Raw genomic sequence first — 57,671 nt, 5'->3', positions numbered from 1 at the left:
CGCGACTAACAAGGCGGTTTACGACAAGGCTACCTTCCAAATCCAAAAAGTGATTTCTTCCACGGAAAATCTGGCTTTCGAGGATGGCTTCAAGTTCACCTACACCTGTAAAGCGCCGAATGGCAAGACCTTTACCCAGAAGGCTCCTTTCGGAGCACAAACTGGGGTTGACACCATCAATGTCAAGGCTGGTCAACCTTCCGGGATAATCACCGTGCCGCAGGGCTCGAAGTGTACCGTAAGCGAGGCTAATCCGAAGGACTTGCCGAAGCTGGTGAATGACCCGAATCGCAATCCGGTGAAGTACCAGGAAAACGGCACCTCCATTAAGGTGGGCGACAAGACCGTGACTGGATTGACCTCGGCGGAGTTCACTGCTGATGGCCAGATGGTGACGGTAATCGCCACGAACACCTACGTGGAAAAAATTACTGGTTTCCAGTTCAAGAAGACGCTCGATGGTAACAACGCTGGCAAGTACCAAGACCAGCAGTTCAGCTTCGGTTACACCTGTAAAACCCCGAAGGAAGTTCGTTCCGGTGACGCGAAGCTCAAGAGCGCTGATGACCCAGTCAAGGTGGAAAACCTGCCGGTGGGCACCGAGTGTACCCTGTGGGAAAACAAGGTTAACCCGAAGAATGCTGAAAAGGTTTCTACCACGTGGACTATTGACGGTAAGCCTGTTTCCAGCGGTTCCGTCACGGATCACAATGGTGTTAAACACACTAATGCCAATGGGGTGACCTTCAAGGTGGAAACCGAGGGCACTCCGGTAAATGTGGTTGCTACGAACAAATTCGATATTCCGAGCACCTCGTTTAAGATTCACAAGACTGTCACCAATAAGACTGATGGATACCACGTCCCAGCCGACAAGGGCTTTAAGTTCGATGTGACCTGTACTTATCCGACTGATGATGCCGAGCATGTCATCGCTAAAGATGAGCTTGTAAAGGGCGGCCAGGACTCGAAGAATTTCGAGGCTGATGTAGACGGCGTGCCCATTCCCGTTGGCGCCTCATGCACCGTCACCGAAAAGAACGCGGCGGTGGCAAACTACAGCCTGGCCGTGACCATGAAGGACGGGGGTAAGGCTCTGACGGTTGAAACCAAACAAGCCGACCAGACCAAGTCAGAACCGGGGTATACCGCTAAGGTAATCACCACCGTCGAGGCGAAGACGGTGAACGTCGAGAACACTTATACCCGCGACTTCGGTATCTTCAAGATTGAAAAGAAGACCACCGCGCAGTCCTATATCGAAAAACCCAGCAGCTTCGACTTCAAGTACACCTGTAAGGATCCCAAGGATTCCAAGGCGGAAGTGAAGCAGGGCATCCTGAATGTGGGCGAGGCTGCGGTATCTTCCCAACAGATTCCGGTGGGCTACAAGTGCGAGGTCTCCGAGGTAGATCCGAAGGTGAAGGGCGCGAAGTGGGCACACACCCTGTCGCAAAAGACCTTCGTCATCCAGAAATCCGAGGTTCAGACGGCTAGCTTGACAGCCACTAACGACTTCACGGATTCCACCGGGAAGTTCAAGGTCACGAAGAAAGTTAAAAACGACGATAAACTGGCGTTGCCTCTCAATGCGACCTACAACTTCGAATGGTGGTGTGGACCGAAGGGTGCGGAAGCTCCCCAGAAGTGGAACACGTTCTCCTTGAAGCAGGGCGAAACTTTCGAATCCGGCGAGATTGCCTCTGGTTCCGAGTGCGGCATTCGCGAAGTGAAGCCCACTGGTGACTTTGCCGCTGTGGGAGCCAATGTGGAGGTCACCTGGAGTTTGGCCGAAACCAAGACTACCCAGGGCGCGACATCCGTGAAGGCACCGGTGTTGGTGGACTCTGAACAGGCCTTCGTCTTTGGCAAGCAAGGCGATTCTGCCGGTAAGTTCACCATCGGTAAGAACGGCTCCGAGCAAATCTTGACCGCGACCAACGAGGTCAAGCAGACCTATGTGGACTTGTCCCTAGAAAAGGTGGCGCAGTCCTCCAATAACAACGGGGATCCGGGTCTCTCGGTAGACAAGTTCAATTACTGGAACAGCTACTACCAGGCTTGGGGCGGCTTCGTGACCCGCAACTTTGTAGAGATGCAGGTGACTTGTAACGATAAGCCGGTGGCTGATAAGGCTCACCCGGAGGGCATCTGGAAGGTACCGCTTAACGGCAAGATTGACCTGCCCGTAAAGGTGGCTATCGGTTCGAAGTGTACGGTAGCGGAGCTTGACAAGGGCTTCAATGACTACAAGATGCTGTTCTACGGGCGTTGGCGTCACTCGGTTGATATGAGCGCGAAGTCCTTAGATGGAATCGACGTTTCCAAGCGCTATGACTTCGATGCGGTAGAAGATGATAAGGCTCAGGCCGCCATCGATTTTGATGTCAGCGGTAAGACCAAGGTCGAAGTCAAGATGACTAATAACTGGGACTGCTTCTCCAAGGTGACCTCGGAGTTAGGTACCAACTTGACGGACGCGAAGAAGGTGAATGGAGTACGCCAGATTGATTTGAGCGAAAAGAAGTCTGACGGCACCAACAAGTACACCGACTGGGTGACTCTCACTGACGTTGTAGAGTTCAAGAATTTACCCAAGCGTAACTACACTGTGATGGGTCGTCTTTTCAATGCCTCCAAGTCTGGAAAACTGACTGCAGCGGACTTCAATAATCCAAACCAGTACCTGAATTGGAAGAACCCGCAGGGTCACACTTGGAACTACGTGTACCAAGAAGTTAATGCCGATAGTGCCAAGGTCACCTTGACCTATGAAATCCCGGTCAGTCTGTTCGAAGCCAATCCCGATGGAATTGCTGCTGGTGTGGCGGTTTACCGTAGTGACTACTGGAATCCACAGTGTGCTGGTAACTGTGGCTTGATGGCAGTCGAACCTACCTTGCCGCAAAACCAGCAAGTGAAGCCGATCTGGAAGGGCGAACTTAAGACTCAGGTTTTGAACCCGGTTACCAAGAGCAATATGCTTCAGGTTGGTAAGGGGGCTCCAGAAATCCAGAGCATCGCTGATACTGTGACCTACACGAATGTCGCACCGGGTAGCTACGACCTCTATGGACGGATTGTGGCTCTTGGTAACGAGGGTCTAGTGATAGGTGAGGGTACCGCTAATGTCACCACTGCCGAAGCGGGTTCAAATGCGCTTTCTTCCGGCGAATGGAATAACGACCAGATTAAAGTCAACACTGCCTCTCTGGAAGATGCCGTAAAGAATGACGCTAAGGGCTTCGTGACCTACGAGTTCTTGTTGCCAAAGGGTAGTGCTACTTCTGGGGCGGCTGTGGAGACCCTGAAAGGTCAGGCTGTGGCCTCGCACGTGGATGATAACGACGTGATGCAGCAGCTCTTTACCCCAACCTTGCGAACCACCGCCACGGTGGGCTCCGAGAATGGCACCAAGACAGTGGATGCCAATGCCACGGGCACAGTGGAGGTCTTTGACAAGGTGGAATACCGGAACCTGCCCGGTGGCAAGAAGTACACCGTTACCGGTAAGTTGCACTTCAAGAGTGCCGATGGTACTGATGGCGGCGAACTGCCAGGTGTGGATTCGGCTTCCGGAACAATCGATTTGACAAGCCAGAAAGCCACCGAGGGTCACAGCGGCACGGTTACCTTGAAGTTCACCGTTCCGGTCGAGAAGCTGCAGCAAAAGATTGTGGTAGCCTTCGAGGAAGTCAAGGACGGTAATATCCTGGTAGCTGCGCACGCGGATATCACGGATGAAGCCCAGACTGTTTACTCTCCCAAGATTGGCACCACTGCTTCGGCAGCACCCGGATTCAGTGCTACAGCGGATACGCCGGCCACGGTGGACATGAGTAATGCCAAGCCTTTGAAGGGTAAGGATTCCCGCAAGGCGGAACTCGGAAATGTGGCTGTCATAGACACCGTGGAATACCACGGGCTCGAAGCCGGCAAGTATGTGCTTTACGGTGAGCTGAAGAAGCTGAGCGATGGCAAGGAAGTTTCTACTGCTAAGACATCTTCGCACTCCTTTACTGTGGATGCTGTTACGGGGGTTCATGGAACCCAAAGCGTGACCTTCAGTGACCTCAAGGTGCAAAGCGGCGAGACCTATGTGGTCTACGAGTACCTGTTCAAAGCCGGTGACTTCCAGGTGGACAAGCCGGACACCAAGAAGGCTATCGCCTCGCACGCTGACCCCGAAGATAAAGGTCAGACTGTAACCGTACCCGGTGTCACCACGGATGCCACCGATGGTGACGGCGACAAGTACGTCGATTCGAGCCAAAACTTCACTATCAAGGACACTGTTACTGCCACCGGTTTGATTCCGGGCAAGACCTACGATGTCTCCGGTGAGTTGATGGTAGATGACGGCACGCCTCAGGGTGCGACCACTGGTATCAAGCAGACGGGTACCATCACTGCCAAGGCTGATGGCACCGGCGAGACCGTGCTAGAGTTCCCGGTCACGGCGCAGCAGGCTCAGGATCTCGGGCTGGTAGGCAAGCCGATTGTGGTCTTCGAGGATCTCTCGCTAGACGGCAAGAAGGTTGCGGTTCACCACGACATCAAGGACGAGAAGCAGACTGTCTACAACGGTGGTCTAAAGACCAAGGCGGTAGATGCTGCCGATGAAAACCAGGCTATGGTTCCTGGTCAGAAGAGCGCTGCAGTTGTCGATACCGTGACTTTCAACGGACGCTTTGAAAAGTCGCACAGCTACACCTTGGTTGGTGAACTGCACTACGTGAATGGCACGGTGGTTCCTGGTACGAAGACTGAGACAAAGACCTTCCAAAGCGACCAGGATGGTGCGATTGCCGCGCAAAAGATGACATTCACGGTTCCGGCCGAATACATTAAAGCTGGTCAGAATATGGTGGTCTTTGAAAAGCTCTTCGATGCGAAGAAGAAAGACGGCACTCCGGTGGCATCTCATGAAGACCCCAACGATCCCGACCAAACCATCACCGTGCAAGAGGTAGAGATTACCACCACGGCCTACGACGGCGCGGCGGGCGACAAGTCCGACCCGAAGGATAAAAACCTCGATGCCAGCAAGGAAACCGTAACCATCTACGACCAGGTGGATTACAAGGGACTGAACGTAGGCGAGGAATACACCATCACCGGTACCTTGCACTACCAGGCTGATGCTACCCTGGCCGACGGCACCCAGGTCAAGCGTGGGGACGAGGTTCCCGCCCAGTACGTGAACGTTACTCCCGTCAAGATTACGGCCAACAAGGCCAGTTCTGACGAATCCGGTGCCGTAAAGGCTATCGTCAAGTTCGAGGTGCAAAAGACCGCGTTGGCGACCGCCCCAGTGGTTGTCTTCGAAACCTTGTACCAGGGGACAGTAGAAGTTGCGACCCACCAGGACATCGACGATGGCTCCCAGGTCGTGTACCACCCGAGCCTGCGCACCCTTGCCACCGTCAATGGGGCGAAGGTAATCCAGATGAAGAAGGACAGCAAGGAAAACCTCACTGTCACCGACCAGATTACTTGGGCTAACCTGGCTCCCGGAACTTACACCTTAGAAGGCTCCCTCATGGAGGTCAAGGACGGCCAGCTCGTTTCTAATACCCCTGTGGCTAAAGGACAGACCCAAAAGGTTGAGGTTGCCGCCGGCAAAGCCGGTGCCACCACCAGCACTGGTGAAGCCCAGATGACCTTCAAGCTGCCGGTTGACAAGGTCAAGTCCGGTTCTCAATTCGTGGTCTACCAGATTCTCAAGGATAAATCTGGCCAGGTTGTGGCTACTCACGCAGACCCGAAGTCCGATGACCAAACTGTTACGGTTGGTTCTCTGGATACCACCGCTACCGATGCGGCTGATGGTAACAAGCATGCGGATAATGCTGCGGCTGTGACCATCAACGACAAGGTAGATTACTCCGGTTTGAACCTGGCGGCTACCTATCCGGATGGCACCCTTAAGGCCTATCTGGTCAGGGGTGAGCTGATGGACAAGGCCACTGGCAAACCCGTTGCGGGTGTTGCTCCAGTAGAGCGCGTGATTGGTGCGGCCAACTCGGTTTACCGAGTGGGAGACCAAAATCGCCCGGTAGAAGAGGAAATCACCTCCGGAGCCGGTTCCGTGGTACTGTCCTTCCAGGTTCCAGCGAAACTGACGCAAGGTAAGGTGCTGGTTGCTTTCGAAACGGTGTACGAAGAGGGTCGAGAATTCCTGATTCACCACGACATCAATGATGACGCCCAGACGGTTTACACCCCGAGTGTTAAGACCCAGGCGCGTGTAGACAGTGAACGCAACCTGTTGCTGGCGGACAAGGATTCCACCATCAAAGACACCGTGACCTTGAGCGGCTTGAAGACTGGGGAAACCTACGTGCTTTCGGGCGTGTTGATGGACAAGGCTACCGGTCAGCCGGTACTCGGTAAAGACATGCAGGCGATAACCGCTGTGTCCGAGCCTCTCAAGGCCGAATCTGGTGCCTTCGTTAAGACTGATGCGGTGTCATTTACGGTTCCAGCCGGTACCGTAAAGGCCGATACCGAACTGGTGGTCTTCGAGAAGCTCTGGGTTGCCAATGAGGTCACGGTGGATACCAAGACCAAGACGGTAACTCCGAAGGACACGAAGACTGGCAAGAGCCAACCGGCAGCCAGCCACGAGGATATTACCGACGAAAACCAGACCGTAAAATCCGGCACGAGCCCGTCTCTAAAGACCGTGCTCTCGGCTGACGGGAAGCGCGAATGGGTCGAGAACAATACCAATATCCCGACCGTGCCTCACGCCAGCGATTCGTTGATTGACACGGTACTGTACACCGGTCTGACCGAGGGTGTGTCCTACCGTTTGGATGCCAAGTTGATGGAAATCAACCCAGTTACCGGGAAAGTCTCGGAGACTCCGGTGGCTACTGGCTACACTGAGTTCACCGCTAAGACCTCTGATGGCACCGCCCAGGTGACCTTCAACGGGATTACGGGCAAGCTCAAGGCTGGCTACAAGTATGTGGCCTATGAAAAGATGACTCGACCCGGTCAACCGGACAAGCCGGTACCGCCGCCACACGAGGATCCCAAGGATCCGAACCAAACGGTGGTGTCGGAGCATAACCCGGGTATCACTACTACCCTGACGGATGCGCAGGCAGCCAAAGGCACCGACGGCAAGGTTATTAGCCTTACCCGAGATGCTCAGCTAAAGGACGTGGTGAGGGTCACCCAGACGGGTCTGATTGAGGGCGCTAAGTACCACGTGTTCTCGAAACTGGTCAACCAGGCTAACCCGGATCAAGTTGTGTCCGCTGGAATGCAGGAATTCACCGCCACGGGCGACCAGTTGAGGTCCGTAACCGTGAAATTCACGGTACCCAAGGAAACCTTGCAAGAACTCGCCGGGTCTGACCCGAGCGCAGAATTCAAGTTGGTGGCCTATGAATACCTGGCTTTGGACAGCGACACCGATATTGTCAACAAGGAAGCCACTTCGGAGATTGAAGCGGTGGGCTTCAAGACCGGTAAGACTTGGGCTGCGACTCACGCAGATCCCAACGATGCTGGTCAGACCGTCACCGTGGTGAAGGCTCCCAAGATTGGAACCACCCTCAAGTACGGCCAGTCCAAGACGGTGTGGGTAGCTGACAAGGTCGAACTGACCGATACGGTGGAATACTTCAACTTGCAGCCCAAGACCAAGTACACCCTGAGTGGCAACTTGATGGGCGGAACTAGTGCCGAGAGTTTGTCTGACACGGGAGTGAAAGCCACTACCGAATTCACTACCCCGGCTGCTGCTAACGGTGCCCAGACGGTTTCTGGTACGGCCGTGGTGAAGTTCACTGTGCCGCGCGAAGTACTCGAACGTAACGAGAAACTCGTGGCCTACGAGTACCTCACGATTGACGGCAACCCGGTGGCTTCCCACGAAGACCCGAAGGATGAAAACCAGACGGTTACGTCCAAGAAGCCTGGAGTGGGCACCTACGCTACGGTAGACAAGCTCAAGGCCTTCGACGTGACCGATGGCAAGAAGGATGCCTTCACCATCAAGGACACCGTGCGTCTTTACAATGTCGAGGAAGGCAAGACCTACGCGATTGCCGGCCAACTCTACGAACAAAGCGTTGCCGGGGACGAAGGTAGCGCCTTGGCTAAGGCTGCCACGACTGTCAAGGTCACGGCTTCGATGGCTAAACCTGCCACCGAAGTAGAGAAGACCAAGTACGGCGAGGATGTCAAGGTTTACGAAACCGAGATGGATCTGACCGTGAAGCGTGAAGACTTGACGAAGAACCAGGTGGTAAAGGACGATATAGCGTTGGTTGTTTACGAACAACTCTGGGCGGAAGGCACCTACGAAAAGGTAAACGATACTGAAGTTACCCCGAAGGGCAAGTCTGAACCAGTAGCGAAGCACAATGACCCGCAGTCCTCTTCGCAGTCAATCACTGCCGAGCCGCAATTCGGTTCTTTGAAGTTGACCAAGACTGTAACTGGCTGGGAGGATGCCTTCGCCAAGGTGGCACGCCCCGAGGCTAGCTACAAGTTCACTGTCAAGTGTGTTCAAAAGGGCAGCGTCGATGAGTTCACCTTAAAGGAAGGTGAAGAAAAGACGGTAGAGGGCATTCCGCTGGGTGACACCTGTACCATTAGCGAGGATGTCCAAGGTGCGGTGAACCAGGCCGGCCTGAAAGATACTGTGAAGTTCACTGCGGTCAACGGTGTTACTGTTGATTCCCAGGTGAATGGTGAGGCTGTCGTCAAGATTGGTGGCACCGCTAATGGCAGTGATACGGTGGCGAATGTCGAAGTAACCGCAGAAAACTCGTTTAGCTACGACCCAGTTATCACCACTAACACCATCAGCCAGTTCGGCAAGGTGCTCGAAAATGGTGGGGTGCTCACCGACACCGTAACCTACAAGCAAATGCCTGCGGGTAACTACGTGCTGCACACCTACTTTGTCGAGATGGTCAAGGACGAGGCCACTGGTAAGACAGTAGCCAAGAAGATTGACTACGTGCCTTCCTACGTCACGGAACAAACCGTGAAAGCGGATGCCACCACCCCCGAAAATGGGTACAACGGTACCTGGACGGTGAGTGTCGATATCCCGGATACCTTGCATGAGGTCGGCAAGAAGGTTGTCGTGTGGCAAGACGTTTACGTCGCACCGCAGACAGCGGATATGACCAAGTTCAAGGATGGTCTGAATAAACTGTCGGCCGGAGAAACCTCTAAGGTCGCGAAACTGGTGGTGTCTCACCATGAAACTAGCGAACAGCAGGGTGACGGCTACCAGTGGTTCAAGGTTTCCTCTAACTACGGCTCTTTCCAGGTCGAAAAGACCGTGGAGAATGGTGCCGGTTTGAGCGAGAATGTCTCGAGGCAACTGCCCAAGACCTTCAAGTTCGAATACGAGGCAAAACTACCCGCCGGAGCTTTGCTCAAGCCTGGCACTCAACCGAAAGGTGAGTTCACCTTGACGGTGGATTCGAGCAATCCGGCTCTTGCAAAGAGCCCCGTATTCGAGGGCTTCCCTGTGGGCACCGAGGTGGCCATCACCGAAACCGGTGTGGAGGGTACGATGCCGACTGGTGCCACCATGAGCACCACCTGGGCGACTGCCGACGGTAAGGCGAAAACCAAGGCTTGGAGCAGTGACCGTAAGAGCGACAAGGTGACTGTCAAGATTCAGCCACGTGGTTTGCTGCAAGTGAAGGCTACTAACCACTTCGAGAGCACGTATCCTAAACTGGCTACTTTGGCTACCACTGTGGACGGCGCCAAGATGCTCAAACCTAGCGAGGCCACCCCGGTTCTCGATACCGTGACCTATTCCGGTCTGGTAGCGGATCGCGAATACTGGTTGCTGACGCAACTGGTCTACACCGACGATTCCACCCCGGTACTGGGTGCTGACGGCCAGCCGCTGGCGCGCTGGACCAAGGTTAGTGCCGGTAAAGATGGCCAGGGCACCTGGGTAGTTGACAGAGAAAACCCGCTGGTGGTTCCTGAAACCACGGATTCGCAGCGTGACCTGGTGTTCTTTGAAAGCCTCTTTGAGGTTCCGAACACGCCCGGTGATGCTGGCACCAAGCCACCAGATCCCACAGATCCCAGCAACCCGCCGATAGTGGAGCACAAAGATCCCAAGGATCCCAAGCAGGTAGTTTCGAGCCGACCCAAACTGGAAATGCAGACTGTCGCCACCATAGGTGCGGATGTCAAGACCATCAAGCCTGGCGAGGCAGTGAAGATTACCGATACCGTTTCCTACAACGGCTTGAAGGCCGGCGGAGTCTACACTCTGGTAGGCAAACTGGTTAGGAAGACCGACGGCGAGGATGTGTCCACCCCGGTTACCAAGACAGGATTGGTTGCGGATGCCTCGGGTTCTGGCAAGTGGACAATGGACATTCCGTTGACCGCTGAACAGACTAAGAATCTGAAGCAGGGCGATGAACTGGTGGTCTTTGAAAAGGCCTATCTCGGTAAAATGGAAGATGCTGCTAGCAACCCCAACCTGAAGCCGATACTGGCTCACGAGGATTTCAAGGATGCTGGCCAGACCGTCACCGTAGTAGAGACGCCGGATACCCCGCCGACCACCCCGCCGACCACCCCGCCGTACACCACGCCTCCGGTAAGTCCGTCGACCACGACTCCGCCGACGACTCCGCCGAACCCGCCGGTGAGCCCGTCCATCACGACTCCGCCGACGACTCCGCCGCCGCCGGCTCCACCGGTAGCCCCGGCCACAACCATCCCGCCGGCTCAGGCCAAGATGCCGCCGACACTGGCACGAACCGGTGCTCAGGCTGCGCTAGTAGGCATGCTGTCCCTGGCGATGATTGCCGCCGGTGGTGCCATCGGGTTGCTTGCAGCTCGGCGCAAGCGGGAAACAACAGAATAACCTTCGGCACTAGGCCGTAAGTCAAGGAGCCGGCTCAGCGAATGCTGAGTCGGCTCCTTAGTTATGCGCAAAACCTAGAAACCAAGCAGGCTATAAATCGTGTGATAGTTGAAGTGATAGAACAACCAGCTCGCGCCCAAAAGCAACAACACAAAACCTGCATAAAACAAAACATCGTACATGCGGTCGCGGGTCGTAATCACCCGGTGTAAGACGACGGCTTTAGGAGGATTGGGGTTATCCGGGGTTGGCACCTCGTGAACGGGGATTTCAACCAAAGTGGCGTGACGCAACCGCCACGCCGTGAACCCACCAATCGCCAGTCCGGCCGCTAGCCCCCCCAGGTGTGCCACCCACGCCACGTTAGGCAAAACGAAACCGATAACGAAGTTGATACCAATCAAGGCGGCCATCTCGGTGTACGGCAGGCGCAGCATCCGCTGGATCGCCAACATTATCCCGAAAAAACCGAATACCGCCCCTGAGGCGCCCACTGTGAAAGTCAACCAGGCCTGGAGATTCAGCAAAGCCGTCAGGCAACACGCCAACGAAGCTGCCAGCGCGCAAATCACAAAGGACAAAAGCAGTTTCGTATGCCCCATGATGGGTTCCAAGGCGCGACCCACCACCCACAAGGCCCAACAGTTGAAACCAAGGTGGAAAGGCATCGGGATAGAATGCAAGAAAGCTGCCGACAAAAACCGCCACGGTTCAAACAAAGCCGCCGCCGGCATGAAAGCAAAGTCGCGAATTAGCGTCGGAAACAACAGCGTCGCGACCCAAATCACCAACATGGCAAGGCAAAGCCCCCAGGTCACAAAGGATTTTGGGGGCTTTGGGGCTCGAGTATTCTCGGAATAGGACTCGGATTCACTCAAGGTTTACTCGACAATCTCGATGGTTTCAATCATCACGTCTTCCAGCGGGCGATCCGTACGATCCGTGGCGGTGGTGGCAATCTTGTCCACCACCACGCGAGAAGCGTCGTCCGTGACCCGTCCGAAGATGGTGTGTTTACCATTCAACCAGGTGGTGGGAGCCACCGTGATGAAGAACTGGGAACCGTTAGTGCCCTGGCCGCCGCGAGTGCCTGCATTGGCCATCGCCAACAGGTACGGCTCGGTGAAGGCAAGGTTCGGGTCGATTTCATCGTCAAAGACATAACCCGGGCCGCCGGTGCCGGTGCCCAGCGGGTCGCCGCCTTGAATCATGAAACCGTCAATAACCCGGTGAAACACCGTCCCGTTGTATAGCGGGTCGGTTGAAACCTCGCCGGTTAACGGATGCGTCCACTGGCGCTGGCCGCTGGCGAGTTCCACGAAGTTCTTTACCGTTACCGGTGCGGATTGGGGATAGAGTTCGAGGTGGATGTCACCTTCTGAAGTGTGCAATATAGCTTCCATGGACTAATCTTTTCATGCCCCCGCCCCCCGGCGCAACGCTATGGGGCGGGAAATGTGTCGAAAACCTGGAATCCCGACAAGCCTGGACAAGCGCGTTGCTGAATCTGAATACAAAACAACGGTGTATCGGTGGCAAGTTTGCCAAAAAAGGTGCAAAATAGAGACAGCTGCACCCGCTGAGTCAATAACTCGGCTTGAGCATGGTTGGGATTTTAGGTTTGAAAATGTCTGGAACCCAGAACCCATATTGGAAAGGATATTGATGTTGGATAATTTCGCGAAATGCCTGGACATGGACTGTGTGAAGCGGGTTTCTGGCGACGTGGCGCAAAACGCTGCGGGCACGGTGGTGTTGGCTCGTGATGCGGTCGAGGAATTCTCTGCTAGAATGAAACGAGACCTGCTGCCGCGAGCCCAAGCGGCGCAAAACGCCGTAACCAAGGCGGTTACCGGTGAAGGTTCCCTGAAAAGTAAAGTTATGAAAGCGAGTGATGGTGTCATGACAGCGTTGAATCCACCGAAGAAAAAGTGCCCAATCGGCCACCCTTGGCTGTTGACTGTTGTGGTGGCTGGCGCCGCTGCGGTCATCGGTTTTGTGTTGTGGAGCCGGTCGCGTCCGGTTGAAGACCCCTGGGCCGAGGAATCTTGGGAAGATATTGACGACGACGACCTGGTGGTGGTTACGGATTACGGCGAGGAAGGCGAAGATAAATAGCCGCTGCGCCGTGTCGGCGTGTCGGGGCGGCGATTCGCTGCCGCGCGTGTGATTTAAAACTTCTGGGAGACTGGTTGGCGAGCCAGTCTCCCTTTGGTTTAGCTTTTCGGGATTCTGCCGCTTACCCTGTTTTCGAGTTTTGCGCCCGGTTCGTTTTGCTAGGTCGCGGATGGTAGCTGCCCGTCGGTGTCCCCTGGGTCACCGTTCATGAGTTGCGGGTCTTATTTCCACCACATCAGCATAATGAAACCAACCATAATAACCCCGAATCCCACGGCGAGGTTCCATTGGCCGATACCCAAGAGATTGTAGCCGCCAAATCCCAAGGCCAGGGCATAGAAAACCACAATCCACAGCAGCCCCAGCAGCATAATCGTTACCGCCAGCGGCGCATACCACCGTGGTGAGCGCTTGATATCCTCGGTCCACGAGGGGCGCAGTTCACTGTCGGACTGGACTTTTTTCGCGTCGCGCTTGCGTTTCTTTGATTCAGGCACAGTTTCCCCTATCAAGTAAAAGACATTTTAAATCTAGCTTCTATGATATCTTTTCGTCGCGTTGCGCGGAAATTGGTAAAATTGAAGTGTCTAATTTTTTCTTGGTGGGAGAGTGGGTTTATGTCTGGGGATGCGATGCCGGGAGGTTCTGGTTCGGCGCCTGAAGGCTTAGGGTTTGTAAGTTCGGTGCCCGGAAGCTCAATTCCTGGAAACTCTGCGCCGCCTCGAATCTCGCGTCGGCAGCGCCGCGAAATGCGGGAACAAGCGGGTTCGACGGGGGTTGGGTCGCCGCTGGTAGTCGGTTCGGTGGCCGCTTCGAACCCGGTTCATGAGGTGCCAGCACCTCATGAACCCCAAGCACCTCATGAACCCCACCTCACCCCAGCATTCCCCACCAAAGTAGAATCCGAACCGGACTGGGACACTCTGATGGGTGAAAAACCCAATAAGGCGACCAGTCCGGTGGCGGCGAATTCCCCGCATCGGAAACGGAAAACCTCTGTCTCTGTGCTGGTCATGTCGGGGGTGGGACAAACGATGTTGACTGCCGGGGTGGTGCTGGCCTTGTTTGTGGTGTGGCAGCTCTATGTCACTACCTGGCAGGTGCAGGGGGCGAGAGCCGCAGCGGTGGAATCTTTCACGAAATCGGGGGTGCAAGAGGCTACTAAAACCACCGAGGAACAGCGGTTTGACCCGCCTCCGCCGGTGACGATTCCGCCCTTTGGTCAGACCTTCGGTACTTTGCATGTGCCGCGTTGGGACGCAATGGTAATCCCTATTATGGAGGGCACCACCAGTGCCGTTTTGGACACGGGATATGCTGGGCATTATCAGGAAACTCAAGGGCCGGGAGAAATAGGCAACTTTGCCCTGGCGGCACACCGGCGTTCGTATGGCAACTCGTTTCGCCGCGTAGAGGAACTGCAGGTTGGGGATCCGCTGGTGGTGGAAACTGCCCAGGCGTGGCTGGTCTACCAGGTGTCTTCCACCGAAGTGGTGTTACCCACCCAGGGCGAGGTCATCCACCCGGTGCCCCACAAGCCTAAGGATACGGTGCCTACTGAGCGACTGATGACCTTGACGACCTGTCACCCGGAATATGGGAGTACCGAGCGTTTTATTGTGTATTCCAAACTGTCATATTGGGTGCCGCGTTCTGCGGGGCGTCCGGTGGCTTTGCAGGGCATCGCGGCAATGCAGTCGGTGGGTGGCGCTGGCGGGGCGACGGGGGATGCGTCGGCGGGTACTCCGGCGGGTACTCCGGCGCAATAGGGGGGTTGCTCAATGTATGCCTGGATTTTTTCGATTCTGCCCGGACCTAAGTGGTTACGGATTTTGGAAGTTATGATTGTGATATTGGCGGTGGTGGCGGCGCTGTTCCAGTGGGGTTTCCCCTGGGCGGTCGAGACCTTCCACCTCGGTGAAAACACCGTGAACTAGGAGGAATGCAGTGAAAGTAATGGTGGTTGGTGGAGCCGGTTATATTGGCGCTCACGTAGTGCGATTGTTGGAAACACGCGGGGATGAAATTGTCGTGGTTGACGATTTATCCTACGGTTCACCCGAGCGTATTGGGGGGGCGGAACTGGTGAAGTTGGACTGCGCCGATGCCTCGCGTTACCCGCAGCTATTGGCGGCCATGCGTGGGGTAGATGCCGTAATCCATTTTGCCGCCCGTAAACAGGTCGGTGAATCGGTTCAGAAGCCGGCCTGGTACTACCAGCAAAACATTGGCGGGCTGGCTTTGGTGCTGCAAGCCATGGGGGAGGCCGGGGTTGGCAAGATGATTTTCTCTTCCTCGGCGGCGGTCTATGGGATGCCCGACACGGAAATCGTGCCCGAAGATATTGAAAAACGCCCTATTAATCCCTATGGAGAAACGAAGCTGTTTGGGGAAACCATGATGGCGGCCTGTCAACGCGCCTTTGGACTGCGTTGGATTGGGTTGCGGTATTTTAATGTTGCTGGCGCGGGGGCATCGGATTTGGGTGATCCCGCGATTTTGAACCTGATTCCGATGGTGTTTGAGCGTATTGTGGCGGGGGAAAATCCGCTGATTTTTGGGGATGATTACCCTACCCCGGACGGAACCTGTGTGCGTGACTATGTGCATGTTCAGGATTTAGCTCAGGCACACCTCGAGGCCTTGGACTATATGAGCCGTGCCGAAGCCGCTGGTCAGGATTTGGAATACCATGTGTTCAACGTGGGGACTTCTACCGGTTATTCCGTGAAAGAAGTGGTTGACGTGGTTGCTAAGGTGACGGGGATTGATTTCACTCCAGAGGTTTGTGCGCGTCGTGCCGGGGATCCCCCGCGTTTGATTGCGGATTCCACGCGGATTCGCCAGATTATGGATTTTGAGCCGCGCTATAACCTGGAACAGATCGTGCGTTCCGCCTGGGAGGCTTGGCAGGTAAAGCCAGGGCGGCACTAAAGTCTTGATGGACAACACGGTGGTGCGCCGACGCTGGATTCTGACTGGTATCGTTCAGGGGGTGGGTTTTCGTCCTCACGTTGCCCGAGTGGCTTCGCGTTTTGGGGCGGGGTTGACTGGATTTTGCGGCAATGATTCCCTTTCGGTTTTCATCGAGGCTCAGGGCGAGTTGTCGGTTTTGAGGGCTTTTATCGCGGCGGTGGTTGATGAGGCACCTCCTTTGTCTTATGTCATGAGGTGCCAGGAAACTACGATTGACGTGGTTGACTCGGAAAACGAGTTTCGGATTGTGGCCTCTCGTGGGGGCGTGGGGGCACGCACCTTGATACCCCCGGATGTGTCCTTGTGTGCCGCTTGCTTAGCGGATATTCGCGACCCCGGGAACCGGCGTTACGGCTATGCCTTTACCACCTGTACTAACTGTGGGCCGCGACTGTCGATTATCGAGGACTTGCCCTATGACCGCCCTCAAACCACCATGCGGGATTTCCCATTGTGTGCCGCTTGTGCGGCTGAATACCGCGACCCTGGCGATCGACGTTTTCATGCCCAGCCGATTTCCTGTTATGACTGTGGCCCGCACCTGTGGCTGGTCGCTGCGTCGGAGCTGCCCACCGGTCTAGCAGACCCCTTTTCTAGCCAAGACTTAGGTGTTGACCTGGTTGACGGGTCTCGGGGTGGTCGCAGTCCGGCGGAACAGGATGCGGTACTGGACGCGGCAGCAGCGGATTTGAGGTCGGGCAAGATTGTGGCGGTCAAAGGCTTGGGAGGTTTTCACCTCTTGGTGGATGCCACTAATGAAACCGCTGTGTCGCGATTGCGACGGCGTAAACACCGTGACGGTAAACCCCTGGCGGTGATGGTGGCGGATTTCGCGGCGGCTAGAGCGCTGGTGGATATTGATACCCCGGAAAACCCGATAGCACAACTATTACTTTCTCCTGCCCACCCCATAGTTCTGGCTGTGCGTCACGGAGCGGCTATTGCTCCCTCGGTAGCACCCGGGTTGGACAACCTGGGAGTGATGCTGGCCTACACCCCGTTGCACTTGCTGCTCTTAGAACGGGTGGGACGACCAGTAGTAGCGACTTCGGGGAATCTGTCTAGCGAGCCCCTGTGTTACACGAATGCGGATGCCTTACGTCGCCTGGGAAGTATCGCCGATACTTTTTTGCTGCACAACCGGGGCATTGCCGTGCCAGTAGAAGACTCGGTGATTATGGCCGCGCCGCTCACCTTACCTAGTTCCCTAAGTCTAAAGACAGCTTTTTTGCCGGTGCGTCGGTCTCGCGGCTACGTGCCGCTGCCTTTCCCCCTGCCCGAAAAACCATCGCGAGACCCCGCGTCACAACCATGCATAAGCGTCAATCAGGTCAATCCAGTAATATTGGGAGTAGGCGGTGAATTGAAGAATACTTTTACCTTAGTTAGGGATGGATTGGCCTTTACTTCGGCTCATCTGGGGGATATGGGTTCACTGGCGTCGCAGTTGGCTTATGAAAAAGCTATCGGACAGTTAACCAAGATTCACCGCGAGCATCCCACCATTGTGATTCGTGACTTGCATCCGAACTATGCCACCACTGCCTGGGCGGAGCGCTACGTGGCATCAGCCCGGGATTCTGGCCGGACGCTACGGCTGCTAGCTTTGCAACATCACCGGGCACATGCCCTGTCGCTCTTGGCTGAAACCCGCGTCCCCCGCGCTATTGTGATAGCCGTGGATGGCACCGGCTACGGTGATGACGCGAAAATCTGGGGTTCTGAAGTGTTCTTGGTGGATACGTCCAGGGTGGCGGCGCAAGGCGAAGCGGGCGTGCCGCGTCTGGCTCATCTGCCGTATTTCCCCTTACCGGGTGCGGACTTGGCGGTGCGCGAACCGTGGCGTCAAGCAGTGGCACTGTTGCGCTCCCTGGGGCTTTCCGCCACCGGTTTACCTTTGGAGTCACGCTGGTGCAGCTCCCTTGGCCAGACGGTGTTATCCCAGGTGGATTCCGGTTCCAGCCCCTGGTCTTGCGCCTTGGGACGTTACTTTGATGCGGTGGCGGCATTGCTGGGGCTGTGCGAGATTTCAAGTCACGAGGCCGCCGCCCCAGTCGCGGTACAAACCGCTGCGAGGCGTTGGCAGGCGGAAAACCCCCTTGCCGCCGCGCAGATTGTTCACAGCTACCTATTCCAGCTCGGTAGCGCCTTGAGTGATGGCCCGGTAGTGGCGCAATGGACGGCTTCCCCGCCGCCCCAAACCGGAGTCAGCTGCGAAGCGGCTGCTTCCCAGTCGGGAATTGGGACTGTACCCCCCGCTGCCCGGGAACTGCCGATGGCGGGAATTATCACCGAGCTGGTAGCGGGGATAAAGGCCGGAATATGCCCGGGGGAACTGGCGTTTCGGTTTCATGTGGTGGTGGCAAAACTCTTTGCCACCACCACATGTGCGCTGGCTGCAGAATATGAGTGCGCTGCCGCCGGTATCACCGGCGGCAGCGCACTCAATTCTCTATTAACCGAGCTTATAGGTGCAGCTGTCAAAGAACATGGGTTGACCTGGTTGACACATCAGCGCATCCCTGCCAATGATGGGGGGCTCTCGCTGGGTCAGGCCTTTTATGGCTGGCTGGTCACCATGTAGCCTAGCCGGTAATCTTGGCTCGCACCTCATGAACCCGACCCAAGGAACGGCGGCACACGCTATTTGTGACCACCGAATTTCGCGATGGTGACCAAGCGCAAAATCCGCCAGTTAAAACCCGCAAAAGCGAATAGCTGCAGGAGTGGATTTTGCCGACGTCGCAGAGTCGCCGGGGAAGGATTCGGCGCATTGGCGATGCGTTCATTGGTTTCGGGACTCATCTGTTCTATAGTCCAAGTCTCTTCATTCATAAAGCTTTCCTTTCGTCAAGCGTTGAGTTCATTGTCAGTCATCAAATTGTCAATTTATAGTCAACCACGTCAATTACTTAGAGGAAGCGTAACCGGCATGATAAATCAGCTAAGATTCGTCAACTAGGTCAAGTGTTTCCATTGTTTTGAACGTAAATCACGTCAAATCCTTATCTTTGTTATTCCGGAATAATCCACCAGAAAGGCTTCCACTTAGCTTTGTAGATAAACCCGAAGTGCAACAGCAATTTTGTCCAGTGTCCAAACAGTCCGATTTTCCCAAAACTCAAGCGGGGATGTCGCCCTGCATTATCTGGATACTTTTCCTGGTTAGGTACAATCGGGAACATCACCATGGCAGCTGCTGATCCGTTCTTCAGCCCGGTACCAGTGGAAGCCACACAGGCCGCCCCCAGCACCGCCATCGAGGCTTCGTGCAGGGGAGCGTTAGAGCCTTTCTTGATTAAGTCCACAATAGACATAGCTACTTCCTTGCCGATGCTGCCTGAAGGCATCCCGGTTCGCGGGGGAGCCGGAGAGATATTCGTTCCATTGGGGGTCTGATGCGGCTTGGAAATCCCGTGCGGAGGAGCAAAGGCAATCCCGATGGCAAAAATATTGCGATACAGCGGGGACTGGTAGGTTGAAGGCCAATCCTTATGTGACCATTCCTCGTAGGGTTTTGAGGCGTAATTCCCATCCACCTTCATGAACCCCGCTGCGTTGAACATCTCCGGGATAGGGGCACCGTCCGGTTTCCTAGCCTCTAGCGGAACCCCGGTAAATGGCGGCAGCAGCATGGCAAAGTCGAAATTTAACTCATGCATATTCCCGTCGTAATCCTCCCAGGTCAGCGAGTTCTTTCGCACCTCGCGCACCCCGGCTCCGGTAATAGCCTTTACCTGACGTTCCCGGAAAAGCGACTCGGTCCACAGCTGCGAATCGGTGCTATAACCATTTTCCCGAAATCGCATTCCATGCATCCCGAAGTCACCCAGTTTTTCTTCGTTCGTCAGGTAAACCAACTCCACCTGGTCGCGTACTCCGGCCTGGCGCAAATCGAATTCCGTGTTGAAACAATACTCGAAAGCCGCGCCCTGACAGGTACAAGACCCATTGCCGGTACCAATTACGATTCGCTTGTGCCCCCCAGCCTTCAACTCGGCCACGAGTTCTTGGAAGGCCGCGCCGGCCTGTTGGGCGTGGTCGGGGGTACACACGGAATACGTATTTCCGGCATCTGGTCCCAACCCAGGGGTGGCGGCGAAATTCAACTTCGGGCCGGTGGCATTAATCAAGTAATCATAGTGGACAAAGGCGCGTCGCCCCTGGTTTTTCCCCGCAGTGAACTCGATTTCTACCTGGGGTTTGGTGTCATTATCTCGGCCTTCTGGGTAGATAATCTTGGCGGCGGCCTGGTGAAAAATTACCCCTTTACGCCGATAAATCGGAGCCAGGGGGAACACCACTTTTTCTTTATCCATTTTCCCGGTTCCAACCCAAATATTAGAGGGAACCCAGTTCCAGTTGGCGCGTGGTGAAATCACGACAATCTCGTGTTCTCGTCGGGACAGCTTGCGGCGCAAATGCATGGCAGCCGTATGACCCGAGATGCCGGCACCCAGTACAACAATCCTTGCCATTAATGTTTTCCTTACTTATCGTCTTCGACTGTTGGGTTGGCAGCCACCGGGTTCGTTCCGGAAACTCCCCGTTAGTTTAGCGCGTCATGACGCGGAAAAGTCTGGTTTTTCGGGGGTAACCTTAGGTAGCTCAGCGGCTCCGGTGACTATTGTAGCTTAAAATGGCTGTGAATTTCTCTGTCCTGAAACCCGAACTGGTTTAGAATTACCTCAGTCCCGTAATATTCTAAGGAGAATCCATGTCACAACCTCCCGCTTCCTCTTCCTCCCACGTATTTACCACCGGTGCTACCTGGAGGGCGATTGGTTTTGAAATGACCTCCGAGGCTCGCGCCGACGAGGTCTTGGCGCAGGCCTCCGATAAATGTACCCCGGTAGCTGGCGACATTAAGAATGGAGTTTTTATTTCAAAAGACCGCAGTGGAGCGGTTTTAGTGTTTGACGTGGTTGACGAAAAGATTCAAGATATTCACGAGGATTTCGCGGCGACCACCACCGTCGCGGCACGGTGGGTAGAGATGCCCGACCGCTTCGCGTTAGCTGATTTTCGCGATGCTAACGGCCAGACAGTGGGGCAAGCCTGCGTGGCTTTGCGTGCCGGGCTGGAAAACCAGCCGGGCCGCGGGGGTCAGGGCGAGCTGGCCGTAGCCGCCTTGGCGCAGCGCGTCGAACTCTACGAGGGGGCACGTAGCTATGCGAATTCCGAAACTGCCCGAATCTTTGCCTCGGCTCACGTGGCACCTCATGAACCCGCCACCCCCGTGGCACCTCATGAAAACGTCCCTACCCCGCCAACCCCCGCCGACCCTGCCGCCACCCTCCCGACCTTTATCTCCATGGGAGCCGTGTCAGTACTGTCACAAAAAGGCGCCCACGCCGGGGCAGTCTTGGCGGGGGAAATCACGGCTGCCGAACTGCATTCCAACACTTTGACTGGCCAAAACTTCTGGGTAATCGAAGCCAATGTGGGCTTTCCCCTTACAATTTGTGTCGGCGAATCCGATATGCCCTCGCGTCCGCGTCCCAATCAGGTCATAGCCGGTGAATTCGTGATTGTAGCGGCCGATACGGCTCTCTCGGCGTAAAACGCTGTGTTTCGGCGCGAGCAACCCAATCCAGATTTTAAATAAGCAAATCCGCCTCCTAGATTTACTTATTTAAGAAATTTTTTGCCTATCTCTCTAGATTCCTTCTGGATTCCCTCCAACTTTTCTCCGATTTTCCCTCCAGATTTCCCCCCGCGTCGCCCTTCCAGTAAAATAGACCTTGATTCCCCGTGCGGCGATATCGTCTGAACCTCCCCAGGGCCGGAAGGCAGCAAGGATAAGGGCGCTCTTTCGGGTGTACGGGGAATCCTCTATCTTCGCTCCCGTCGGCTGCTTGTTGCGTGGGGGACTCGAGGCTGGCGGTGCCTCCCGCTGCATGAGGTGCCAGCTAATATCCCGAGTTTCCCTTGCAATCCCAGCCTTTCCTAGGGGATGCGGCAAAGCGTAATTTTTGGCCTAGCCCCTCGCGCTAAAGTAGAGACATGATGACTGCCCTGTATCGACGCTATCGCCCCGACACTTTCGCCGAGGTCATCGGCCAAGACCACGTTACCAAGGCGCTAGAAGCCTCGCTGGCCAATGGCCGCATCAACCACGCTTATCTATTTTCCGGGCCGCGTGGTTGTGGGAAAACCACTTCGGCGCGCATCATGGCGCGCTGTTTGAACTGTGTCGAGGGACCCACCCCGACTCCGTGTGGGAAATGCGATTCCTGCCGGGATTTAGCCACCGGGGGGTCAGGTTCTCTCGACGTGGTAGAGATTGACGCGGCTTCTAACGGGGGCGTGGATGATGCCCGAGAATTGCGTGAACGCGCGACATTTGCGCCGGTTCGTGACCGTTTCAAAATTTTCATCCTTGACGAAGCACACATGGTCACCGCTGCGGGTTTCAATGCCTTACTGAAACTGGTAGAGGAACCCCCGGAGCACATTAAATTCATCTTTGCCACCACGGATCCGGACAAGGTCATCGGCACGATTCGTTCCCGCACTCACCACTATCCTTTCCGCCTCGTTGCCCCCGAGATTCTGCGCGATTATCTGGCGGATTTGTGTCACCGCGAGGGGGTGAAGGTAGAGGATGGCGTGCTGGGTCTTGCGGTGCGAGCCGGTGGGGGTTCAGTGCGTGATTCCCTGTCGATTCTCGACCAGTTGATGGCGGGGGAAGCCGAGCCAATCTTGCACTATGACCGAGCGGTGGCTCTGTTGGGGTACACGGATTCGGGGCTATTGCAAGGATTGGTGGATGCCCTGGTTGACGGTTGTGGGGCGGATGCTTACGGGGTGGTTGACCGCATGATTCAAACCGGACACGATCCGCGTCGCTTTGTGGAAGATCTCTTGCAATACCTGCGCAATTTAGTGATTTTGCGTTTGGCGGGGGTGGGTGGCGAAGCGGTTTTGGGTGATATTCCGGCCGTCCAGCTCTCGGCCATGCGGGCTCAGGTAGCGGCGCGTCCCCCGCGCACTTGGACCCGGGCAGCCGAACAAGTCAATGCGGGTTTGAGTGAAATGGGTGGGGCTTCTTCGCCGCGTTTGTCCCTGGAGTTGCTGGTGGCGCAGTTACTGCTGGAGTTCGGCGTGGAGGCTGGGGAGCCGGCCGCCTCGCTCGGCGTGTCTGGGGGTGCCGTGTCCGCACCGGCACCGGCTGTTCCGGTATCGTCTGTCTCTACACCGGCTGTTTCGGCCGCAGCCTCGTCTGCCGGGTTTCCTGCGGTTCCCGCCCCGGCTGCCCCTACGGCTGTTTCGCAACAGTCCGCTGCACCGGTTTCGTCCGCTGCACCGGTTTCGTCCGCTGCGCCAATTCCGGTGCCTGCCGCTGTTTCTCCCAGGGTTCATGAGGTGCCAGCTCCGTCCCCGCAAGAATCACAACCAGAGCCGGTCTGGGAATTTAAACCCACGCCTTGGGGAATTTCGGGCGAAGCGGTTTCGGGTAAAACCACTTTGAAACCCGCAAAAGCTGCCCTGGAATCCGCCATGCCAGCCTCATCCGACAACTACGAGGCAATCCGATCCCGGTGGGGCGAGATTATGGATGTTTTAAAAGCCCATCACTCCGCTACCGAAAGCTTGCTGTCCACTCACGGCCAGCTGCAAGGAATGCGGGGCAATACCGTCGAAATAGCCTTCCAAAACCAAGGGATGTTGCGAGCCTTTGGGGAACGCCACGTTAGTGCTTTGGCTGGGGTTATTACCCAGGTAACCGGCCAAAACGTAGTGGTAACCGGGGTGGTGGCTGGTTTTGGGGCTCCCAGTTCGCCGTCAACCGCACCCCAATCTGTATCTCGGTTGCCCGCCCCACCGGATTCCGAGTCGCTTCCCCCGGAACCGGACTATCCCCCGGAACCGGATTGTGAACCTGAACTGCCGCTCGTTGCGGAGCCCAGCCCGGAGCCCGAGCCAGCACCTCATGAGCCCGAACCCAAATCGGCACCAAAACTTGCCTCAATCCAGGAAGCGGAGCGGGCACCTCATGCACCCGAACCAGCCCCGAAACCGGTGGCAGCCCCGAAACCGGAACCCAAAACCTCACCGGTGAAATCCGGAACTAAACCTTTGCAACTCACTGCCCCCGCCGCTGAGATGCTCCCGGGAATCGAGACGGCTCAGGCCGTCTTGGGCGGAAAAATTCTCGACGGGAGTAACAAATCCCGATGAGCCAGATTTTCACCGATGCCCTGCAAAACCTGATTGATGCGCTGGGGAAAATGCCCGGAGTGGGACCAAAATCAGCCCAACGCATCGCGTTTTGGGTACTGCAAACCGACCCGGAAAACATCAAAAACCTGGCGGCGACGCTCCAAACCGCGAAAGACACGATTCGGTTTTGTGAAACCTGTGGGAATATCACCGAAAACCCGGTCTGCCAGATTTGTGTCGACCCTCGACGCGACCGCTCGCTCATCTGTGTGGTAGAGGAAGCCAAGGATATTGCGTCCCTGGAAAAAACCCGCTCCTACCGGGGGCTTTACCATGTGCTGGGCGGGGCAATCGACCCTATAAACGGTATTGGACCCGACCAGTTGCGCATCAAATCCCTGATGGAGCGCCTGCAAGATGCCAAGGTCAAAGAGGTCATCATCGCCACCAACCCAAATGTGGAAGGGGAAGCCACCGCTACGTATCTGTCTCGGTTGCTGGCGACGCTCCAGATTCCGGCCTCACGCTTGGCCAGCGGGCTTCCGGTGGGCAGCGACTTGGAATACGCCGATGAAGTGACTCTGAGCCGTGCTCTGGAAGGAAGACACAGCTTGGAATAATCACGAAATTACTGTTTTTTGTTGAAAACACGATAGATTAACCCTGTTGCTCGCAAATATGGCTTCGGCCCCGCGCATTCTTGATGGAAATTATCGGGATTTTCGGAATCGGTGGTGGGAGATATTAGCGGGAAGCCCAGAAACACCTTCAAAGGAGGTTTTGATGGCTCTGGTAGTGCAGAAATACGGTGGATCTTCCGTTGCCGACGCGGAAGCGATTAAACGTGTGGCCAAACGCATCGTGGAAACCAAGCGACACGGCCACAACGTGGTTGTCGTGGTCTCCGCTATGGGGGACACCACCGATGACCTGCTCGACTTGGCGGCTCAGGTCACGGCTCACGCCCCAGAGCGCGAAATGGATATGCTGCTGTCGGCGGGCGAGAGAATCTCGATGTCATTGCTGGCCATGGCGGTAAATGAACTGGGGGAAACCGCTCTGTCTTTCACCGGACAACAAGCGGGGGTGCACACTGACGACCACTTCGGCAAAGCCGCGATTGTTTCGATGATGCCCGAGCGCATCGCTCGTTCTATCAATGAGGGTAATGTCGCGATTGTGGCGGGCTTCCAAGGTGTGAACAAGCGCGACGATATCACCACGCTCGGCCGCGGGGGCTCGGATACCACTGCCGTGGCACTGGCCGCCAGTTTGCGAGCTGATGTGTGTGAAATTTATACCGACGTGGACGGTTTGTTTACTGCCGATCCGCGTATCGTCCCCACCGCGCGGCGCATTCGCACCATCGACTTTGAATCCACCCTTGAAATGGCGGCTCATGGAGCCAAAATCTTGCACTTGCGCGCCGTGGAATTTGCGCGCCGCTACCGGGTGCCCCTGCATGTGCGCTCGTCTTTTTCCGAAAAAGATGGCACCTGGATTTCTAACACTACCGCTAATCCGGCACTCCAAGGCATTGTCCCTGAAAGTGCCCTAACCCACTACTGTCAGGAGGAAACCGTGGAAGGCCCAGTTATTTCCGGTATTGCCCACGACCGTTCACAAGACAAGCTCACTTTGGTGGGGGTGCCCGATAAACCGGGTTCCGCCGCGCATATCTTCGAGATTATCGCTGAAGCCGGGGCAAACATCGACATGATTGTGCAAAACGTGTCCACCGTGCAAAAGGGTGCTACCGACTTGACCATCACCATGCCACACGTGGACGCGAAGGCTACCCTAGTAGCTTTGGAAGCTGCTCAAAACGAAATCGGCTACGCCAAGATAGCGCACACCGGCAACGTGGGGAAGCTTTCGCTGATTGGCGCGGGGATGCGCACCAACCCGGGGGTTTCCGCGAAACTCTTTGGGGCGCTCTCGGCTGCCGGCATTAACATTGACATGATTTCCACCTCTGAAATCCGGCTTTCCGTCCTGGTGTCCCTCGACCAGCTCGACGATGCAGTACGGGCGGTACACACGGCTTTCGGTTTGGATTCCAGTGAAGTAGAAGCAGTAGTTTACGGAGGTACCGGACGATGAAACAGGACTTAACTTTAGCAGTGGTGGGCGCTACCGGCCAGGTTGGCCGGGTAATGCGCCGAATTCTCGCACAGCGAAACTTCCCGGCCACCCACTACCGGTTCTTTGCTTCGCCGCGCTCGGCTGGCACCGTGGTTTCTTTTCAGAACCAGGAAATCACGGTGGAAGATGTCGCCACCGCCGACCTCGCGGGGGTGGATATCGCGATTTTTTCAGCCGGGGCTGCGGCCTCTCGCGAATTCGCCCCAAAGTTTGCGGAACACGGGGCAGTGGTGGTGGACAATTCCTCGGCGTGGCGCAAAGACCCGGACTGTCCCCTCGTGGTGGCCGAAGTAAACCCCGGCGACCTCGCCAAACGCCCCAAAGGAATCATCGCCAACCCGAACTGTACCACGATGGCTGCGATGCCACCCTTGAAAGTCTTGCACGACTTGGCGGGGTTACGCCGCCTCACCGTGTCGTCCTACCAGGCGGTTTCCGGCTCTGGGCTTAAGGGAGTGCGAGAACTCGAAACTATGCTCGCAGCGGTGAAAGTGCCTCAGGATACTGACGCGCTGGTACACGATGGACACGCGGTGTCTTGGCCGAAACCGCAGGTATACGCCGCCCCGATTGCTTTCAACGTGGTGCCTTTGGCTGGCAGTTATGTCGACGATGGGTCGCTGGAAACCGACGAGGAACAAAAGCTGCGTAATGAATCACGCCGGATTTTGGGCATCCCGGACTTGTTGGTTTCTGGTACTTGCGTGCGGGTTCCCGTGTTGACTTCGCACACTCTCACGATTCACGCCGAATTTGCGCGCCCCCTCACCGTGGAGCAGGCAAAACAAGCGCTTTCGGGTGCCTCGGGAGTCAAGCTGCAAGACGTACCCACTCCGTTGGATGCGGCTGGAATCGACCCCAGCTTGGTGGGGCGAATCCGCCAAGACCAGGCCGTCCCGGATAACCGGGGGCTGATTATGGTGGTTTGTGGTGACAATCTGCGTAAAGGAGCCGCCTTGAACGCAGTTCAACTGGCGGAAATCGTTGCTGCGCAGCTTTATAAGGAAGACGATTAGTAATTCTATGATAACATTCAAAGTGGAGGGAGGATTCTGAAATGGCTGTTCAGGTCGTTACACAAGAGAACATGGCATCCGCTATGAGCGACAATGACATCGTAGTCTTGGAATTTTGGGCTTCTTGGTGTGCGCCGTGCCGGTTGTTTACTCCCGTGTACGAGCAAGCTTCCATCCGTAATCCCGATGTGTACTTCGGTACTGTCAACACCGAGGAACAAAAATCCCTGGTCAGCGCGGCGGGGATTGTTTCCATTCCGACCTTGATGATTTTCCGTCAATCTATATTGGTTTTCCGCGAGGCTGGCCTGCTGCAGGGCACCCAATTGGACGAGCTGCTCCACCAGGTACGCAATCTCGATATGGCTCAGGTTTCCGCTAATCGCGGGGTGGCCGCCTCTTAGTTTCGGGGGGTCTTAGCCGGGAAATTCCGGCAGTTTCGAACCGGTACCAAAGCGGCGCACCGCGTTCTTTCCGATTACAAATCCGTCTCCGTCTTTAGTATCCCAACACATCACCGAGTTGCCGGCTGGTGAATTTTTACAGGCAAATCGCCCGTTTTTGGCGGTTTCATTGGCCTGCAGTGTGGTTTCGGTCGGCATGTTTTGCGGGGGCACACAATCGGCTTGCAAAGTGTTCGACCCCGATAATACCAGTGTGTATCCCGTGTCGTTTTGTCGAGTTTCACAGTTGGTAGCTGCCTTAATGGTGTTCGCGTAGCACTGCACTTGTCCCGCCGCAAATACGCAGCGTACGTTTCCATCGGTGGTGGTGAAGCTGCCGGAGGTCTTGGCGTTATCTGCCGGTGCCAGAGGATTGGTGGGGGTTTGAGTGGGGGTTTGAGTGGGGGTGGCGCTGGGCGAAGCGCTGGCGGAGGTACTGGGCGATGCCGAGTTGGAAGCGGAGGATTTCGCGCTTGCCTCCGGGTCGGGAACGATTTTTTTGATGCTCTGGCCGGGAACTGCACCGGGAACTTCAATAGTTTTCACGGGACCGGTGTAGCCGGGGGGTAATTCGGTGACGGTAGCTGTTCCGCTAGCCGGAGCTTTCGTACCAGGGTGGCCGGTGGTGATGGGGGTGGGGCTGTCTACCGAAATATCGGCCGAGCTGCCGCGCTTCGAGCCGCCCATGTTGGTGATTATCACCCCGATGGTTATGGCCACGGCTATCAGTCCCAGCAAAGTCCGCATCACGAGGAAACTGGTGCGGCGTCGTCTGGCGACTTCGGCACTCGACAGTGACCGGGCGGTGCCCTTAGAATCCAAGTCGGCTGTATCGGGTTTCGGAGCGGCGACGCGGGCGGACATAGCGCTGTCCGGGGGCGGCACTGGGGAAGTCACGGCGGCTGGGTGGGGACTAGACACCGCCGAGGGCTCCTCTTGGTAGTCTGCCTCGTATTCAGCGTTTTCGTTAAGTTCGTATTCCTCGTCGTAATCAACTTCATAGTCGAGGGGAACGTCGTCGGGTTCTACCTCGATAATTTGGTCGGTGATATCAATGTCGTCCACCGGGGTATCTTCCACTGGCGCCGACTGGGTGATTGGCGGATTGCTGTCAGGGTCTTTAGAATCTTCCTGGTCTGTTTGGTGGGGTTTTGCCTCTTGACCCTCTCGGTCGGCACGTTCGGATAAAGCTGCGTTAATTTCAGGATCGTTGAGTTCCCGCAGCCAGTTAAGTAAATCAGGGTAGGTCGAGGGATTGAGGGCTAAAGACGGACGTAAAGTCGGGTAATCTTGAGCGATGGTCTGTAAAGTGGTCAAAGGTGTGTTGGGATCTCGGGCTTTTTCCCGCATTTTTACTAAATTGTTCATGAGTTGCCCATCTAAAATCGACCGTATCCTTCTTTTTCCATCATATCTAATTTTCTCATGTCTTCCCCTAGTTCCCACAGGTTGGAAAAAACCTAGATTTTAGGTACAGTTAAAACCCTTGGAGACGTGGCTGAGCGGCCGAAAGCGGCACCCTGCTAAGGTGTTAGGGGCATCCGTCCCTCGCAGGTTCAAATCCTGTCGTCTCCGCCAGACCCCCGTCTTATTGGTGATAAGGCGGGGTTTTTGCTGTAATAGTGCGAGTTTCGCAAATCCGCTGTTTCGGTCTGCTTTGGAATTTTAGGGTTTGCGGTTCCTCGCGAGTTCCGGTAACCGGGTAACCGACATATAGCAAGTTTTCTCGCGGGGCGGTAAGTAATTGCGCGAGGCTTAGCGAATTTGGAAATCTAAGCCAGAAGTCTTAAACTAAAACACTGTTGCGCCCGTAGCTCAATGGATAGAGCATCTGACTACGGATCAGAAGGTTGGGGGTTCGAGTCCCTTCGGGCGCGCCCTTTCCCCGGAACCCGCTGCGATCCAGCGGACCGGGGAAATTTCAATTTACGTCCAACATCCGGGCTAGCACCTCATGAACCCCTGAAAATGAACCCAAGTTTAACGGGGTAGAATGAAGCAGATGAAAACGACTGAAACGATGATTGCGCTAAAGGATGTCACGAAGATTTACCACGTGAAGTCGGCAGCCGGGGGGATAGTGCGTGCTCTGGACGGAATCAACCTCGAGGTATCCAAAGGTTCTATCCACGGTATTGTCGGCCAGTCCGGGGCTGGCAAATCCACGCTAATCCGCTGTTTGACCGCTTTGGAACAGCCCACCGAGGGTTCGATTACCGTCGACGGTCAAGAAATGACCGCTCTCAGCGAATCCCAACTGCGTGAAGCCCGACGTAATATCGGCATGGTGTTTCAGGCCGCGAATCTATTGGATTCACGCACTGCGGCTGGGAATGTGGCCTATCCTCTGTATTTGTCAGGGGTGCCGCGCGGGAAGCGTCACGAACAAGTGATGCGTCTGCTGGAACTGGTAGGTTTGAAAGACCGCGCCAGTTCGTACCCGTCGCAACTGTCGGGGGGACAAAAACAACGCGTGGGTATCGCTCGGGGTTTGGCGACGAACCCACCGGTGCTGTTGTGCGACGAACCCACCTCGGCTCTAGACCAGGAAAGCACCAGCCAGGTGCTGCAGTTGATTCGCCAGCTGCGCGACGATCTGGGGGTTACCGTGATAATCATCACCCACGAAATGTCGGTGGTTCGCGAAATTTGTGACTCAGTGACTCTGTTGGAACACGGAAAAATTATTCAGTCCGGCACGGTGGAAGAAATTTTGACCCAACCCAACAGCCGTTTGGCTTTGGAGCTGGTGCCCCTGCCGCGTCTGGACGAAACTCCGAAACTTAACGGGAAAACCGCAGCGGTGATAGATATTGCATTTAACTCCACCCCTGGTAAGCCCACCGGATCAGCGGTGATGGGTCTGGTGGCGGCCGAGGGGGCAGATGTGGCGGCCGGAACCTTTGAAACTGTCGGTGCCACCCAGGTGGGGCGTCTCGCTCTAGCGGTGCCCCGGGAAAATGTTTCCCACCTGTTGACGACAATGCGTTCCAAAGGTATTGATGCCACCGAACGCGAAATCGAAACCAAAAAGGTCGGTGATTTACTTGATTAATCCCATATTTACTCAGTTCGCGTCTGATATTTTCACCATAGTTGCTACGGGTTATGGCGATCCCACCTGGGGGGATAACCCAGCTATTACCAAGGAAATGCTGCCCGCTACCTTGGAAACCTTAGCTATCTCGGCTATTTCTGGGGTTTTTGCTGTGCTGTTAGGGATTCCCCTGGGACTATTTTGTGTTGCTACCAGTAAGGATGGACTGATTCCCAACGTGGTGGTGAATAAGATTACGGGGTTCATCATAGATTTGGGTCGCTCTATTCCCTTCTTGATTTTGGCCGTGTTTTTGACCCCACTTACACGCCTCGTGGTGGGCACCACTGTCGGGTGGCAGGCATCCTCTATACCCTTGATTATCGGGGCGACTCCGTTCTTTGCCCGCTTGGTGGAATCTAACATCATGGGGGTGGATAAAGGAAAAATCGAGGCCGCGCAGATGATGGGGGCATCTCGCACCCAAATCATGTGGGGAGTACAGGTGCGCGAAGCCTTGCCGGCACTCATGCAATCCACCACTGTGTTGGTTATTACCATCATTGGTTATACGGCGATTACCGGTTCGCTTGGCGGCGGCGGACTGGGGGCAATGGCAATTAACTACGGTCGTTTCCGCTGGCAGAGTGACACCATGATTGTTTCTATAGTCGTTATCGGGGTTATCGTGATGGCGGTTCAGTATCTGGGAGATTTCCTGACCCATCGAGTGGATCATCGCTAGATTTTTACAAAAAAGTCCTAGGAATAGGGTTAATCCATCTAAAGTCGGTAAAATACCCAGCATAATAACATTGACCCGTTTCCAAGATTAATTAAGCGAGGAGGGGAGGGGACTGTGGAGATTTTCGACCGGATGATTGAAAAGTTTCACAAGGCTGGGCCAGATAAACCCATTGATATTACTCAAGCTATCCGACAGGTCATGGATCGCCAGGCGATTCCAATGTCTCGGGAACGTACGGTGGCTCCGAACCAGTTTCAGGTCTTCCTCACGCCCCAAACCGATGCGGCTTTCACGGAATGGGGCAAGGAGGCTTTGCTCAGCGAGTTTACTCGCGATGCTCAAAGCTATGCCCGGGAACAAAACTATTCTCTGGTGGGATCGGTGCAGATAGAGCTGTTGGTCGCCCCGGAAGGAACGCGGAAAACCGAGGTGAAAGCCCATTCGATACAGAATGTGGCGCCGCTAGAAACCCCCGCCCAAAGTGTACCAGACGGTCAAAACATTCCGGAACACTCTGTACTGGATGGTCAAAACTGGACACCTAATTTTCCCCCGGTATCTTCCGCTGACCCCGGGGTATCCCCCAATTCGGAGTCTTCCAGCGAAGCAGCCCTGTTGCAAGAAAATGCCGACAAGCCCCTGTTAGAAGTCGTGGGTGGACAGACTTATTTGTTGGTCGGAGACCTCACTGTAGTGGGACGTGGCGAGGTTGCTGATATTTCGCTTCAAGACACGAGTGTTTCTCACCGGCATTTCGAAGTGGCTCGTCAGGGTCAGTTCTATATCCTGCGTGACTTGGGGTCTACCAACGGCACCTATGTCGAAGGCCATAAGGTACACGAAGCCACCCTGATGCACGGCAATACGATTACCATCGGACAAAGCAAACTGGTTTTCATTTACCCAGCAGGCGCGAAAGGTCAGGGCTAGTGAACGAACTGAGCTTTACGCTGCTGCGCATCGGCTACCTGGTTTTACTGTGGTTGCTGGTGGGGGGTGCTTTGGTGGTATTACGCCGAGACATCTATGGCACTATGGTTACCCGCAGAACTCGCGCGGCTAAAAGCAAAAAACGACCCAAAAAAAATGCTAAATCTAAAGCGGTCTCTACCCTGTTGGTCACGGAGGGTCCCTTGACGGGTTCTTCCTTGCAGCTCTCTAATCGCCCGATTATTGTCGGTCGTGCCCCCACTTCTACCCTGGTGTTAGATGATGACTATGCCTCGGCGCAACATGCCCGGATATATCTGCAAGACAACCAGTGGTACGTAGAGGACTTGGGATCTACCAATGGTACGGTCGTGGGAGGAGTACGTATCACCGCCCCCACCCCGCTAAATGCCAAGACTCCAGTTCGCTTCGGACAAACCATAGTGGAGCTACGCTGATGTCCATCCAGTTACGTTACGCGGCTCGTTCCCATGTTGGCTTGGTGCGCAAAAACAACCAGGATTCCGGTTATGCGGGGCCACATTTGCTGGTTTTGGCTGATGGGATGGGCGGACCGGCCGGTGGCGATATCGCCTCCTCGGTGGCGGTGGCGCATTTGGCTCCTCTTGACCAGGATTCCCACGCGGCCGATGACCTGCTGAATTTGCTGCGCGCCGCGATTCAAGAAGCTCACCAGGAGCTAGTGGAACTGTCTGAATCTTATGAAGAACTCGCGGGGCTGGGGACGACTTGCGTGGCGATTTTGCGTTCTGGAAACAAGATGGGCATGGTTCACATTGGGGATTCGCGTGCCTATCTGTTGCGAGATGCTGATTTAACTCAGGTGACCACGGATCACTCTTTTGTACAGTATCTGGTGGAAACCGGTGAAATCACCCCCGAAGAGGCGGCTCACCACCCCAAACGTTCCGTTTTGCTGCGGGTATTGGGGGACTCTAAAGGGGAAGTGACCCTGGATGAATCCATGCGTGCGGCAGTGATGGGCGACCGTTGGATGCTGTGTTCCGACGGGTTGAGCGGAGTGGTTTCTGCCGAGACTATCGGGGATGTCCTGCGTTCTGAGCCCAATCCCGAAGCCTGCTGCGAACAACTGGTGGCACTAGCTTTGAAATCCGGCGCCCCGGATAATGTCACTGTGGTGGTGGCTGATGTAGTGGATTCTGATGACGAACTCACTCCCACCGCCGCCCAGGTGGTGGGAGCGGCTTCTACCACCCCGGCGGGAGCTAGCATCGGGCAGTCTACTCCCGCCGAACGCGCTGCGATGCTGCGCCGGGGTAAGCCCTTGGAGGAAACCGAACGCGCTCCCGTGCGTGACCCGCGAAAGTTGAGCCTCAAAGCCAAGATTTTCACTATCCTCACGGTGTTGGTGTTGCTCGCGGCTCTGGGATTTGGTACCTATCAGGCCTATCAGTGGAGCCAAACTCAGTATTTCTTGGGTGTTAAGGACGGGGAAGTTACTTTGTTCCAGGGAATCAACCAGTCAATCGGAACCTGGGATTTGTACCATCCGGTCAAAAAACAGGGCTTACGTTACGCCAATCTAGCTCCGGTAATCCAGGATAGACTCGACGCTACCATCGCGTTGCAATCCCCCAAAGAAGCCAACAAAATCCTTGATTCCTGGCGGAAAACCGGTTTGACTAAACGGTCAAAAAACGCCGCTAAACCAACGGTTTCTCCCCCGGAAACTGCGACTAAACCCCAACCGGCGGAGGACGAGTAATGGCTACTGTGGTTCAATATCCGGCGCGCTCGGGGCGTAACTCAGAACTGACCTTAACGCTGTTGGCCATCGCCCTGGGGGTGGGAGGCTACCTGTCAGTAATGGCATTCCACCCGGAGGCTCCGGCGCTGTGGTACTGGCACTGTGCCGGTATCGCCTTTTCTGGCTTGGTTTTGCACCTGGCGTTGCGCATCCTGGCGCCCTTCGCCGACCCGGTGATCATGCCCATTGCCCTGGCCTTAAACGGGATTGGTTTAGCTATGATTTCTCGGCTGGATTTGGAGTATATGCGGATGAACACCCCGGCCAGTTTGGCTCAAATTTCGGGGGATAAACAGCTAATCATGACCCTGGTGGCGGCCGGTGGTGCCCTGACCATCCTGGTGTGTTTCCGTGACCACCGTTTTTTCCGCAAATTCGCTTGGGCGGGCTTAATATTAGGGATTTTGCTGATGATGGCCACCTTGATTCCTGGCCTGGGAGTGAAATCCTACGGGGCTTATATTTCGATACGGATTTTGGGTCAATCCATCCAACCCAACGAGTTCGCGAAATTGTGTTTGGCGATTTTCTTTGCGGGATACCTCGAATACCGTCGTGATTCCCTGGCGATTGCAGGCAAGAAAATCCTGTTTTTGCAATTGCCAAGGTGGCGGGACTTCCTTCCGCTGCTAGTGGCCTGGCTAGCCTCTTTGGCTTTGCTGGTGGCACAAAAAGATTTGGGCGTAGCCTTGTTGATGTTCACGATTTTCGTGGCGGTGCTCTATGTCGCCACCGACCGCCCCTCGTGGATTATTTTCGGCGCTCTGCTGATGGTACCCCTAGCCGTATTGGCCTATACCATGTTTTCACATGTCAAAGAGCGAGTATCGAACTGGCTGGACGCTTTTAACCCGGCGGTTATCGACCGACCGGGGGGATCCTATCAGTTGGTAAACGGACTGTTCGGAATTGCCTCAGGGGGCTTGAGCGGTAATGGATGGGGACGCGGTCAGGCTTGGCGCACCGCCTTGGCAAATTCCGATTTCATCGTCTCGGCGCTAACCGAGGAATTGGGTTTGACGGGAATGCTGGCAATATTCTTGTTATATTTGATTTTGGTGCAGCGTGGTTTGCGCACTGCGATGGGGGTGCGTGATGGTTTTGGGAAGTTGCTGGCTACCGCGATTTCTTTCGGAATTGGCGCGCAACTGTTCATTGTGGTGGGGGGTATCACGCGCCTGATTCCTTCCACCGGTCTGACTACACCTTTTGTAGCAGCCGGGGGAGCCTCACTATTCGCTAACTGGATTGGAATCGCTATCTTGTTGCGTATCTCAGATTCGGCGCGCCGTCCCCGCCCGGCTCCAGTCACTCTGGATGCTAAATCCCAACCCGGGCAAAATAATGGAACGAGCGGTACAAATAGTGCGGTAGAGGCGATTCTTGGCGCTCCCACCGAGGTGGTGAACCGATGAATTCCCAAATTCGTAGACTCTATCTTGCTTTGACCCTGATGGTTTTGGCGCTAATGTTGGCTTTGACCTATCACGCCTTCATTGATGCGCCCAGGCTCTATGCTAATGACTACAACCGGCGGGTAACGGATGCCTATTGGGGTCAAGAACGTGGCAAAATCGTGGCGGGGCAACTCATCCTGGCTCAATCTGTACCGACTGGTACAGGAGTGAATGCTAGCTATCAACGCTCCTATCCCCAAGGTGAACACTATGCGCATATCACGGGTTATTTCCCGGCGGCGGTACATGGCCAGGTCACCGAGCTAGAAAAAGAAGCGGGCAGCGTGCTTTCCGGGAAATCCGATGCTCAATGGCTGCAACGCCTACAGGACTTGTTCATCGGCTCACAACCTCGGGGTGGGAATGTTTCCTTGACGATTGACCCCAAAATTCAAGAAGCTTGTGTCCAGGCTTTGCATGGTCAAACCGGGGCGGCAGTTGCTTTAAATCCCGCTACGGGTGAAATCCTGGGGATGTATTCCGCACCTTCCTTTAACCCCAATACTTTGAGCGGTGCCGATGGGAAACAGGTACTGGATAACTACCAGGCATTACGTTCCAATCCGGGCAAGCCCCTCATGAATCGAGCCATATCGCAACTGTACCCGCCCGGATCAACCTTCAAAATTGTTACCGCTGCTGCGCTGCTCTCTAGCGGGCAAATCCAGCCCGATACCGAGGTTGATGCGCCCACCACCTTGCCGCTGCCAAACACGAATGTTACCTTGTCCAACTACGGGGGCTACCCGTGTGGAAACGGAAAGGTACCATTCAGGTTTGCTTTCGCGCAATCGTGCAATACGCCCTTCGCGCAGCTGGGGATGAACCTGGGGGGCAAGGCCTTGCAAGACCAGGCTAAACGTTTTGGCTTCGCTACCTCCGTCCAAATTCCTATGCCCGGTGTGGCCTCGCAATTCCCCCTGCCCGAAGCCCCCTCCTTCCTGGCCAATGCGGCGATAGGCCAGCAATCTGTGCGGGTCACTCCGCTGCAGATGGCGATGGTGGCTGCGGCGGTGGCCAATCGTGGGATGGTGATGAAACCCTATTTGATCAACCAAGATTTATCCTCGGATTTCCAAGTGGTGCAACAACACGCTCCCCAAGAACTGGGTCGCGCGGTTTCACCTCAGGTCGCCGCCGATTTGAATACTCTAATGCAAGAGGTCGTGAAAACAGGTTCCGGCAAGGCCGCCGCAATTCCAGGGATAACCGTGGCCGGGAAAACTGGTACGGCTCAAACTGGCATCGCTTCGGGGCAAGACCTGTGGTTCGTGGGTTTTGCCCCCGCCGAAGCACCGCGAATTGCGGTGGCCGTGGTAATTGAAGATCCCCAGGGCATCCGGGGCACCGGTGGGCATACCGTCGCCCCCCTAGCCCAGCGCATCCTCCAGGCGGGGGTGAGCTGATGATTGGAGCTAACACAGTTTTGAACGACCGGTACAGACTGGTATCGGTGCTGGCCAAAGGCGGTATGGGTGTAATCTGGCGCGGCTGGGATAAACGCAGCCAAAATGTGGTGGCCGTAAAAGTCTTGAAAGATGAACTGAGCGGTCAAGAAACCTTCCTGGCGCGGCTGCGTGCCGAAGCCATTAATGCGTCGCGACTGCACCACCCGAACCTGGCAGCTGTGTTTGACTGGGGGGAAACCGAAGGTCAGGGCTGGATCGTGATGGAACTGGTCGAGGGTCGACCTCTGTCGGATATTCTGGCAGGGGGACACACCTTGAGCTGGGATCAACTCGCGCCGATACTGATGCAAGTGGCGGGTGGCTTGCAAGCCGCCCATGCCGGTAGTGTGATTCACCGTGACGTGAAACCCTCGAATATTTTGATATCAGACAAGGGTGTAGCGAAACTAACTGATTTTGGGATTTCCTTGGCACCCCGAGCTGAGGCTTTGACAGCGGTGGGGATGGTTATGGGAACCGCCCAGTATCTGCCTCCCGAACAGGCCATGGGGCACACTGCTACGGCAGCCGGCGATATTTACGCCTTGGGAGTGATAGCCTATGAAGCCCTGGCTGGAAAACGTCCATTTACCGGTTCCACCCAGGTTGATATCGCCTTGGCGCACGTCAAAAACCCGGTGCCGCCCCTGCCGAATACGGTTGCTCCGGAAGTGGCGCAGCTGGTCTATGCGATGCTGGAAAAAGACCCCGCGCTGCGACCCGCTTCGGCCGCCGAAATTCAGCAGCGAATTCGCCTGTTGTGGCACGGCGAAGTTCCCCCGGCTTTCACTCCCCGGATGAGTTTTGCGCGTCCCACCCGACCGTTAGAACCTACCCAGGGTATCCCCACTGTTTCCGAACCGGATCATGACTCGAGGGGAGCGGACGCCTTGGGGATGGCACCTCATGAAGGGGAGGCGACCCACCCGGCTGACGTTTCCACAACGACCGGCACCCCAACAAGCACCCCGCCAGCCGCATCTCCGGGAGACTCTGCCCCGCCAGTCCCGTTATCCGTGTCGCCCAGACCTGCCGCAGCTGTGCCCGCCTCCACAGCGACTTCCCCCGCGAGACCCGGATTCGGAGCTACCACCCCACCCAGCCCGAGACGCGCCGCCATTCCCGTGTCCCGCACTGCCCTAGAAAACCAAAATCGCAAGGCGGCACACCGTTTAGAGCCTTCCGCGCGGCGCCGGGCAGACAGTCGCTTGGACAAACACTCCGGCAGCGAGAGGAGCAAAATTATTGCTGCTATTGTGATTACGGCAGTAGTTTTAATGACTTTGATTATTGGATTGATAACTTCAACGCAAGGACACAGCGCTTCGGCTAGGGTAAATTACAGCCAGACGCTGGGTGAATCCAGGATTGTGACGCAAACGGCTACGGAGGAGGACTGCCTTGACCCAGTCGGATAGGATTATTGGGGGACGCTACGAGATTCGCCAGCTCATCGGGCGCGGCGGAATGGCGCAGGTGCACGTGGGCAACGACACCCGATTGAACCGGGTTGTTGCCATCAAGATTTTGCGCCAAGATTTGGCTCGTGACCCTGTGTTCCAGGCGCGTTTCCGGCGCGAAGCCCAGGCGGCGGCCAATCTTAACCATCCCGCGATTGTGGCGGTGTATGACACGGGCGAAGAAACCTTTACCGCCTCGGATGGAGCGACCGTTCAAGTTCCTTATATCGTGATGGAATATGTCGAGGGACACACGGTACGCGAACTGTTGACCGATGGAAACCCCGTGCCTATAGACGAGGCCATCGAGATTGTTTCCGGGGTTTTGGATGCCCTGGAATATGCACATCACCAAAACCTGGTACACCGCGATATTAAACCCGGCAATGTGATGATTACTACTACCGGGAAGGTTAAGGTGATGGATTTTGGGATTGCCCGGGCTCTGTCTGATTCTCAAACCACCATGACCCAAACCGACGCGGTGGTGGGTACCGCCCAGTATTTGTCGCCCGAACAGGCTCGCGGAGAACAGGTAGATGCCCGTTCGGATTTGTATTCCACCGGGTGTTTGCTGTTTGAACTGTTGACTGGTAAACCGCCGTTTAAAGGTGATTCGGCCGTGGCTGTGGCCTTTCAACATGTCTCGCAGCTGCCGCCTTTGCCTTCCTCGATTGCCCCCGATATTCCGCCTGTTCTAGATCGGGTGGTGATGAAGGCTTTAGCTAAGAACCGCGAGGAGCGTTACGCGGATGCCGCCGCGATGCGTGCCGATTTGAATGCTGCCCTGCACGGCATGGAAGTAACCGCGCCGGATACCCAAACCTGGGCATTGCCGCCCACCGCCCCCGGGGGTGGTACCACTGTGTTGCCGCCGGTTTCCAATCCTGCCGCTGCTGCGCCGCTGGATGGCTCGGCTACGCCGGGGCAAGTGCCTAATTCCAATCTTTACCGGACTCAGAGCCTGACGCGTCCCGGTACCCCGACGAAGAAAAGCCGGTTGCCGCTGGTCTTTACGCTGTTGGCAGTGTTGATTATCGCTGTCTTGGGATTCGGGTATTACTGGATTTTCGTCGGGGGTGAGGGCGGTGCTTCTGACTTGGTGGCGGTTCCGCAGCTGAAAGGCATGAATCAAGAAGAGGTACGCACCGCCTTGACCGAGGCAGGGCTGAAAATGACCATGTCTCCCGGAGAGAATTCTGAGACAATCGCGCCGGGCTTGTTTGTGAAATCCATCCCGGCTCCGGGAACTATGGTAAAAAAGGACTCCAAGGTGAAAGTGGCTTTCTCTACCGGGCCGGGCGACACGGTGGTGCCATCCCTAGAGGGCTTGACCCAGCAACAGGCTCGCAGTGCCCTGAAGGCCGCCGGACTGGCTTTAGGCAATATTTCCACGGTTAACTCTGGCACCATCGATAAAGACAAGGTAGTGTCGACTAATCCTGAACAGGGATCTCCGGCCAGAAAAGGTGATTCGGTAGATTTGCAGCTGGCTTCTGGTAATGTGCTGATTCCCTCCGAACTGCAGGGCGGAACCCTAGATGCCCTCCAGAAATTCGTAGGAGCCAACCGGGTTAGCCTGATTACTTCCGAGAAAGAAACCGACACGGCCGCGCCCGGTACCGTGTTGAGTCTGGACAAGGCCGGCCAAATTGTCGCCTTGGGCTCGCAGTTGCGTGCCACTGTGGCGGTGGCACCGCCCGCTCCGCCGACAACTCCCGCCGAGTCCCCTTCTCAAACCCCCGAAGGGAGTGAAACCCCTAGCGTCCCGTCGAATTCCGCATCCCCGGCTACATCCTAAATTAGTTCGCGGGAGTAGTGGCGGGAGTCTCTTGTACCCAGGACGGGGCAGAGGTGCCGGTGGTGGGGTCAAGCGTATTTGCGCACTGCCACTTACCGCCATTCGGGTCGGTCATCGTGGAACCCACCGCGCAGGCCGGTGGTTTTTTGTTGGCGGTACCATCGGGTTGGCCTTCGTAATCTCCATCCGCGCCTTCTGTGGTACTGGGGGAAGGTGTGTGTGTCCGAGCTTTTTCGCTAGCTTCGCGTTCCCGTTCGAGCCGTTCTTGTTCTTCCTGCTTCTTTTTGTCTTCGGCATCTTGACGTGCTTTTTCTTCGCGTTTTTTAGCTGCCGCTTTCTTGACTGCATCCATGTCTTCTTGCAGCCGGGTTTGAGCTGCGCGCATGGATTCAGAGAGGTCGCTGACCTTATCTTCGCTGGCAGATTTCAGGGAATTTACCTGGTCTAAGAGGCGTTTGGCATCGTCGAGTTGTGCCTGAAGCGCCGCCAGGGCTTCGGTGTCGTCCAGTTTTTCTTTTTCTAACTGTTTCATCAGGTCATCGCCGCTTTTCACGGTGTTTTCCAACTCGGTTTTCACTTCGCCTAAATCTTTGATGTTTTGGGAATCGCGTAAAGAAGCAATGGCTCTATCCAGGTCGTCGAGCTGCGCGGATAGTTTTTCAGTGGTGGCCAGCATCTCAGAGGCATTTTTAGCCAGCTGCTCCTGTTTCATCGTGGAGTCGCAAGCTAACGGGGTTATCGCCTTACCGGCTTGTTGTGTCTTTAGTTTCAAATCCGACAGTAGCTGCGGATCGGTCAGGGTAGTCGCATCCGTGTTTTGTAACAGTTCCTCGGCTTTTTTCACGGAGTCTTGCAGGGTTTCGTATTTTTTGGTCAAATCCGTCGCTGCTTTGGTACAGGCTGAACGTGCCCCTTGCGAATCGCCTCCCAGCAGCCACAAGGCTCCGAAGGTAATCAGCAGTACCAGCAGCACCACTGCCGCCGCTACAATGGCTATAATCCATTTTTTGCGGCTTTTCTCGGTGGGGTCGGGTAGGGTAGTAGGTCGGGGTACGGGTGCATGAGGTGCCATCCCCGGATTAGGCACCCCCGGGGTGGCGGATCTGCCGGTAGGTGGAAAATTTCCCGGGTTGTTCCCTGGGTTCCAGCCTTGGTTTGTTCCAGTCATCATCCCTCGATTCTGCGTCGGATTCGTTTCACCCTTACCTCTTAGTCTAGTAGCTTGGGCACCTTAACTTGGAACAATTCCATTTTGCCGGCTTCAGACCGGAATTATGACTTTTGGGTCGGTGTTGACTGCCTAATACTTGGCATCAGTTTTTACCTGGTTATATCGCGTCACCGTCGGGTACGTCGAAAACTTAGAGCTTTGGTTCCAACCTGTTAGAATAATGGGGATGTAAGGTCACCGCATGGAGGGCTGACAGAGCGGCCGAATGTGACGGTCTTGAAAACCGTTGTGGGGAAACTCACCGGGGGTTCGAATCCCTCGCCCTCCGCCACTTGGGCAATAATTACGGGTTCACCGTTTCGGAAAAAGCGAAGTGACCGGGCTAGCGCCTCATGAATCCATCTCAAAATATTGCGTAAAAAGCGAGTAAAACCACTAGCCAAAGTCATTTTGCTTGGATACTGTAGAGGCATGAGACGTTCTAAAATTGTATGTACTTTAGGTCCGGCTACTTCTTCGGAAGAAACTATTCGGGGTCTAATCGAAGCGGGTGCGAATGTATTGCGGGTTAACCGTTCCCATGGCACCCAGGAAGAAGACGAAGCCGTAATCGCCATGGTGCGCCGAGTTTCGGCTAACTTTGACCAGCCAGTAGCGATTTTGGTGGATCTGCAAGGCCCCAAAATTCGCCTAGGTACCTTTGCTAATGGATCCGAAGAACTGGTTAAAGGCCAGGATTTCACTATAACTACCCGTGATATTGAGGGGGATTCCAAAATGGTTTCCACCACGTATAAAGGCCTGCCTGGGGATTGCAGTCCTGGGGATGAACTGTTGATTGACGACGGTAATATTCGGCTGCGGGTAACTGGGGTGACCAAAACCGAGGTACAGACCACGGTGGAAGTTCCCGGCAAGGTTTCCGACCATAAGGGTTTAAATTTGCCGGGAGTGGGGGTTTCCGTCCCAGCCTTATCCGAAAAAGATACCGATGATTTGCGCTGGGCGCTGAAGCAAGACGTTGATTTTATTGCGCTTTCTTTTGTGCGTCGTGCCCAGGACATCGAGGATGTTCACCAGATTATGGACGAAGTTGGACGACGTCTACCGGTGATTGCGAAAATCGAGAAACCCCAAGCGGTAGAGAATCTCAAGGAAATCATTCAGGCATTTGACGCGGTGATGGTGGCGCGTGGGGATTTGGGTGTGGAAATGCCCCTGCAGGAAGTCCCTACGGTACAAAAACGTGCCATCGAACTTTCCCGCTTGGAGTCAAAACCGGTAATCGTAGCGACTCAGGTTTTGGAGTCCATGATTTTCAACCCGCGCCCGACCCGTGCCGAAGCCTCCGACTGTGCTAATGCGGTGTGGGATGGGGCGAGTGCCGTGATGCTTTCCGGGGAAACCGCCGTAGGGGCGTATCCGGTAGAGGCCGTGAAAACCATGGCAAAAATTATCGAATCTGCCGAGAATGATGGGGCGCGCCACTTTGCCAAGATACGTGACACCGACTTGGATTTAGGGTCGATTATTGCCCGTCACGGGGTGCTTATCGCTCAGAAAACCGGGGCGAAGTTTGTGGCGGCCTTCACCAATTCGGGAGCTACCGCGCGTCGCTTGGCGCGCTTGCGCCCCGCTACTCCGCTCTATGCCTTCTGCTACCACGAGGAAATCCGGCGTCAACTCCAACTAGCTTGGGGGATAAAAGCCTATCCGGTGACTTTGGCGCAACGTATGTACACCATGATTCACGATGCCGAGAAAACCGTGCTTGCCAAGTCTTTGGCGGAAAAAGGCGATGTGGTGATATATGTCGGGGGGTTGCCCCCGGGGCAAGACGGACATACCAACTCGATTCGTGTCCACTTCGTGGGAAGTAAAGACGACGTGTAAAATTCTGAACCTAGAATTGTTTGGGGGATGGAAGCGTGAAGCTTCCATCCCCCAAACAATTGGGGTACCCGCAGTTACACCCAAATATGAATGTGGTGTTCGTGGTCGACGGGGTGGTCCAAACAGCCACTGGCAATTGCTAAAGGCTTCGACGGGGTATTGGGCAGCCGAGGAGCCAGCAGTACCCGCACGGAGTGATAAATATCGGGGGCACCCGGCCACACGGTATCATCAGGTTGGTTATTCGGATTCAACTCCCCCACCCAGTAGCCATCCGGCTGGATAACATAGCCCTCTAGATAGTCCCACCACTCGTTGTAATAGCTCATGTAGTAGCCGATTTCATCCATGCTCACGCCTCTTTCGGCCATGGCGAAACCTAGGGCGGTCAGGGCTTGAATTGCTTCGCTCGCCACCCACGCGAAACTTTGGCGCATGAGGGGCTTGCCTTGGTAGTCCACCGTAAAGAAGAAACCCGGGTGTCCGTCCTGTTTCCACGCGTCTTCGGCCATGCGGTTGAAGATATTCTTGGCAACCTCGAAGCTGTCTTCCGGGAATGGTTCGCCCAATTCTTGCATCGCCGCCGCGACCTGGATGATTTTTCGTGACCACCCAAAACAGTGCCCTACGTTAACCCCATAGGGGCGGCGCGGATCGGCGGGGGTGCCAACGTGATATTCCTTGTCTTCTTGCCACTCTACGTCGAAGTGTTCGGGAATCCGCCAGTTGTTCTTTCGGGCTTCTTCGATTACAAATTCGGTAATTCGTGCGGCACGTCGAATCCACTCGGAATTCTTGGTGGCATCCGCCGCCGTCAGGAAAGCTGAGGCAGCGTGCAGATTTGAGCTCATCCCGTGATAGTTTTCCATCGCGGAAAAATCTCGGTTAAACGAGTCATTGACCCGCCCGATGGTTTCGTCCCAGAAATATTTTTCCTCTACCGCAATGGCCTGTTCCATCAGTTCTTTCGCCCCGGGGCGTTGCGCAATAGTAGCTGCCGCTGCGGCTTCTAACAGATAGGACATAGACCGGGAGCTCTTGTGTTTTTCTTCCGGTCCCACCGGTTTCCCGGGGGTGCGTGCCTTGACTGCCTTTTCGGTCATCGGCTCTACTAAGCTAAACCAGCCGTCATATTCGGGGTCTTTGAATGTGTATTGCAGGGCTCTCAATCCGTGGTCACAGCGGCGTGCCGAGCCGGGAATTCCCAACAATGTCCCCAACGCATAAATATATGTGGAACGAGCGGTCAAATCTAGTTCCACTGGCGAGGTTCTATCCGTGGTGCCATCAGCGTAGATATATCCAAATCCACCTGGTAAAAACGCACGTTGTCCGTATTCAAGGACTTGTTGCATGTGATGGGATAACCACCGCAGGTGCTCCGCAGTATCGAATCTTGCCATGTTTAAAACCTTCCCTCAATCGGTTGTTTCAATTCTATACGTCACTGGGGAATTGTGGGAAGATTCTTGTTTCTTTAAGCTGTGAGTGACACGAAAAACTCGGATTTAGTCCGCGATTGAGGGGGATTCAAATACGGTTTCACCAGGTAATATTGCACAAATCGCCTCTAAAACTGCCGCCGCGCCGTCGTCTTCCACCGCCAGGGTGGTGCTATCGGCAGCGTGTTTCACTGCTGGATTAGCATTACCCATCGCCACCCCGTAGGCCACGAACTGTAACAGGGGAATATCATTCGCCCCATCCCCTATGGCTAGGGTATGGCGGGAATCCACGCCTAGATTTTTACACACGATTTGCAGGCCTTTCGCCTTGGAAGTTCCCGGGGGGTTGATGTCCAACCAAGCGCGCCACCCGATGGCGGACTGTACGCCGGAAAGGTTTATTTTGGCTACGGTGGTGGCAAATTCTTCATTGTTCATGAGGGGATTGCGCACAACTACGCGAGACACTGGTTTGGCGCCCAATTCCTCCAGGGATTGCACCGCGATGGTTTCTCGCAGTTCTCCGGGGGGAAAGGGTTTTAGTACTCGAAATCCGGCTGGGGAATCCTCGACTCCAATCAGGGCATCCGGCATGGCATCCAGAACCCGAGCCAGCACCTCATGAACCGGAAAAGTGTACTGGTTGGTCAAAACATATCCGGTATCGGTGCTATAGCGTCCAATTAGCGAGCCGTTGGCGCTAACTATCCAGGTATTACTTAATCCCAGTTGTTGAACGATTGGTACAGTTGCGGGTACCGAGCGACCTGTAGTGATACAGATATGAACCCCGACTCGGCGCAAATATTGCACATTTTGTACCAATCGTTCCGATAGGGGACGGCCTTCTTCCAGAATAGTGCCGTCAATATCCAAGGCAAGCAGCAACGAACTTGGCGCGGAAGGAAGGCGTAAATTCCGCAGCTTCTCCTCGTGAAATCTCACCATAGAAGCGTAACTGCCCACTTTGAACCTTACCTCATGCCGCTCACGCTGCACAGCGATTACTTGACTGGCTCGAGCACTTCCAGCCCCCCCATATAGGGGCGCAAACCGGCAGGAACCCGCACCGAACCATCGGCTTGCTGGTGGTTTTCCAAAATGGCTACAATCCACCGAGTTGTACCGAGCGTTCCATTAAGCGTGGCACAGGTTTGGGTCTTTCCATTTTCGTCACGGTAACGGATATTCAAGCGCCGTGCCTGGAAAGTCGTGCAGTTAGAGGTAGAAGTCACCTCCATAAACCGCTGTTGAGTCGGCAGCCACGCCTCACAGTCGAACTTTTGGGCGGCTGAAGAGCCCAAATCCCCGGCTGCAGTGTTGATTACCCGATAGGGCAACTCCACTTTGGCCAGCATTTCACGTTCCATATTCAGCAGTTTTTGGTGCTCCTCCACCGATTCCTCCGGGCGGCAATAGGAAAACATCTCTACCTTGTGGAACTGGTGTACCCGAATAATCCCGCGCGTATCCTTGCCATAAGACCCGGCTTCGCGACGGAAACAGGCTGACCAGCCGGAATAACGTTTTGGACCGGCGGACAGGTCGATAATTTCATCGGTGTGATAGCCAGCCAGAGCCACCTCAGAGGTGCCGGTCAGGTACAGGTCATCAGCCGGCAGGTAATAGATTTCGTCTGAATGCTCGCCCAGGAATCCGGTGCCACTCATGGTGGCGGGCGAAACCATACAGGGGGTAATCATCGGGGTGAAACCGTGGGCAATCGCGGTATCAATCGCGGCGTTCAAAATCGCCAGCTCCAGCCGAGCCCCCACTCCCTTCAAGTAATAGAAACGCGACCCGGAAACCTTTACTCCTCGGTCGGTATCAATCGCGTCCAAGCCGAGTCCCAAATCTAAGTGATCCTTGGGTTTAAAGCCTTCGGCGGCAAAATCACGAATCGGGGTGCCTTCCTGGGACAGGACTTCGTAATCATCCTCGCCGCCACTGGGAACCCCGTCCAGAATCTGATTTTCCAACACCATCGCGGCTTGCTTCGCCGCTGTGGCGGCTTCATTAGCAGCCTCCTCTAGAGTCTTGACTTTTTCGCTCATCCGCTTGGCCTCTTCCAGCAATGCGGGGCGTTCCTCTTTGGAAGCCTTCCCAATTTGCTTAGAGAATGCCTTTTGTTCGGCGCGGGCATTTTCAAACGCCTGTAAGGCCTCTAGACGCTTGTCGTCGGCAGCAATAGCGGCATCAACGGTGGCAGGGTCATTGCCGCGTGCCCGCTGGGAGGCACGCATCGGTTCGGGATTTTCTTTCATTAGGCGCATATCAATCATGGCTAAATCATACCGCCCCACCCAGAGCACTTGGCTTCATCGGGGGCAGCCCCAATACGAGGAATCAGATTTCGGCGGTGAGAATCCGGTTCTCATTACGTTACATTTCCGTAAAGCTCGGAAAAAAAGACAATTTCCACTATGATTTGACTATGCGAACCTCAGCCTCCGCTACCAAGGGTACCCCGCGCCCGGGAGCAGCTAAACCCGGCGTGTCCGGAATGAATACCCTGCGCGGTTCTGGCTCGGGAAAGTCAACGGTTAAATCAAGAAAGCCGTTGAAACGTCCCTATAAGCCCCTGCCTACGACGCGGTATCTGGTCGCAGGGTTGACGGCTATTCTTTTGAGCATGGGGCTAATAACTGGGGCAATGAGTGCCGTATCCCAGTTTGATACCAAGCCTTGGGCTCCGGAACAGGAACTGCACTGGGATCCCTTCCAAAAGAACGATATTCCTGGTTTAGATCCGGGGGCTTTGAACCAGTCGGGGCGCCGTACTTCCGATGCGATTAAACGTCAGACTCATCAAACGACGAGCGAAGCAACCGGCGACACTAACAGTGGGAACAAAAGCGATACGGATACGCCCCGCAAATCGCCTGACCGCGAGGCGAACGCTAGCCAGCCTCCCAGCCAGGAAAGCCCGGCGCCCGGGGCGACTTTCGAGGTTCCCGGTGCGCCGCAAACGCCCACGGCCTCCCAGCCTCCAGCGGGGGGGAAACCGCCGCTCGCTTCGGGAAAATCCCCGGTGGGTCACACGGGCCCAAAAGCCTAGCCGCTTCGCTGTCTCCGCTAGGTTCGCGTCCGCCCCTGGTGGTGGTGCTGGGACAACAGTGGCGTTGGGACACTGCGGTGTGGCGTGATTCACCGGTAAATCAGTTTTTTGATACCGGGCTAAAAGCCAACCTGGTAACACGCACGGTGGGGGACACGACGAGTGTTTCGGAAGGCTTGGCGGCACTGGCGGTGGGTAACCGATCCGGGAAGGCTGCGAGGAACTGGAATCTGGCGGCGCAGTTGACGGCGGATTCATTAGGTGCCATCACTCTTAATACCTTTGGCTCTAAGGTGTCGACCTGGTTTCGAAATGAAAAATCGCGTCCGGGGCATTCCGGGTCGGATTTGTATTATCCAGATGCCTATTTTCAGAATGCCGACCCGGGAGTTTTCGCCACTTTGCTGGGCACGGCTTTGCGGCCTGGGAGCGTCAGCTTTATTGATATCACGGTGGTGCCTCGGGAAAAACAGTTCTCGATGGTGGCTGCCTTGCTTGAACAGGCGCGTGATCAAGGCTGGAATCTGATGGCGATTTCAGCATCTGATGCCCCGGGTGTTGGGGGAGAGCCGCGCCTGCAAGCGTTTCTGGGTTTCGGGTCTTATTTTGGTAGTGGGGCGGCTACTTCGGCTTCGACCCGGCGCCCTGGCCTGGTGCAACTAGCGGATGTGAGTGCCACTATTCTGGATTATTTCGGGGCGGTGATTCCCCCCCAGGTCAAGGGTCAGCCGATTGGAGCCAAACAAAATGTGTCGGTCAGGACGCTGGCATCGGCCGCGCGCCGCGCCGCCATTATTCTGCCAGCGCAACGTTGCTTTATCCCGCTGCTATCCACCCTGCTCTCGATAGTTTTGATTGCGGGGGTGTGGTCTTTGAATCGGCGCCTGCACCCGAATCTGGGTTCCACCTGGGAAAGTCCCCGTCGGTTGCTGCGATTTTGGCGCGGGATGGGTTTGTTCCTGGCTTTGGTGCCCGCCGCTTCATTTCTGATGAATCTTGTGCCGTGGTGGGAGGCCGGGTCGAGCGAAACCGAAGTGGCGGTCGGTGAGTTTTACTGGTTTGGGGCGTTGTTGCCTTTTGCCGTAGCTGGAATAATAAGCATTTTTTGGTCGGGATTAGGCTTAAATGCTTTATTTGGCCCTTTGGCGATAATAAGCGTATCGTCGCTGGTAATAGGCTTATTCGACCCGTGGATTGGTTCGCCGATGATGTTGGATGCTGTGATGGGAGCCCAATCTACCATCGGGGGACGTTTTTACGGGATTGACAATATGATGTTTGCGATTTACCTCACCGGTGCGTTGCTGCTGTGCTCGCTAATCTATGGCTTAGCCGGCGAAAATACGCGTCGCCCCCTGTTTGCGGTGTTGCTGTTGTTTGCCGTCGGGGTAATGGCAATTGATGCGATTCCATTTTTGGGGGCAGATTTCGGGGGACTACTTGCCGCCTTTCCCGCTTTCGTCGTCCTGTTCGTTAAGCTGCGTTCCAAACCTTTAAAACCTCTGTTATCACTAGTGGTGCTCTTGTTCGCATTTGGCTTGGCGGCGCTATTGGCTTATCTGGATTGGTTGCGCCCGCCCTCGCAGCGCACCCACCTGGGTCACTTTGTGGACTCGGTGCGGGACGGCAAGCTGGGTGAAATCTTGTGGGGGAAACTCACCCAGCTCTCTACCGCCGGGTGGAATCCCGTTGTAGTGGGACTAACCACCGCGATTTTCTTCGTGGGTATCGCCTTGCTAGCTTGGCCTTTGTTTTCCAACTGGCGCAATCCTTATCGACGCGATTATGCCTGGCTTCTGGGATCTGCTCGGGCACAAACCGCCCCCGAAGGGATACCACTGAGTGCGCCTGAAAAAGCCTTTATCTGGGCGTGGTTTACCGCCATGATGTTGGGGATGGCTCTCAATGATTCTACGGTGCTGGTTGGTTTAGTCGGATTTACCGTCGCCGCCCCGGCCTGGCTTTCGCTGTTTGCGCATAAATACCTGGAAGCAAAGTAGTGTCTCTTAGGTTGTTCTGGGATTGAAATCGGCGGCAATCCTCCGGGCTTTCGCTGTGCCAAGTTTGTCAACCACGTCAACTATTATCCTGTGGTTTTAAGTTGATAGACAGCCCCGGATACCTGGGTATCGCTGGCACTAAGGCGTAGCTGTCGCGGGGCGCGGACATGACGAATGAAGCGCATGGTAGCCGCCAGGAGCACATAGAGAAACTGGTGGAGACGGTGTGTATAACCCGCGAAATCATTACCGGTGGCTCGGTGGGTCAATTCACAGGGAACTTCTTGTACCGAATACCCTTGTACCAGCAGGTCTATGGTCATGCCGGTTTCCACTCCCCAGCTAGGGGAGAGTGGTAGACAGTCAAAGAAGGCTTTAGGCTGCAAGCAGCGTTGTCCAGACAGCGGTTGGGCTGGTTCCCATCCGGTAGCCCAGCGGATGGCGCTTCGTGCCAGGCGAGTGACGAAACCGTGGCCTCCTGCCCCCGCTTGTTTTGGTAAATTTGCAATCGCACAATCCACTCCATCGGACATTACTGCTTTCACCAGGGGATAGGTTTCGGCCGCTGAATCACCTAGATCTGCGTCCAAAAACAGAATTAAGCGAGCCGGATCTTCTTCGGAATCGCGCATGGCCACAACCTTCGCCCCGGTTTCCATCGCCGAGGCTTTACCGCGGTTCACCGAATGACGCACCACGACCGCACCGGCAGAACGAGCCGCATCTCCCGTGTTATCGCTAGAACCGTCGTCAATGACAACGAATAAATCCGCACGCGGAATGGCTTTCGAGGCTCTGACCGTGGCGGCAATGGAGTCCCCTTCGTCCTTAGCGGGGATAACCACCGCGACTTTAGGGAGTTTTTCGGTTTCGAGCATACTTCATTCTAAAGCCTATTTTTCCAATTTATAAAAACTAAGTAAAGTAATTTTAAAAGCCAAGATTTTACAAACGCAGGCTACCCGCGTGAAAATCTTCCCAAAATCCCAAGTTGGTGAGAGAATGAGGACATGCATGAAAGAGCTGGACAACCTGCGCAACCGCAAGATTTGATTGATGTTTCCGCCGTACTTGGCGCATACTATGACCTCGAACCGGATGTTAACGAAGAAAGCCAAAAAGTGGTTTTCGGAACTTCCGGGCATCGTGGTTCCTCCCTTGACCGGGCTTTTAACGAGGCTCACATTGTGGCTACCACTGCCGCCATCGTAGAGTATCGCCGCCAGCAGGGAATTGATGGACCGCTGTTCATTGGGCGTGATACCCACGCTCTATCTGAACCCGCGTGGAAGAGTGCCCTAGAGGTTTTAGCTGCTGCCGGGGTGCATACCTACACCGATGCCCGTGATGCGTATACTCCCACGCCTTCGGTGTCGCACGCCATTTTGAAAGCCAACGGGGCGGGCACTCCCGGGGGAGTGCGCCTGGGTGGGGCAGGGCTAGCCGACGGCATAGTGGTTACTCCCTCGCACAATCCGCCGCGTGATGGCGGGTTTAAATACAATCCTCCTCACGGTGGACCGGCCGATTCCGATGCCACTTCGTGGATAGCTGCGCGAGCGAATGAAATCCTTAAAGAGGGCTGGCGTAATGTGCCGCGCAAGTCGCATCCTCTCGCTGCAGACTGTATAGAAAAATTTGATTTTCTCCCGTCCTATGTCGATTCACTGGTTAACGTGATTGACGTGGATGCCATTAAATCTGCGGGGGTTCGTATCGGGGCTGATCCCCTGGGTGGCGCGGCGGTGGACTACTGGGCGGCGATTGCGGAACGCTACGGCTTAAACCTGACAGTAGTAAACGAAAAGGTCGATCCGACCTGGTCGTTCATGACTTTGGATTGGGATGGCAAGATTCGCATGGACTGCTCTTCGCCCTACGCGATGGCGGCGCTGCGTAAAGTCATGGAGGGCGGTTCTGCCCCTTACGACATTGCTACTGGTAACGATGCCGACTCTGATCGTCACGGCATCGTTACCGCTGACGGCTTGATGAATCCTAACCACTATCTGGCGGTGGCCATTGAATACCTCTACACGCATCGCTCCGGGTGGGGTGAAGATTGCGCGGTGGGTAAAACCCTGGTGTCATCAGCCTTGATTGACCGGGTGGTCGCCGCGATGGGACGTAAACTTGTCGAGGTTCCCGTCGGGTTCAAGCACTTTGTTCCTGGACTCCTTGATGGCTCGGTAGGGTTTGGTGGCGAGGAATCCGCCGGGGCTTCTTTCTTGCGCAAAGACGGCACGGTGTGGACGACGGACAAAGACGGGATTGTGGCCGCGCTTTTGGCCTCTGAAATCTTGGCGGTTACCGGTCGGACTCCTTCGCAGTTGCACTTCGACCAGGTACAGCGTTTCGGGGAGTCTTTCTACCAACGGGTTGATGCTCCGGCCACTAAAGCTGAAAAGGCCAAGTTGGCGAGGTTGACTCCACAAGACGTGACGGCCAGTAAGCTCGCTGGTCAAGACATTGTGGATCGTCTGGTAAAGGCACCCGGTAACGGAGCGGCGATTGGCGGCTTAAAAGTAACCACCGCCGATGCTTGGTTCGCGGCGCGTCCCTCGGGGACCGAGGACGTCTACAAGATTTACGCCGAATCCTTCCAAGGCCCCGAGCATCTTAAACAGGTTCAGGCCGAGGCTAAACAGGTAGTCGCCGCAGCTTTGGCTAGTAGCTGAGTACTCCTTCTGGTTTCGTTTCGTCCCGTTATGGGGTCGGATTCATGAGGGGCAGGCCGTAAACCTGCCCCTCATGTTCAATTCAGCACCGGCTGAGGGCAAGCAGCAGCGCTTGGCGTTCTGGTGGGGTTACGGATAAATCCCAGCGGTATTTAATATTGATTTGCTGGCGGGCATAGGCGCAGCGGAAGTTTTTATTCTGAGGCATCCACCCATCGGCGGCGAGTTTGCCTTTGTCTTGGTTCGCTTTTCCGTCTGCAGCTAGCAAAACGGCGGGATCATTAGCGTATTTTTGCCGTTGGGCGTTACTCCACTGGTTCGCCCCACTGGCCCAAGCATCGCCTAACGCCACCACGTGGTCAATCTGTACGACGGCTCCCGGGGCGGCGGTGAAACTCGTGGTTTTCCCGGTATAGGGGTCGTGGAACACCCCACCCACCAATCGGCAAGGTTTGGCACTATCGAAGCGAGCATGGCGAAAATCCCGTGCCAAGATTTCGGCTCGAGTGTCACAGCCGTCGTGATCCAGATCTTTCCAGCCGCCAAAGAAATCGCGTTTATACCCGCCCGGTCCTGAATCTTGACGCAAGCGTAGGGAACAAAGTTCCTGCCAAGCGTCAACCACGTCAATTTTAAAATGGGGTTTTACCTGGCAAGAAAACCCAGGTGTTGGTAAATTAGCGAGTTCAGGTCCCAGGCCGGGAATCACCGCCCAGGCACACAGTCCCGCGAGGATAACCAAAGCGATATCCCCGAGGGTTACTTGTTGGAATCTAAACACAGTTCTAGCCTGGAGGGAATAGTTGGTCGGGGCAACTCTGCCGGGCTTACCCTGTGGAAAACTCCGTTTTCCACAGGGTTTAAGGAATTTCGAATTAGCTCGCTAAAAAGGCATCAGAAAGCCGAATCTGGAGTTGAAGTCTGGGGGTTTGGCTCGGTTGGAGGATTTTTAGGATTGGATTTCGCTTGGTTTTGTCGAGTTTTCTGTTTGGCCTGCTGTCGTTTTTTTTGAAAGTTGCGCCATTGCTTGGGGGTCATCGAAATCGACCAGTCATTCATATTGGGCAGCATCCAGCGTCGCCACGAAGCCATAACGGTAATCCCCGAACCCACGACGGCGGCGATGAGCATCCCCAACAGGGGATAGCCGCTGCTGAACAGAATCGCGTCCAGAACCGAGGCAATCACGGCGGGAATGGCATAGAGCGTGCTGCCGCCAAAAACCGCCGGTACATTCCCAGCGGTGACATCTCGTACCATACCTCCCCCGATAGCGGTGATAACCCCCATTAATACCGAGGGAATAAAAGCAAATCCTAATGCCAGAGCTTTTTGGGTGCCGGTGGCAGCCCAGACCCCCAACACCAGGCCGTCGCAGATAATCAGGGCACGCCGCGACCATTTGCCATCGAATTTCCACAGCCATGCCAAACAGGCTCCGAGTATGGCCATAGTCAGATAATAGCGGTCGGTGAGTGCAACGGGTGGGGCGTTATTCAGCATGACATCACGGATAATCCCGCCTCCCAAGGCACTCATAATGGCCAACACCGCGAAACCTACTGGGTCGAAGCCTTTTTGCCGCGCGAGTCGACCTCCCAGGATGCCGTTTAAGAAAACCCCGGTCAAGTCCATGAATCTAAAGAGTTCCGGCAAACCATTCTTTAACAGCTCTTCGGGAGGATTAGGTTGCCAGAGCAAGATTTCCAACACGGTGACTCCTAAAAAAACTGGACGTTAGAGGCGAGATTTCCCAACAGGTAAGTCACGGTGGCGGCGCCGAATCCCAGGGCGGCTTGACGCAAAGCTCGCAACCACGGTGGTTTGCCAGCCAGGATTCCCATGGTACCACCAATGAACAGTAAGATTATGGCCACAGCGAGAGTCGCGCTGATGATTCCCATCCAGCCGTCGAGTCCGAAAAGGAAAGGTAATACGGGAACCAGCGCTCCTATCGAAAAGGAAGTGAAAGAAAACGCGGCGGCCTGCCATCCGGAGCCAATAGTGTCAAGAGAATCTGTGGCTGCAGCGATATCATCGCCCGGGGTGCATTGGCTCACTTTAGGGTTTTTAATGCTTATTTCTTGGCCGTCAATACGGCTATCATCGCTGGTAGTAGCGTTTTTTATGGTATGGCTATCTTTATTTAAGGAAATCTGAGGTTTAATCTGTTCTGGCAAATCCAGGGAGCTCATAATGGCGCGGGCGTGTTGAGTCGCGGTCTCCAGGTCTTCACCTCGAGCTAGGAACAGCAGCTGCAGCTCATTTGCTGCTCGGTCTAGCATTGGCAGTCTTTCACGCATTTGCGGATTAGGTAGTGAAGACTCCAGGAGTTCGCGTTGGGTGGTGACGGAAATGTATTCACCTACTGCCATCGACAGGGCTCCCGCCATCAGGCCAGTGAAACCAGTGAGCACAATCAGACCTCGGTTTACTCCCGAACCGGCGATACCAGCTACCAAGGCCAAGTTGGAAACTAATCCGTCGTTAATCCCAAAAATCATGGCGCGAGCTTTCCCGGAAAACCGTGCCCGCGAGTTAGCCGCTAGAGCGCGCACCACTTCGGAATGCAAGTGCTCATCGGCTGCCATTTGGGCGGTAGCATCGGCATCAACGTCATAGGTGCCACGCTCTTCGGAGCGTTGCATCAGTGCCAGCACAAAAATTGAGCCAATCCGAATTGCTAAGTTTTGCAAAATTCGCACTTGCCACGAGCTTTTCGGGGCAGGTTCAGCATGTTTACCCAACAGGCGCAGCCAGTGGGCTTCGTGCCGGCCTTCGGCCTTTGCCAGATTCAACAAGATTTCACGATCTAGGCCGCTGCGACGCAAACCCAGTTCGCGATAGATTCTGGCCTCGTCACGTTCTTCGGCCAGGTAACGGCGCCAACGTCTAAGCTGCTCGCGGGTGGGGCTGCTAGGGTCAATCGGTTTATTCATCAAGAAACAATTTTCCCATTAATAATAATATGATTGTCTTTTTTCGCGTCATTCTGGCCGGCAGTGTTTGACGTGGTTGACGGATCTTCGCTTCCGGCTGATTCGCGATTTAAATCCGCAGCGTGAAGTTGCCGCTTCAATTCTTCGGCCATGCGGTCTACCAGAATACTGCCGTGGTGCCGTAAAGCCGCGCGGAGTTTTTCACTCGCCGCTGCTTTAGCAGCAGTGAGATTGGGGGACTGGGCAATCTGGCTGGTGAAATCCTTAATCGACTCAATCTGGCGTTGGGGTAGACGCAGTACCAAAAAAGCGCCGGTTCCAATCCCGGCTAGAAACAACCATTTTCCGCTACCCATTTCGCTCCTAAAATCTGGGGTGTGCTCTGCATCCATCCTACTGGAGCCCCAAACCCGAGGCAAAGCTATTCTGGCCTTAGCCCTGCCTCCCTTCACCCGAGTGCCGCCTAAAATTCTGGCCGGTGCGCTTCGTCGCGTTCCCGCGTGTTGTCGCGCCACTGGGCTGGGTTGGTAATGCCTGCCTCAGTTTATCCCGTGTTGTGCTGCGGTTAACTGGGCAGCCCGGAAAATCACATCGGCGGCAAACGCACAAGCAACGTTCTCTTTACCGTGGTGAAAAGCAGTGGATAAATCCAAAACCTCTTTCAGCCTCTGTTTGAGCCCAGTCCCTAAAATTTCTGAGCCGCCATCGCGAGTTTCCGTGGCAAAATTGAGTATTTCTGGTGTAAATTCTCCGGCGATTCCTACGGTTAGGTCGGTATCTATACCCAGAGCAGCTCGCAGGTCAATCAAGCTGGCCAAGGCCTCTTCCAGATTAGTTCGCTCGTTGCTATTAGCGTCCACAACCAGGGCTATCACCTCATGAATCCCCAATAAAAACCGCCAGTTCGGCGCTAAAATCTGGTCTAACGGGGTTAAATCCAGCGCGATGGTGGGGAAGCTGCCAATAACTTGCCGATTTTCCTCGCGCAGCGCCTCGGGCTTAATCCCTAAAGCCGGGTGGAGCCCCGCAGCGGTGATTGGGCGCGTAATCTTAGAAAGCTCGGGGGGTAAATCCGCTTCACGGCAGCGAATCTCGATTCCATACCAGTGCGCGCGCCCCAAGGTTGTTAACAGGGACGGGAAGTTTTCGGGATATTCCAGCAAATCTGTCATCTCTACCACAGCTCGCAGGGCGGCGGCCTGCTCCGGAGCACATTGCCCTATCCACGTCCCGTCGGGCTGCTCTCCTAAGGTAGCTTGCTGGGCGCAAGGGAACTTTACTCCGATGGCTCCCCGCTCGCCCGGTATCCCCAGTTGCAGCATGTATTGCAGTGCCGCGTTGAAAGCCGTCGGAGCGCTGCTTGTGCTCGGTGCTGTGGTGCTGAGCAGTTCTGGGTGGGGCCATTCCAAGATGGGTGCCCACACCGGGTGGCGGGTGGTTTTCGCTGTTGATTCGGGTTCATGAGGTGCTTGCCGAGTTGTCACTTAAACATTGTCCCCCACCTGTCCTAAAATAGGGGACAGAATGCCTAGAAAACTGACTTATCCTCCCGAACTGCCGGTCACCGAGGCGCGGGCAGAGATTCTCGATGCGATGCGCCACCACCAGGTCATTGTGATTTCCGGGGCGACTGGCTCGGGGAAAACCACCCAGTTGCCCAAAATGTGCCTGGAAGTGGGGCGTGGTACCAATGGAATCATCGGCCACACCCAGCCGCGGCGCCTCGCGGCGCGTACTGTCGCTACCCGTATCGCCGCTGAAATGGACGAAACCCTGGGGCAAACCGTGGGCTACCAGGTGCGATTCCGGCAAAACGTGGGGGCGGATACTCGCATCAAACTGATGACCGATGGGATTCTTTTGTCCGAGATGAGCCAAGACCCGCAGCTGCGTCGCTATGACACCCTGATTATTGACGAGGCGCATGAACGATCCTTGAACATCGACTTTATCTTGGGTTATTTACAACGTTTGGTGAAAATTCGGCCGGATTTATTGGTGATAATCACCTCTGCCACTATTGATTCCCAGCGTTTCGCCACTGCTTTCGGGGTGGACACTCCCGTGATAG

Annotated in this window: 42 protein-coding genes, 3 tRNA genes and 1 other RNA gene (2 of these 46 only partly in view); 30 read left to right on the top strand and 16 right to left on the bottom strand. The window is 55.4% G+C overall.

Going from position 1 to position 57,671, the window contains the following annotated elements; translation table 11 throughout:
- Positions 1-10,882: the 3' portion of a DUF5979 domain-containing protein gene (locus HMPREF0577_RS08730; protein WP_004013458.1), read on the top strand. Its footprint begins 12,074 nt before the window's first position; 10,882 of the gene's 22,956 nt are visible here — the last part of the coding sequence; the start codon falls outside the window, past its left edge; its stop codon occupies positions 10,880-10,882.
- A gap of 74 nt (positions 10,883-10,956) precedes the next feature.
- Here the strand turns inward: HMPREF0577_RS08730 and HMPREF0577_RS08725 are convergent, their stop codons facing one another.
- Complete coding sequence (locus HMPREF0577_RS08725) at positions 10,957-11,676, bottom strand: rhomboid family intramembrane serine protease (RefSeq protein WP_004015915.1); 720 nt, start codon at positions 11,674-11,676, stop codon at positions 10,957-10,959.
- Positions 11,677-11,763: 87 nt separating this feature from the next.
- Positions 11,764-12,285, bottom strand: coding sequence for a peptidylprolyl isomerase (locus HMPREF0577_RS08720; RefSeq protein WP_004013455.1), 522 nt, complete (start codon positions 12,283-12,285; stop codon positions 11,764-11,766).
- Between the two features lie 262 nt (positions 12,286-12,547).
- On the opposite strand from HMPREF0577_RS08720, the gene HMPREF0577_RS08715 reads away from it, so the two are divergent.
- The gene (locus HMPREF0577_RS08715) at positions 12,548-13,000 is read left to right on the top strand and encodes a hypothetical protein (protein ID WP_004013971.1); all 453 of its coding nucleotides are present in this window, start codon (positions 12,548-12,550) and stop codon (positions 12,998-13,000) included.
- Positions 13,001-13,221: 221 nt separating this feature from the next.
- On the opposite strand, the gene HMPREF0577_RS08710 is transcribed toward HMPREF0577_RS08715, so the two are convergent.
- Complete coding sequence (locus HMPREF0577_RS08710; protein WP_004013970.1) at positions 13,222-13,497, bottom strand: cell division protein CrgA; 276 nt, start codon at positions 13,495-13,497, stop codon at positions 13,222-13,224.
- 120 nt (positions 13,498-13,617) lie between these two features.
- Here HMPREF0577_RS08710 and HMPREF0577_RS08705 point away from each other — a divergent pair, with 120 nt between their 5' ends.
- The 4 genes from HMPREF0577_RS08705 to hypF are packed head-to-tail and all read left to right on the top strand — an operon-like array spanning position 13,618 to position 18,560.
- Positions 13,618-14,769: a class E sortase gene (locus HMPREF0577_RS08705; RefSeq protein ID WP_004013452.1), complete on the top strand. Its 1,152-nt coding sequence runs from the start codon at positions 13,618-13,620 to the stop codon at positions 14,767-14,769.
- A gap of 12 nt (positions 14,770-14,781) precedes the next feature.
- Positions 14,782-14,937, top strand: coding sequence for a hypothetical protein (locus tag HMPREF0577_RS11590; protein WP_004013451.1), 156 nt, complete (start codon positions 14,782-14,784; stop codon positions 14,935-14,937).
- A 10-nt stretch (positions 14,938-14,947) separates the two neighbouring features.
- Positions 14,948-15,934 carry a UDP-glucose 4-epimerase GalE gene (galE, locus tag HMPREF0577_RS08695; RefSeq protein WP_004013450.1) on the top strand — a complete coding sequence of 329 codons (987 nt, stop codon included), beginning with the start codon at positions 14,948-14,950 and terminating at the stop codon, positions 15,932-15,934.
- A 7-nt stretch (positions 15,935-15,941) separates the two neighbouring features.
- Complete coding sequence (gene hypF / locus HMPREF0577_RS08690) at positions 15,942-18,560, top strand: carbamoyltransferase HypF (protein ID WP_004013449.1); 2,619 nt, start codon at positions 15,942-15,944, stop codon at positions 18,558-18,560.
- A gap of 59 nt (positions 18,561-18,619) precedes the next feature.
- On the opposite strand, the gene HMPREF0577_RS08685 is transcribed toward hypF, so the two are convergent.
- Complete coding sequence (locus tag HMPREF0577_RS08685; protein ID WP_004013448.1) at positions 18,620-18,811, bottom strand: hypothetical protein; 192 nt, start codon at positions 18,809-18,811, stop codon at positions 18,620-18,622.
- A 179-nt stretch (positions 18,812-18,990) separates the two neighbouring features.
- Positions 18,991-20,454 (bottom strand): NAD(P)/FAD-dependent oxidoreductase, encoded by a 1,464-nt coding sequence (locus HMPREF0577_RS08680; protein WP_004013447.1) that lies wholly within the window; start codon positions 20,452-20,454, stop codon positions 18,991-18,993.
- A 239-nt stretch (positions 20,455-20,693) separates the two neighbouring features.
- On the opposite strand from HMPREF0577_RS08680, the gene HMPREF0577_RS08675 reads away from it, so the two are divergent.
- From HMPREF0577_RS08675 to HMPREF0577_RS08645, 7 genes are all read left to right on the top strand, one after another.
- The gene (locus HMPREF0577_RS08675) at positions 20,694-21,539 is read left to right on the top strand and encodes a hypothetical protein (RefSeq protein ID WP_036342777.1); all 846 of its coding nucleotides are present in this window, start codon (positions 20,694-20,696) and stop codon (positions 21,537-21,539) included.
- Between the two features lie 180 nt (positions 21,540-21,719).
- Positions 21,720-21,815, top strand: an RNA gene (gene ffs / locus HMPREF0577_RS10575) — signal recognition particle sRNA small type.
- 167 nt (positions 21,816-21,982) lie between these two features.
- Entirely contained in the window at positions 21,983-24,160 is a 2,178-nt protein-coding gene (locus HMPREF0577_RS08665; RefSeq protein ID WP_004013445.1) for a DNA polymerase III subunit gamma and tau, read from the top strand.
- Positions 24,157-24,762 carry a recombination mediator RecR gene (recR, locus tag HMPREF0577_RS08660; RefSeq protein WP_004013444.1) on the top strand — a complete coding sequence of 202 codons (606 nt, stop codon included), beginning with the start codon at positions 24,157-24,159 and terminating at the stop codon, positions 24,760-24,762. Before HMPREF0577_RS08665 ends, recR begins: the two co-directional genes overlap by 4 nt.
- 163 nt (positions 24,763-24,925) lie before the next feature.
- On the top strand, positions 24,926-26,245 hold the full coding sequence (locus HMPREF0577_RS08655) for an aspartate kinase (RefSeq protein ID WP_004013963.1): 1,320 nt from the start codon (positions 24,926-24,928) through the stop codon (positions 26,243-26,245).
- Positions 26,242-27,303 (top strand): aspartate-semialdehyde dehydrogenase, encoded by a 1,062-nt coding sequence (locus tag HMPREF0577_RS08650; RefSeq protein WP_004013442.1) that lies wholly within the window; start codon positions 26,242-26,244, stop codon positions 27,301-27,303. Before HMPREF0577_RS08655 ends, HMPREF0577_RS08650 begins: the two co-directional genes overlap by 4 nt.
- Positions 27,304-27,344: 41 nt before the next feature.
- Complete coding sequence (locus HMPREF0577_RS08645; protein WP_004013441.1) at positions 27,345-27,707, top strand: thioredoxin domain-containing protein; 363 nt, start codon at positions 27,345-27,347, stop codon at positions 27,705-27,707.
- Positions 27,708-27,719: 12 nt separating this feature from the next.
- On the opposite strand, the gene HMPREF0577_RS08640 is transcribed toward HMPREF0577_RS08645, so the two are convergent.
- Entirely contained in the window at positions 27,720-29,114 is a 1,395-nt protein-coding gene (locus HMPREF0577_RS08640) for a variant leucine-rich repeat-containing protein (RefSeq protein WP_004013440.1), read from the bottom strand.
- 120 nt (positions 29,115-29,234) lie between these two features.
- Between HMPREF0577_RS08640 and HMPREF0577_RS08635 the strand changes: the two genes are divergently transcribed.
- The 11 genes from HMPREF0577_RS08635 to pknB all read left to right on the top strand — a co-directional run bounded on the left by HMPREF0577_RS08635 (position 29,235) and on the right by pknB (position 40,416).
- Positions 29,235-29,324: transfer RNA gene (locus HMPREF0577_RS08635), tRNA-Ser, on the top strand.
- A gap of 226 nt (positions 29,325-29,550) precedes the next feature.
- A tRNA-Arg gene (locus HMPREF0577_RS08630) sits at positions 29,551-29,623 on the top strand.
- Between the two features lie 125 nt (positions 29,624-29,748).
- Positions 29,749-30,801: a methionine ABC transporter ATP-binding protein gene (locus HMPREF0577_RS08625; RefSeq protein ID WP_004013961.1), complete on the top strand. Its 1,053-nt coding sequence runs from the start codon at positions 29,749-29,751 to the stop codon at positions 30,799-30,801.
- A complete protein-coding gene (locus tag HMPREF0577_RS08620) occupies positions 30,794-31,528 on the top strand; it encodes a methionine ABC transporter permease (RefSeq protein WP_004013960.1) in 735 nt (244 codons plus the stop codon). The genes HMPREF0577_RS08625 and HMPREF0577_RS08620 overlap by 8 nt, the downstream gene beginning before the upstream one ends.
- A 114-nt stretch (positions 31,529-31,642) precedes the next feature.
- Positions 31,643-32,461, top strand: coding sequence for an FhaA domain-containing protein (locus tag HMPREF0577_RS08615; RefSeq protein ID WP_004013436.1), 819 nt, complete (start codon positions 31,643-31,645; stop codon positions 32,459-32,461).
- The gene (locus HMPREF0577_RS08610; RefSeq protein ID WP_004013435.1) at positions 32,461-32,919 is read left to right on the top strand and encodes an FHA domain-containing protein FhaB/FipA; all 459 of its coding nucleotides are present in this window, start codon (positions 32,461-32,463) and stop codon (positions 32,917-32,919) included. Before HMPREF0577_RS08615 ends, HMPREF0577_RS08610 begins: the two co-directional genes overlap by 1 nt.
- A complete protein-coding gene (locus HMPREF0577_RS08605) occupies positions 32,919-34,208 on the top strand; it encodes a PP2C family protein-serine/threonine phosphatase (RefSeq protein ID WP_004013434.1) in 1,290 nt (429 codons plus the stop codon). The genes HMPREF0577_RS08610 and HMPREF0577_RS08605 overlap by 1 nt, the downstream gene beginning before the upstream one ends.
- Positions 34,208-35,665, top strand: coding sequence for an FtsW/RodA/SpoVE family cell cycle protein (locus HMPREF0577_RS08600; RefSeq protein WP_004013433.1), 1,458 nt, complete (start codon positions 34,208-34,210; stop codon positions 35,663-35,665). Before HMPREF0577_RS08605 ends, HMPREF0577_RS08600 begins: the two co-directional genes overlap by 1 nt.
- On the top strand, positions 35,662-37,113 hold the full coding sequence (locus tag HMPREF0577_RS08595; protein ID WP_004013432.1) for a peptidoglycan D,D-transpeptidase FtsI family protein: 1,452 nt from the start codon (positions 35,662-35,664) through the stop codon (positions 37,111-37,113). The genes HMPREF0577_RS08600 and HMPREF0577_RS08595 overlap by 4 nt, the downstream gene beginning before the upstream one ends.
- Positions 37,113-38,573 (top strand): serine/threonine-protein kinase, encoded by a 1,461-nt coding sequence (locus tag HMPREF0577_RS08590; RefSeq protein ID WP_004013431.1) that lies wholly within the window; start codon positions 37,113-37,115, stop codon positions 38,571-38,573. The genes HMPREF0577_RS08595 and HMPREF0577_RS08590 overlap by 1 nt, the downstream gene beginning before the upstream one ends.
- Positions 38,557-40,416, top strand: a complete 1,860-nt coding sequence (gene pknB / locus HMPREF0577_RS08585) for a Stk1 family PASTA domain-containing Ser/Thr kinase (protein ID WP_004013430.1) — start codon at positions 38,557-38,559, stop codon at positions 40,414-40,416. The genes HMPREF0577_RS08590 and pknB overlap by 17 nt, the downstream gene beginning before the upstream one ends.
- 1 nt (position 40,417) lies before the next feature.
- Here the strand turns inward: pknB and HMPREF0577_RS08580 are convergent, their stop codons facing one another.
- Positions 40,418-41,587, bottom strand: coding sequence for a hypothetical protein (locus tag HMPREF0577_RS08580; protein ID WP_004017685.1), 1,170 nt, complete (start codon positions 41,585-41,587; stop codon positions 40,418-40,420).
- Positions 41,588-41,830: 243 nt separating this feature from the next.
- On the opposite strand from HMPREF0577_RS08580, the gene HMPREF0577_RS08575 reads away from it, so the two are divergent.
- Positions 41,831-41,918, top strand: a tRNA-Ser gene (locus HMPREF0577_RS08575).
- Positions 41,919-42,058: 140 nt separating this feature from the next.
- Positions 42,059-43,480, top strand: a complete 1,422-nt coding sequence (pyk, locus tag HMPREF0577_RS08570) for a pyruvate kinase (protein WP_004013428.1) — start codon at positions 42,059-42,061, stop codon at positions 43,478-43,480.
- Between the two features lie 74 nt (positions 43,481-43,554).
- On the opposite strand, the gene HMPREF0577_RS08565 is transcribed toward pyk, so the two are convergent.
- The 3 genes from HMPREF0577_RS08565 to serS all read right to left on the bottom strand — a co-directional run bounded on the left by HMPREF0577_RS08565 (position 43,555) and on the right by serS (position 47,207).
- On the bottom strand, positions 43,555-44,883 hold the full coding sequence (locus HMPREF0577_RS08565) for an AGE family epimerase/isomerase (RefSeq protein WP_004013427.1): 1,329 nt from the start codon (positions 44,881-44,883) through the stop codon (positions 43,555-43,557).
- Between the two features lie 105 nt (positions 44,884-44,988).
- Positions 44,989-45,891 (bottom strand): HAD family hydrolase, encoded by a 903-nt coding sequence (locus tag HMPREF0577_RS08560; RefSeq protein WP_036342771.1) that lies wholly within the window; start codon positions 45,889-45,891, stop codon positions 44,989-44,991.
- A 38-nt stretch (positions 45,892-45,929) separates the two neighbouring features.
- Complete coding sequence (gene serS / locus HMPREF0577_RS08555) at positions 45,930-47,207, bottom strand: serine--tRNA ligase (protein ID WP_004013425.1); 1,278 nt, start codon at positions 47,205-47,207, stop codon at positions 45,930-45,932.
- 152 nt (positions 47,208-47,359) lie between these two features.
- On the opposite strand from serS, the gene HMPREF0577_RS08550 reads away from it, so the two are divergent.
- Positions 47,360-47,983, top strand: a complete 624-nt coding sequence (locus HMPREF0577_RS08550) for a hypothetical protein (RefSeq protein WP_231282643.1) — start codon at positions 47,360-47,362, stop codon at positions 47,981-47,983.
- 41 nt (positions 47,984-48,024) lie between these two features.
- Entirely contained in the window at positions 48,025-49,983 is a 1,959-nt protein-coding gene (locus tag HMPREF0577_RS08545) for a serine hydrolase family protein (protein ID WP_248613772.1), read from the top strand.
- Positions 49,984-50,066: 83 nt separating this feature from the next.
- Here the strand turns inward: HMPREF0577_RS08545 and HMPREF0577_RS08540 are convergent, their stop codons facing one another.
- Positions 50,067-50,861: a glycosyltransferase family 2 protein gene (locus tag HMPREF0577_RS08540; protein ID WP_004013421.1), complete on the bottom strand. Its 795-nt coding sequence runs from the start codon at positions 50,859-50,861 to the stop codon at positions 50,067-50,069.
- Positions 50,862-50,993: 132 nt separating this feature from the next.
- Here HMPREF0577_RS08540 and pgm point away from each other — a divergent pair, with 132 nt between their 5' ends.
- On the top strand, positions 50,994-52,661 hold the full coding sequence (pgm, locus tag HMPREF0577_RS08535; RefSeq protein WP_004013419.1) for a phosphoglucomutase (alpha-D-glucose-1,6-bisphosphate-dependent): 1,668 nt from the start codon (positions 50,994-50,996) through the stop codon (positions 52,659-52,661).
- Positions 52,662-52,743: 82 nt separating this feature from the next.
- Here the strand turns inward: pgm and HMPREF0577_RS08530 are convergent, their stop codons facing one another.
- From HMPREF0577_RS08530 to HMPREF0577_RS08510, 5 genes are all read right to left on the bottom strand, one after another.
- Positions 52,744-53,442 (bottom strand): HNH endonuclease family protein, encoded by a 699-nt coding sequence (locus HMPREF0577_RS08530; protein ID WP_004013417.1) that lies wholly within the window; start codon positions 53,440-53,442, stop codon positions 52,744-52,746.
- A 113-nt stretch (positions 53,443-53,555) separates the two neighbouring features.
- The gene (locus HMPREF0577_RS08525) at positions 53,556-54,374 is read right to left on the bottom strand and encodes a trimeric intracellular cation channel family protein (protein ID WP_004013415.1); all 819 of its coding nucleotides are present in this window, start codon (positions 54,372-54,374) and stop codon (positions 53,556-53,558) included.
- Positions 54,375-54,382: 8 nt separating this feature from the next.
- Entirely contained in the window at positions 54,383-55,600 is a 1,218-nt protein-coding gene (locus tag HMPREF0577_RS08520) for a VIT1/CCC1 transporter family protein (protein ID WP_004013414.1), read from the bottom strand.
- Entirely contained in the window at positions 55,600-55,956 is a 357-nt protein-coding gene (locus HMPREF0577_RS08515; protein WP_036342768.1) for a hypothetical protein, read from the bottom strand. Before HMPREF0577_RS08515 ends, HMPREF0577_RS08520 begins: the two co-directional genes overlap by 1 nt.
- A gap of 183 nt (positions 55,957-56,139) precedes the next feature.
- Entirely contained in the window at positions 56,140-57,084 is a 945-nt protein-coding gene (locus tag HMPREF0577_RS08510; RefSeq protein ID WP_036342766.1) for a hypothetical protein, read from the bottom strand.
- 40 nt (positions 57,085-57,124) lie between these two features.
- Here HMPREF0577_RS08510 and hrpA point away from each other — a divergent pair, with 40 nt between their 5' ends.
- On the top strand, positions 57,125-57,671 hold the 5' portion of the coding sequence (gene hrpA / locus HMPREF0577_RS08505) for an ATP-dependent RNA helicase HrpA (protein WP_004013411.1). The gene runs 3,332 nt beyond the window's last position; the window shows 547 of its 3,879 coding nt (coding positions 1-547); it begins with the start codon at positions 57,125-57,127; its stop codon lies beyond the right edge, outside the window.

Source organism: Mobiluncus mulieris ATCC 35243 (assembly GCF_000160615.1).
GTDB lineage: Bacteria > Actinomycetota > Actinomycetes > Actinomycetales > Actinomycetaceae > Mobiluncus > Mobiluncus mulieris.
This window is presented reverse-complemented; position numbering and strand designations above follow the sequence as displayed.

What these genes read in the sequence shown, in the direction of transcription:
- HMPREF0577_RS08600 (WP_004013433.1), top strand. Translation starts at nt 34,208, where the DNA reads ATGGCTACTGTGGTTCAATATCCGGCGCGCTCGGGGCGTAACTCAGAA.
- pyk (WP_004013428.1), top strand. Translation starts at nt 42,059, where the DNA reads ATGAGACGTTCTAAAATTGTATGTACTTTAGGTCCGGCTACTTCTTCG.
- HMPREF0577_RS08720 (WP_004013455.1), bottom strand. Translation starts at nt 12,285, where the DNA reads ATGGAAGCTATATTGCACACTTCAGAAGGTGACATCCACCTCGAACTC.
- HMPREF0577_RS08550 (WP_231282643.1), top strand. Translation starts at nt 47,360, where the DNA reads ATGCGAACCTCAGCCTCCGCTACCAAGGGTACCCCGCGCCCGGGAGCA.
- HMPREF0577_RS08590 (WP_004013431.1), top strand. Translation starts at nt 37,113, where the DNA reads ATGATTGGAGCTAACACAGTTTTGAACGACCGGTACAGACTGGTATCG.
- HMPREF0577_RS08565 (WP_004013427.1), bottom strand. Translation starts at nt 44,883, where the DNA reads ATGGCAAGATTCGATACTGCGGAGCACCTGCGGTGGTTATCCCATCAC.
- HMPREF0577_RS08640 (WP_004013440.1), bottom strand. Translation starts at nt 29,114, where the DNA reads ATGAACAATTTAGTAAAAATGCGGGAAAAAGCCCGAGATCCCAACACA.
- HMPREF0577_RS08625 (WP_004013961.1), top strand. Translation starts at nt 29,749, where the DNA reads ATGAAAACGACTGAAACGATGATTGCGCTAAAGGATGTCACGAAGATT.
- HMPREF0577_RS08580 (WP_004017685.1), bottom strand. Translation starts at nt 41,587, where the DNA reads ATGATGACTGGAACAAACCAAGGCTGGAACCCAGGGAACAACCCGGGA.
- HMPREF0577_RS08595 (WP_004013432.1), top strand. Translation starts at nt 35,662, where the DNA reads ATGAATTCCCAAATTCGTAGACTCTATCTTGCTTTGACCCTGATGGTT.
- HMPREF0577_RS08680 (WP_004013447.1), bottom strand. Translation starts at nt 20,454, where the DNA reads ATGGCAAGGATTGTTGTACTGGGTGCCGGCATCTCGGGTCATACGGCT.
- HMPREF0577_RS08685 (WP_004013448.1), bottom strand. Translation starts at nt 18,811, where the DNA reads ATGAATGAAGAGACTTGGACTATAGAACAGATGAGTCCCGAAACCAAT.
- pgm (WP_004013419.1), top strand. Translation starts at nt 50,994, where the DNA reads ATGCATGAAAGAGCTGGACAACCTGCGCAACCGCAAGATTTGATTGAT.
- HMPREF0577_RS08675 (WP_036342777.1), top strand. Translation starts at nt 20,694, where the DNA reads ATGTCACAACCTCCCGCTTCCTCTTCCTCCCACGTATTTACCACCGGT.
- serS (WP_004013425.1), bottom strand. Translation starts at nt 47,207, where the DNA reads ATGATTGATATGCGCCTAATGAAAGAAAATCCCGAACCGATGCGTGCC.
- HMPREF0577_RS08605 (WP_004013434.1), top strand. Translation starts at nt 32,919, where the DNA reads ATGTCCATCCAGTTACGTTACGCGGCTCGTTCCCATGTTGGCTTGGTG.
- hypF (WP_004013449.1), top strand. Translation starts at nt 15,942, where the DNA reads ATGGACAACACGGTGGTGCGCCGACGCTGGATTCTGACTGGTATCGTT.
- HMPREF0577_RS08665 (WP_004013445.1), top strand. Translation starts at nt 21,983, where the DNA reads ATGATGACTGCCCTGTATCGACGCTATCGCCCCGACACTTTCGCCGAG.
- HMPREF0577_RS08645 (WP_004013441.1), top strand. Translation starts at nt 27,345, where the DNA reads ATGGCTGTTCAGGTCGTTACACAAGAGAACATGGCATCCGCTATGAGC.
- HMPREF0577_RS08655 (WP_004013963.1), top strand. Translation starts at nt 24,926, where the DNA reads ATGGCTCTGGTAGTGCAGAAATACGGTGGATCTTCCGTTGCCGACGCG.
- HMPREF0577_RS11590 (WP_004013451.1), top strand. Translation starts at nt 14,782, where the DNA reads ATGTATGCCTGGATTTTTTCGATTCTGCCCGGACCTAAGTGGTTACGG.
- recR (WP_004013444.1), top strand. Translation starts at nt 24,157, where the DNA reads ATGAGCCAGATTTTCACCGATGCCCTGCAAAACCTGATTGATGCGCTG.
- HMPREF0577_RS08515 (WP_036342768.1), bottom strand. Translation starts at nt 55,956, where the DNA reads ATGGGTAGCGGAAAATGGTTGTTTCTAGCCGGGATTGGAACCGGCGCT.
- HMPREF0577_RS08540 (WP_004013421.1), bottom strand. Translation starts at nt 50,861, where the DNA reads ATGCTCGAAACCGAAAAACTCCCTAAAGTCGCGGTGGTTATCCCCGCT.
- HMPREF0577_RS08715 (WP_004013971.1), top strand. Translation starts at nt 12,548, where the DNA reads ATGTTGGATAATTTCGCGAAATGCCTGGACATGGACTGTGTGAAGCGG.
- HMPREF0577_RS08705 (WP_004013452.1), top strand. Translation starts at nt 13,618, where the DNA reads ATGTCTGGGGATGCGATGCCGGGAGGTTCTGGTTCGGCGCCTGAAGGC.
- HMPREF0577_RS08650 (WP_004013442.1), top strand. Translation starts at nt 26,242, where the DNA reads ATGAAACAGGACTTAACTTTAGCAGTGGTGGGCGCTACCGGCCAGGTT.
- HMPREF0577_RS08725 (WP_004015915.1), bottom strand. Translation starts at nt 11,676, where the DNA reads ATGTTGGTGATTTGGGTCGCGACGCTGTTGTTTCCGACGCTAATTCGC.
- HMPREF0577_RS08520 (WP_004013414.1), bottom strand. Translation starts at nt 55,600, where the DNA reads ATGAATAAACCGATTGACCCTAGCAGCCCCACCCGCGAGCAGCTTAGA.